The sequence below is a fragment of the Clostridium sp. UBA5119 genome, from assembly GCF_002414285.1.
Taxonomy (GTDB): domain Bacteria; phylum Bacillota; class Clostridia; order Clostridiales; family Clostridiaceae; genus Clostridium_J; species Clostridium_J sulfidigenes.
Map to the genome: position 1 here is coordinate 9032 of NZ_DHYX01000007.1, position 47984 is coordinate 57015.

General features: G+C 28.8%; 47 protein-coding genes and 1 pseudogene. 2 read left to right on the forward strand and 46 right to left on the reverse strand.

All coding sequences use genetic code 11. From position 1 onward, the window contains the following. Positions 1-103: 103 nt before the first annotated feature. The 19 genes from B2671_RS00480 to B2671_RS00570 form a co-directional block, all read right to left on the reverse strand. Entirely contained in the window at positions 104-580 is a 477-nt protein-coding gene (locus tag B2671_RS00480) for an NAD(P)H-dependent oxidoreductase subunit E (protein ID WP_346868637.1), read from the reverse strand. A gap of 315 nt (positions 581-895) precedes the next feature. Beyond that, positions 896-2275, reverse strand: coding sequence for a triphosphoribosyl-dephospho-CoA synthase CitG (citG, locus tag B2671_RS00485; protein ID WP_346868638.1), 1380 nt, complete (start codon positions 2273-2275; stop codon positions 896-898). Between the two features lie 122 nt (positions 2276-2397). Next, positions 2398-3435 carry a [citrate (pro-3S)-lyase] ligase gene (citC, locus tag B2671_RS00490; protein ID WP_346868639.1) on the reverse strand — a complete coding sequence of 346 codons (1038 nt, stop codon included), beginning with the start codon at positions 3433-3435 and terminating at the stop codon, positions 2398-2400. Between the two features lie 39 nt (positions 3436-3474). Beyond that, positions 3475-3678: a hypothetical protein gene (locus B2671_RS00495; protein ID WP_346868640.1), complete on the reverse strand. Its 204-nt coding sequence runs from the start codon at positions 3676-3678 to the stop codon at positions 3475-3477. Between the two features lie 111 nt (positions 3679-3789). After that, positions 3790-5136 (reverse strand): citrate/sodium symporter CitS, encoded by a 1347-nt coding sequence (citS, locus tag B2671_RS00500; RefSeq protein WP_346868641.1) that lies wholly within the window; start codon positions 5134-5136, stop codon positions 3790-3792. Between the two features lie 118 nt (positions 5137-5254). Then, positions 5255-6805: a citrate lyase subunit alpha gene (gene citF, locus B2671_RS00505; RefSeq protein WP_346868642.1), complete on the reverse strand. Its 1551-nt coding sequence runs from the start codon at positions 6803-6805 to the stop codon at positions 5255-5257. After that, a complete protein-coding gene (locus B2671_RS00510; RefSeq protein ID WP_346868643.1) occupies positions 6798-7706 on the reverse strand; it encodes an aldolase/citrate lyase family protein in 909 nt (302 codons plus the stop codon). Before B2671_RS00510 ends, citF begins: the two co-directional genes overlap by 8 nt. 12 nt (positions 7707-7718) lie before the next feature. Then, the gene (citD, locus tag B2671_RS00515; RefSeq protein WP_346868644.1) at positions 7719-8003 is read right to left on the reverse strand and encodes a citrate lyase acyl carrier protein; all 285 of its coding nucleotides are present in this window, start codon (positions 8001-8003) and stop codon (positions 7719-7721) included. A 238-nt stretch (positions 8004-8241) separates the two neighbouring features. After that, positions 8242-8913, reverse strand: a complete 672-nt coding sequence (locus tag B2671_RS00520) for a GntR family transcriptional regulator (RefSeq protein WP_346868645.1) — start codon at positions 8911-8913, stop codon at positions 8242-8244. Positions 8914-9135: 222 nt separating this feature from the next. Next, a complete protein-coding gene (locus B2671_RS00525) occupies positions 9136-9939 on the reverse strand; it encodes a polysaccharide deacetylase family protein (protein WP_346868646.1) in 804 nt (267 codons plus the stop codon). Positions 9940-10089: 150 nt separating this feature from the next. Further along, complete coding sequence (locus tag B2671_RS00530) at positions 10090-10629, reverse strand: copper homeostasis protein CutC (RefSeq protein WP_346868647.1); 540 nt, start codon at positions 10627-10629, stop codon at positions 10090-10092. Continuing rightward, the gene (locus B2671_RS00535) at positions 10614-10838 is read right to left on the reverse strand and encodes a copper homeostasis protein CutC (protein ID WP_346868648.1); all 225 of its coding nucleotides are present in this window, start codon (positions 10836-10838) and stop codon (positions 10614-10616) included. Before B2671_RS00535 ends, B2671_RS00530 begins: the two co-directional genes overlap by 16 nt. Before the next feature lie 111 nt (positions 10839-10949). Further along, positions 10950-11945 (reverse strand): asparaginase, encoded by a 996-nt coding sequence (locus B2671_RS00540; RefSeq protein ID WP_346868649.1) that lies wholly within the window; start codon positions 11943-11945, stop codon positions 10950-10952. 182 nt (positions 11946-12127) lie between these two features. After that, positions 12128-12649 (reverse strand): MATE family efflux transporter, encoded by a 522-nt coding sequence (locus B2671_RS00545; protein ID WP_422653209.1) that lies wholly within the window; start codon positions 12647-12649, stop codon positions 12128-12130. Between the two features lie 28 nt (positions 12650-12677). Further along, positions 12678-13514 carry an MATE family efflux transporter gene (locus tag B2671_RS00550; RefSeq protein ID WP_346868651.1) on the reverse strand — a complete coding sequence of 279 codons (837 nt, stop codon included), beginning with the start codon at positions 13512-13514 and terminating at the stop codon, positions 12678-12680. Positions 13515-13700: 186 nt separating this feature from the next. Continuing rightward, the gene (locus tag B2671_RS00555; RefSeq protein ID WP_346868652.1) at positions 13701-15209 is read right to left on the reverse strand and encodes a DUF1846 domain-containing protein; all 1509 of its coding nucleotides are present in this window, start codon (positions 15207-15209) and stop codon (positions 13701-13703) included. Between the two features lie 132 nt (positions 15210-15341). Continuing rightward, positions 15342-16409 (reverse strand): nitronate monooxygenase, encoded by a 1068-nt coding sequence (locus B2671_RS00560; protein WP_346868653.1) that lies wholly within the window; start codon positions 16407-16409, stop codon positions 15342-15344. Between the two features lie 238 nt (positions 16410-16647). Continuing rightward, complete coding sequence (locus B2671_RS00565; protein ID WP_346868654.1) at positions 16648-17304, reverse strand: zinc dependent phospholipase C family protein; 657 nt, start codon at positions 17302-17304, stop codon at positions 16648-16650. Between the two features lie 19 nt (positions 17305-17323). After that, complete coding sequence (locus B2671_RS00570) at positions 17324-17998, reverse strand: hypothetical protein (RefSeq protein ID WP_346868655.1); 675 nt, start codon at positions 17996-17998, stop codon at positions 17324-17326. Positions 17999-18644: 646 nt separating this feature from the next. Between B2671_RS00570 and B2671_RS00575 the strand changes: the two genes are divergently transcribed. Beyond that, positions 18645-20027: an ABC transporter ATP-binding protein gene (locus tag B2671_RS00575; protein WP_346868682.1), complete on the forward strand. Its 1383-nt coding sequence runs from the start codon at positions 18645-18647 to the stop codon at positions 20025-20027. A 79-nt stretch (positions 20028-20106) separates the two neighbouring features. On the opposite strand, the gene B2671_RS00580 is transcribed toward B2671_RS00575, so the two are convergent. From B2671_RS00580 to B2671_RS00595, 4 genes are all read right to left on the reverse strand, one after another. Then, entirely contained in the window at positions 20107-20568 is a 462-nt protein-coding gene (locus B2671_RS00580) for a lasso peptide biosynthesis B2 protein (RefSeq protein ID WP_346868656.1), read from the reverse strand. Then, positions 20543-20746 carry a PqqD family peptide modification chaperone gene (locus B2671_RS00585; protein WP_346868657.1) on the reverse strand — a complete coding sequence of 68 codons (204 nt, stop codon included), beginning with the start codon at positions 20744-20746 and terminating at the stop codon, positions 20543-20545. The genes B2671_RS00580 and B2671_RS00585 overlap by 26 nt, the downstream gene beginning before the upstream one ends. 195 nt (positions 20747-20941) lie before the next feature. Then, positions 20942-21883 (reverse strand): hypothetical protein, encoded by a 942-nt coding sequence (locus B2671_RS00590; protein ID WP_346868658.1) that lies wholly within the window; start codon positions 21881-21883, stop codon positions 20942-20944. 101 nt (positions 21884-21984) lie between these two features. After that, on the reverse strand, positions 21985-22215 hold the full coding sequence (locus tag B2671_RS00595; protein WP_346868659.1) for a hypothetical protein: 231 nt from the start codon (positions 22213-22215) through the stop codon (positions 21985-21987). Positions 22216-22525: 310 nt separating this feature from the next. Here B2671_RS00595 and B2671_RS00600 point away from each other — a divergent pair, with 310 nt between their 5' ends. Further along, positions 22526-22768: a hypothetical protein gene (locus B2671_RS00600; RefSeq protein WP_346868660.1), complete on the forward strand. Its 243-nt coding sequence runs from the start codon at positions 22526-22528 to the stop codon at positions 22766-22768. 49 nt (positions 22769-22817) lie between these two features. Here B2671_RS00600 and B2671_RS00605 read toward each other — a convergent pair whose 3' ends face one another. From B2671_RS00605 to B2671_RS00715, 23 genes and pseudogenes are all read right to left on the reverse strand, one after another. Then, positions 22818-25205, reverse strand: a complete 2388-nt coding sequence (locus B2671_RS00605) for a right-handed parallel beta-helix repeat-containing protein (RefSeq protein WP_346868661.1) — start codon at positions 25203-25205, stop codon at positions 22818-22820. A gap of 91 nt (positions 25206-25296) precedes the next feature. Then, a complete protein-coding gene (locus B2671_RS00610; RefSeq protein WP_346868662.1) occupies positions 25297-26526 on the reverse strand; it encodes a nucleotidyltransferase family protein in 1230 nt (409 codons plus the stop codon). 183 nt (positions 26527-26709) lie between these two features. Further along, entirely contained in the window at positions 26710-27627 is a 918-nt protein-coding gene (locus tag B2671_RS00615; RefSeq protein WP_346868663.1) for a phosphodiester glycosidase family protein, read from the reverse strand. Positions 27628-27729: 102 nt separating this feature from the next. Continuing rightward, on the reverse strand, positions 27730-29010 hold the full coding sequence (locus B2671_RS00620) for an ABC transporter ATP-binding protein (protein WP_346868664.1): 1281 nt from the start codon (positions 29008-29010) through the stop codon (positions 27730-27732). A gap of 10 nt (positions 29011-29020) precedes the next feature. Beyond that, entirely contained in the window at positions 29021-29842 is an 822-nt protein-coding gene (locus tag B2671_RS00625; RefSeq protein ID WP_346868665.1) for an ABC transporter permease, read from the reverse strand. Then, the gene (locus B2671_RS00630) at positions 29839-30813 is read right to left on the reverse strand and encodes a glycosyltransferase family 2 protein (protein ID WP_346868666.1); all 975 of its coding nucleotides are present in this window, start codon (positions 30811-30813) and stop codon (positions 29839-29841) included. Before B2671_RS00630 ends, B2671_RS00625 begins: the two co-directional genes overlap by 4 nt. Before the next feature lie 10 nt (positions 30814-30823). Further along, a complete protein-coding gene (locus B2671_RS00635; protein WP_346868667.1) occupies positions 30824-31723 on the reverse strand; it encodes a glycosyltransferase family 2 protein in 900 nt (299 codons plus the stop codon). Positions 31724-31736: 13 nt separating this feature from the next. After that, positions 31737-32237, reverse strand: a complete 501-nt coding sequence (locus tag B2671_RS00640; RefSeq protein WP_346868668.1) for a glycosyltransferase — start codon at positions 32235-32237, stop codon at positions 31737-31739. Between the two features lie 684 nt (positions 32238-32921). After that, a complete protein-coding gene (locus B2671_RS00645) occupies positions 32922-34112 on the reverse strand; it encodes a glycosyltransferase (protein WP_346868669.1) in 1191 nt (396 codons plus the stop codon). Between the two features lie 50 nt (positions 34113-34162). Beyond that, positions 34163-35353: a glycosyltransferase gene (locus tag B2671_RS00650; protein ID WP_346868670.1), complete on the reverse strand. Its 1191-nt coding sequence runs from the start codon at positions 35351-35353 to the stop codon at positions 34163-34165. A gap of 10 nt (positions 35354-35363) precedes the next feature. After that, entirely contained in the window at positions 35364-36476 is a 1113-nt protein-coding gene (locus B2671_RS00655; RefSeq protein ID WP_346868671.1) for a polysaccharide pyruvyl transferase family protein, read from the reverse strand. 88 nt (positions 36477-36564) lie between these two features. Then, positions 36565-37755: a glycosyltransferase gene (locus B2671_RS00660; RefSeq protein ID WP_346868672.1), complete on the reverse strand. Its 1191-nt coding sequence runs from the start codon at positions 37753-37755 to the stop codon at positions 36565-36567. After that, the gene (locus tag B2671_RS00665; RefSeq protein WP_422653208.1) at positions 37727-38443 is read right to left on the reverse strand and encodes a glycosyltransferase; all 717 of its coding nucleotides are present in this window, start codon (positions 38441-38443) and stop codon (positions 37727-37729) included. Before B2671_RS00665 ends, B2671_RS00660 begins: the two co-directional genes overlap by 29 nt. Then, complete coding sequence (locus B2671_RS00670; protein ID WP_346868674.1) at positions 38397-38894, reverse strand: glycosyltransferase; 498 nt, start codon at positions 38892-38894, stop codon at positions 38397-38399. Before B2671_RS00670 ends, B2671_RS00665 begins: the two co-directional genes overlap by 47 nt. Before the next feature lie 20 nt (positions 38895-38914). Beyond that, entirely contained in the window at positions 38915-40000 is a 1086-nt protein-coding gene (locus B2671_RS00675; protein ID WP_346868675.1) for an EpsG family protein, read from the reverse strand. Between the two features lie 13 nt (positions 40001-40013). Beyond that, positions 40014-40910, reverse strand: coding sequence for a glycosyltransferase family A protein (locus B2671_RS00680; RefSeq protein WP_346868676.1), 897 nt, complete (start codon positions 40908-40910; stop codon positions 40014-40016). 57 nt (positions 40911-40967) lie between these two features. Beyond that, positions 40968-42074 (reverse strand): glycosyltransferase, encoded by a 1107-nt coding sequence (locus B2671_RS00685; protein ID WP_346868677.1) that lies wholly within the window; start codon positions 42072-42074, stop codon positions 40968-40970. Between the two features lie 68 nt (positions 42075-42142). After that, complete coding sequence (locus tag B2671_RS00690; RefSeq protein ID WP_346868678.1) at positions 42143-43291, reverse strand: glycosyltransferase family 4 protein; 1149 nt, start codon at positions 43289-43291, stop codon at positions 42143-42145. Then, the gene (locus B2671_RS00695) at positions 43257-43934 is read right to left on the reverse strand and encodes an acetyltransferase (RefSeq protein ID WP_346868679.1); all 678 of its coding nucleotides are present in this window, start codon (positions 43932-43934) and stop codon (positions 43257-43259) included. Before B2671_RS00695 ends, B2671_RS00690 begins: the two co-directional genes overlap by 35 nt. A gap of 87 nt (positions 43935-44021) precedes the next feature. Then, entirely contained in the window at positions 44022-44750 is a 729-nt protein-coding gene (locus tag B2671_RS00700) for a CpsD/CapB family tyrosine-protein kinase (RefSeq protein ID WP_346868680.1), read from the reverse strand. Continuing rightward, positions 44750-45436, reverse strand: a complete 687-nt coding sequence (locus B2671_RS00705) for a YveK family protein (protein ID WP_346868681.1) — start codon at positions 45434-45436, stop codon at positions 44750-44752. The genes B2671_RS00700 and B2671_RS00705 overlap by 1 nt, the downstream gene beginning before the upstream one ends. Before the next feature lie 15 nt (positions 45437-45451). Next, positions 45452-46048 carry a sugar transferase gene (locus B2671_RS00710; RefSeq protein ID WP_346846580.1) on the reverse strand — a complete coding sequence of 199 codons (597 nt, stop codon included), beginning with the start codon at positions 46046-46048 and terminating at the stop codon, positions 45452-45454. 103 nt (positions 46049-46151) lie between these two features. Then, positions 46152-47233, reverse strand: a pseudogene (locus B2671_RS00715) (DegT/DnrJ/EryC1/StrS family aminotransferase). Between the last annotated feature and the right edge of the window lie 751 nt (positions 47234-47984).

Here is a 47984-nt window from a genome sequence, read left to right on the forward strand (position 1 = left end):
ACAACCAGTACCTCCACATACAAGGATTTTTACCTTTTCGTTGTGAAAGCTTTCTTTATAGGTATTTCTTATATTAATTAAATCCTCTCTATTAAGAAGCATATTATTTCTCCTCCTTAAGCTTACTTAAAAGTTCTAATGACTTTTCAGGAGTCATGGCTCCATAAACCTTATCATTAACAGTTAACGCTGGTGCTAAACCACACGCTCCGAGACATGAAACCGTTTCCACAGTAAACATTAAATCATTAGTAGTAACCTTATTCTCTGAAAGGTCCAATTCACTTCTTAGTTTTTCTAATATTGGTATAGATTTTCTTACATGACATGCTGTTCCATCACATATTTTTATTACATATTTTCCTTTAGGTTCTAAAGAAAAATTTTCATAGAATGTAGCTACGCTGTAAATTTTTGCTTCACTAACACCTAATTTTTTAGAGAAATATGGAAATATTTCCTCTGGAAGATATCTATATATCTCCTGAGTGTCTTGCAATATAGCAATTATACTACTAGGGTTATATCCATGATTTTTTAATATAACATCTAGTTCTTCATAATTAAAGGATGTTTTCATTGTTTTCCCCCCTACAATGCTTGTTAAATTATTATCACTATTACATTTTATACTGAATTTTCAAATATTTCAATACAAAATAATAATTATTTTTTTAATTGATTTCTATATATTATATTAACTATATAAACTATTATTCTTGCATTTTTGTATATTTACTTTAATTTTACATTAATTTCTATATATCATTATTATAAATTCTCTATAATGCATGGGTGTTTTTGAAAAATTTATAAAATAAAGTAGATATATTCAACATCCTGTGTTAATTAAATATATCTACTTTAAAACTTTACATCTGTAACGATGTAAAGTTTATGAAAAAAGCCTTTCAGACTCTGTCAAAAATATAACTAATGCCAATAAGTCCGCTGATCCCCCAGGACTCACATTTTCATCTATACACTGCTTTTCAAAGTCATGGGCTGCTTTAATTCCTTCTTCGCTATTGAAACCCCCTAAGTTTAAAATTTCATAGGCGCGTCTTTGAACTTCACGAAGTTTTTCTATATTTTGTCTATGTACAATGGTACTATCTTCTACTTTACTAATCAGCATAAGTAATGTTTCAGAATACAAATCATTTCCTTTTAGATTAGAATTTTTATATTTGGGTATTATTTCCTGGAAAATATTTTCAAGACCTTTTTTAATTTCACCTCTAATTCCAGCAAAGCCATATTTTAAATATAAAGCCTCTCCATGAGTTAATTCTTTCTTTTTATGCAAATCTTTAAAATCATCCAATATATTTTCACACATATCCTTTAGTATAATCTGAACTTTATTAAAGGATAATTTCTCATAAAGAGCTTTACCTAGCGCAGTAGCTACTACTCCTATTAAAAATATCATGCCTTTATGGGTATTTACTCCTTTAGTAACTTTAAACATAGTATCTTCACATTTTATTCCAATAATTCTAATAGCTTTAAAAATATTTTTTGGAGTTTCATAGCTATAGCCTACTTCTACCATTTCTTTTATAAAGGGTGCTATAGCAAAACTACTATCTAAAAATGTATAGTAATCCATATCTTTATGGGACCCACTTGTAACAGGTGAAACTAATCCATAAGAAGGCATAGTTGATACCTCTGTAATCATTGATTTTAGTGCTAGTTGAGATATCCCATAAGATAATTTATCTCTTTTAGCTAAATAACAAGTATATTCTTCATACTTATCAATAAAATACTCTTTTATCATCTCTATACTATGCTTTTGACTTCTAGAACATACTCTAGCTTCTTCTTCACATAAAAAACATTTTCTAGGTTCTAGGCCTATGTCACTTCTAGATACTCCACGCAATGACGGCATCAATGGATCACTATCATCAAGATAATATATATCTATATCTACACATCTACCTAATATATGATTTTCTTCCATATATATAAGTTTCTTTTTTACTTCAATGTTATCAGTATTAAAGATGAAATGACCTATAACTCCTTCTTTATTCTTATATACTTCTTCACAAATTATATTTTTATTATGAAATAAATATATATCTTCACAAACTATCTTGGCAATTTTATCTGTAATGTAATTAGATTTTTTTATACCAGGATAGTTTACTCTTACAGTTGCAAGAGTAATTCCCCCAGATGTATTTCTCAGAAGTTGTTCTTGATGTAATACTCTCTTTTCTCTATGATTTAAAAATTCATCTATTTCTGTATAGTCCATATTAATGTAAGGATAGGCAATAATTATCCTATCACTTTTCCCCTTCCTTACTATGATAAATTTAATGTTTCTATTGCATATTAATTAATTTTCAATTTTCACCTAAGAAAATATTTGTTATTTTAATGAGGCAAATCTCTAAGTTTAAGCTTCTCTATGATATCTTTTCCTAGGCTGCTTGTTAAAAATTCATAGGTAGTTAATGGTACTAGCTCCCTCACTTCTTCTAGTTTATCTTCTTTAAGTAATTCTCTAACTCTAGACGCGCTTATAGCTTTATTTTCTATCTCACATCTCTCTATAACTTCAACTTCCACACCGTACTTAGGCAATACGTCTTCTAAAGTTTCATTATAAGTATTAGTAACATTGCAGTAAGGTTCACTTCCTACATATCTTTTAGTTATATTTAGCTCCTTACAAAAATATTTACCAAAGACATTTCCATCTATTTTAGTGTATTCTTTTAGAATGTCGTCATCTTTTCTTAAAAAATAATTTGGAAAAGTAGCTGATGATATAATATAATTTCCACCAGGTATTACAGTTACATTATTAAATTCCTTAACTCCCTCTTTTATAAGTTGAAATCTAATTTGGAATGGAAAAGAGGACTTCTCTTCTTCTACTACAAAAATTATAACATTTCTATTTTCCATAGCTGCCTTCTCAACTATATATTTATGGCCTAGTGTAAAAGGATTACAGTTCATAATTAATGCAGCATATTGTTCTTCTTCCTTTAACTCATAACTCTCCTTTATATTTTTCAACTCACTATAGATATTTTTATTTCCTGCTTCCAATAAGCTAACTTTATCTGTATCAACAATCACCTTATATCCAAGTCCTTGAAACAGAAAATTATTAGAGGGCTTAGTAAAAATAAAGTTATGGTATATGCCTTCTTCAAAGAGTTTATTAGTGATATCAGTAATAAGTATATTGGATATACCTTGCCCTTGATGATTCTCACTTACAGCAAAACATTTAACGATATTATTTTTCTTAGAACAAGTAGCTATTATTTCTCCCTTTTCCTCTATTATTAAAGTATAATCTACATCTTCATATTTAAGGGCAAATCCCTTTAAAAATTCCTCAACCCTATTTACTTCTATTTTAGAATTAAGATTTATTTTTTGAGTGTTATAATACATTTCTTCACCTCATTTAATAAATTATATCCTATCTTAATTTTATAAGTTAAAGTATCTTCTTACAAAGGATATTATTAGTAATGCAATAATTACAATAATTACTGAAAACACAGCATCAAAGCCACTTTTAAATTCATATTTCTTTTTTCCTTTAGCTATTTCTTCTGCTTCATTAAACATTCCCTCTGCATGAGCTTCTTGTAAGATTTCTTTATTTGTTTTTCTATTTTTCTTTTTACTCATATTTTTCACTCCATTATAAGTTTCTAACTATTATGATACTTACATTGTATCATAATATAAAAAGAGTGTTGACAGCAACACTCTTTTTATATTTATTTTCAAAATCTGATCTTAAAAGAATATACCAAAGGCTATACTTGCTAATATAAGCATTATTCCTCCACCAAGACGAGAAGAAATTTGCGCAAATGACATTAAATCCATACGTTTTGCTGCTGTAAGAACCGCAACGTCTCCTGATCCTCCACGGTTTGCCATACATAACCCGGCTGAAATTGCTGTTTCTATTGGATAGAATCCTACTAACCATCCTACAATTCCTGATCCAAGAATTGCTCCTGTAACTATTAAACCTGCTATAACAACGTTAGCAATATTGAATGCTGCTATAAGCTCCCCAAGATCTGTCATAGCTATACCAACTCCAACCATTACTACTAGTAAGAATTGTTTAGAGAAAAATCCTTGAAGCTTTTTAGCGCCTTCTTTTAATTCTAATGGAATTATATTAGCTACATTAGCTATAGCTACTAAAATAACCATCCACGCAAACCTATGAATATCAATTTTAACATTGATTCCCATCAACGTAAATTCTGGTATAATTAAAGTTTTTGATAAAATATTTCCAAGTACATAAAATGCACATGCAAGAATTAGTCCTGCTGCAACTTCTCTAGCTGTAACTTTAACTACTCTTGTTTCTTCTAATTTAGATATATCTTCTGCATTTCTTATTAATTCACCATGTCCATTAAATTTAGCTCCAGCTTTAGTTTCACCCAATTTATTTAATACTGACGCTGCTATTATAGCTATAATATTAGCTATTGTAAGAATTGATAGCGCAAAGGATAACCATGCTGCAGGGTCTCCTCCAGTAACACTTGAGTAAATTTCACTCATTGGAATTGCTCCAGCTCCAGTTCCACCACCCATTATTGGAAGTACATACTTAGTTGCTATTTCTGACATAGGAATACCAAACATAGCTCCACCTAAAGCTCCTAGTACAAAAGCTACAATTACTCCACCTAATATGGCTGGAATATATCCAAGGAAAGCTTTCATTAGTAATTTCCTATTAACTGATAATATTGACCCTGTTATAAGTACTGCTATAAATAAGTCTAAGAAATCTGCAGTATCCATGAATATTTTTACAGCTTCAACACTAGCTTCTGGTATTATCCCATAGTAAACTAATGCTGCAGATCCTAGGAAAGCAAGGATTGGACCTCCTCCAACATACTCTTTCCATATTGGAATTCTATCTCCAATCATAGCAAATAGGATACCTACTGAGTATAATAGTGCAAAGGCACCTACAGAGTTTTTAGGTAAAAATCCTTTAATTGCTGCAAAGAAAACTACTACTGCAACTCCTGCAAAAATGTACCACGGCATGCCGTATACTTTAAAGGGACCTTTTTTTTCTTCAATAAGATTTTCTGGCATAATTAATCCTCCTAAAAATAAATTGTATAATTTCATTACTAGGCCTTACTTTTAGTAAGTCCTAATAGAGTTAACAAGATATATATTTAAACCTTTCAAATAAGAGATTATATTTAGATTACTTTTTAAGCTTTTTAACTACGTCTATAATACTTCCATCTCTGTATTCTATTACTGCTACTACATTATCAGAGAACTCTAATTCCTTAGGAATGCCTATTAGCTTAACAGCAATTTTTCTTAATTCTTCCATAGTTATTAATGGAAGGCATGCCTTCTTAAACTTGTTGATTAAATCTTGTCTTCTTGGATTTACAGTTACACCATAATCTGTAACAACTACATCTACTGTACTACCTGGAGTAACAATAGTAGTTACTTTTTCAATTATAGTTGCAATTCTTCCTCTTGTAAGAGGTGCTACTAAAATTGATATTTCAGCATTAGCTGCTGTGTCACTATGTCCACCTGATGCTGCTCTAATAACTCCATCAGAGCCAGAAATAACATTAACATTAAAATCAGTATCTATCTCTAATGCACTTAGGACAACAAAATCTAATTTGTTAACTGCAGCTGATTTATTAAATGGATTAGCATAAAAATCTGCACTAACTTCTATATGTTTTTCATTTTTTCCAATGGACTCTGCAGCCTTTAAATCAAAGCATTGGACATCAAATAATGTATCGCAAAGCCCCTCTTCTAAAAGGTCTACCATAGGTCCTGTAATTCCACCTAGGGCATAACTTAATTTAATATCTCTTTTCTTTAATTCTTCTTTAACAAAACGAGTAACTGCTAGAGATGCTCCACCACTACCTGTTTGCATAGAAAATCCATCTACAAATCTTCCTGATGCAAGCATTACATCAAGTACTCTTTTTGCCATTAAAAGCTCTTTAGGATTTGATGTAAATCTAGTTGCTCCAGACATTATCCCCTTTGAATCACCAATTTCATCAACTACAACTACATAGTCAACTTTAGTTTGAGGAATGCTCTGTGGGAAGTTGGGATAATCAACTAAAGTATCTGTTACTACAACTACCTTATTAGCATAATCTGCATCTACCTTTGCATATCCCAAAGATCCACATATGGATTTTCCTTTTACACCATTGGCATTTCCCATGCAGTCAGCAGATGGAGCTGCTATAAATGCTACATCTATTTTTAAATCTCCTTCTACAATAGCTCTAGCTCTTCCACCATGAGAACGAATAACTGCTGGATGCTCACCTAGAATTCCTTCAGATATTGCGGCTGCAAGTTTTCCTCTAAGACCACTGCTTTCAATTCTATTTACAACACCATTTTCTATATGTGTTACAAGTCCATCATGAGCACTTGTTAAAGAACTTGATGCTACTCTTAAATTTTTAATACCCATTTCTGCTAATGTATCTACTACCATCATTAAAAGCTTATCTCCAGCTCTAAAGTGATGGTGAAAAGAAATGGTCATACCATCTTTAATTTCACATTTTTCTATAGCAACTTTTATAGATTCTACTACTTTAGTTCTCTTTACTTGCTCTTTTAAATTTTCACTATCACTTTCAACCATAGTTCCCTTTGGTTGATTAATAAACGGAGTTTCATAAATCATTCTATTCTCATATCCCGGTATGCTATTTAATAATTCTTTGCTTACTCTATTACTCATTATCTTCACCTCCAACCAAAACCCCCGCTGCTTTAGCAAGTTCTAAAACTCTTTGAGCTCTCTCTATAATTGGTTTATCTACCATTTTACCGTCTACAGTGAATACTCCCTTATTTTCACGTAAAGCTTCCGCTGTAGCGTCGACTATCTTTTTAGCTTTAACTATTTCTTTTTCACTAGGAGTATATACACTGTGTATAAGCTCCACTTGTCTTGGGTGAATTAATGACTTACCGCCAAATCCCATTCTCTTAATAAGATTAGCTTCTTTTAGGAATCCTTCATCGTTATTTACATCTGAATAAACGGTATCTAACACTTCAAGTCCACAAGCTCTACCTGCCATAGCAATCATTCCTCTTGCCACATAAAGCTCATCTCCCTCTGGAGTTCTTGTTGTCTTCATGCTAGTTACAAAATCCTCACCACTTAAAGCCATACCTATTAACCTTTTAGTTGGAGATTTTGCTATTTCAAAGGCATGCATAACTCCTAAAGCCGATTCAATGGCTACCATTATCTTTGTAGAACCAATTTCTCTTCCACAAGCCTTCTCTATTTTTTCTATTTCTCTATCTACAGTCATAACATCTTCTACAGTTTCAGTTTTAGGAATTCTTACAACTTCAACCCCACCTGTAACTATTGCTGCTAAATCTTCTTGCCAAAAATCCGTATCTAAACCATTGATACGAACCACTGTTTCTATACCTAGTTCTTTATAGTAATCTCCTAGATTTTTTAACATATTGTGAACTAAAAATCTTGCAGAATCCTTTTCTGATATAGCAATTGCATCTTCTAAGTCAAACATTACTGAATCAGGTTTGTATATGTGTACATCTCTTATAATTCCTGGATTATTTCCAGGAACAAATAGCATCGAACGTCTTAGTTTCATCTTAATCTCCCCTTACATCCATTTATATTCCTTCTTTTCAGCTGATCTATGAACTGCAGTCTGAACTCTACTTTTTATTACAGGGTTGATTGCACCTTTATCATTAGCAAACACCTTTACATTTTCTACCTCTAAGGATTTAAGAGTTTCTTTGATAACTGCTTCTATTTCCTCTCCAAATTGTGCTTTAACAGTACTTTCTAGAGTAATTTCTATTCCAGCAGTTGAGGGTTCAATTATAATTTGAATATCACTGGATTCCAATGTGCCAGCACTAGCTACTGTTTTAAGTTCCATATTTACGCCTCCTGATTAAAAATATTCAATAACTTTGTATCCCTTTTCATACTTCAAATACTTTTTGTATACATCTTGTTTATAGTGTATACAATTTATTTATAAAAATCAATAGAAAATTGAATATTTTTTAAAAATTTTCGTAATTTTAAACTTGCTATAAAGCATAAAAAGAATTGTTAATACAATTTTAGTATTAACAATTCTTTTTGTTTTATAGGTAATCGTTTATAAACTACTATTTAACCACTGCATTTTGAAAAGATTTCTTAGCACGTGTAACATGAGCTCTTGCTCTTTCTTCAGCAAGTTGCTCATCTCCAACTTCTATAGCATCTATAATTTCTATATGCTCTTTAAGTGCATCTAATTTCCTTTCTTTTGTCATTAAACTAATCTTTCTTAGGCTCTGTAAGTATTCATATATGTATTCCATTTGTGATATTAGCCTTTTATTATGACAAGCATCTAAAATTATTTTATTAAATCTATTGTGAACTTCTACATATTCCTTTTCTTCATTAGTATCAATAAGTTTTTTCATATTTTCTATGATTTCTCTCAATTCTCTTATTTCAATTCGAGAGATATGCATACATGCTCTCCTTACTGCAAGGCCCTCTAAAACTTCACGAATATCATATATCTCTATAGCATCCTCAATACAAATCCCCTTGACTATAGTTCCTTTTCTAGGGATATTCACAGCTAAGCCTTCACTTTCTAACTGCCTTAATGCCTCTCTAACCGGGGTTCTACTTACCCCCATAGCTGTAGCAATATTATTTTCTACCAATCTATCTCCTGGGTTTATATCTCCTGTAAAAATAGCTGTTCGAAGCTCTTTAAGAACTATTTCTCTTATAGATTTTTCTTTTCCCTCATCTAAATTCTTTAAAATACTACTCATAAATATCTACATCCTTAATAAAATAATTTGTGACTATACTACATATACTTTATTTTAATTATAAATTTTCATTACAAATAAAGTCATTCCAATTAATATTTTAACTATACAAAAATATTAATTATATACATAAATATTACATACCTTTAACTCTTTGTCAAATTAGGTCAAGTATAATACTTATGCATATAAATTAATTATCATTTTTAAAGGATTAGATTTTTAATTTGAAGCATCCGTTTGCTTTGGTTGATTATATTTATTAATCTGTCTTTGATTTAAAAGGTGAGATAATTCTTCTTCAGATATATCTCCAAAACTCTTAAATTCATAGTCATTATCCTTAAAATATTTTATTATATAAGGAAGCGCCTTAGGTGTAGTAGAATTTGAGGCACCATCATGCATGAGTACTATAGCAGTATTTGGATCTATAAAAGTTTTTTTAAGCTCCTTTTTAAAGGTAGATAAAAGTTTTTCTACAGGTACATTTGTAGAAAGAGCATCCTCAATAGATATATTCCAATCCACATAGTACAATCCCTCATCACATAATTCATTTCTAATAGCTCTAACAGTTCCCTTATCTCCAATGGTAGTGCTAGACCCTCCAGGCATTCTCATGAATTTTGAAGGTTCATGACCAAGAACCTCTGTGATAGCTCTATTAGCTTTATTATAATCTTCCAAATATTCTTCCTTACTTGAATAGATGCAGTTCTTATGATTATAAGTATGTATACATATTTCATGCCCTTGTTCTTCAACTTGCTTTAGTATATCAGAATTTTCTTTAGCTAGTTCTCCTATAACAAAAAATGTAGCTTTTACATTTTCTTCTTCTAAAATCTTTAGTATTTTTAAAGTATTATTGGTAGGTCCATCATCAAAAGTTAGATATACTATTTTTTTTAAATATTCCTTGTCAGTAGATTCCCTATCGTCTTCAGCTAAAACTAAATTAAAAGTACAAAATATACATATAAGTATAAGCACAACCACAGAAGAATATTTTAATTTCTTCATTACTAATCCTCCTTATATAAATAGTTAATTATCTTAATATATATTGTGCTCTTATTTATAAAGGTATACTATTATCTTAAAGGTTAAATTAACAAAAAGAGGTTGTCTCAGATTTATTATGAAACAACCTTTGTTAAAAATAATTTTTATCTATTTTATACAATTAGCTTTAGTAATAGTTTTTATATTCTCACACATTTCTTTTAAGTATTCGTAATTAGCTATATCATAGTCAATCTCTTTTGGATTTAAAGAACTTCCAAAGTAAACTTCTGGATTGCATTGGGTTGAATGATCTTTTCTTCTAGTAAAAGAGGCTACATGAAGCTGATTAAACTTCAAAGTTTCGATCATCCATTTTACATTATGAGGTCTTACCCCCCCTGGAAGTATTTCAATTTTTCCCTTACTATACTTTATCAACTCTTTTAAAAGTTCTGCTCCATCTTCTACTGTGTTTTTTTGTCCCTTAGTAAGAATTCTTTTTACACCTAAATCAACTAAGGTATCCAATACTTTAAAGGGGTCTTTAACTACATCAAAGGCACGGTGGAATACAGCTTCTCTATCTCCTATAATATCCATAAATCTTTTGCATAATTCTACATCAAGAGTACCGTCTTCCCGTAATGCTCCAAATACTATACCATCAGCACCAGCTTTAATTGCTGCTTTCATATCTTGTTCCATGGTTTNNACCCAGCTCCTCTCGGTCTTATCATTACCATAATAGGAATATCTACTAATTTTTTAGCTTCTTCAATAGTGCCTATTGATGGGGTTATCCCCCCCAAAAACATATTTGAATTTAACTCTACCCTATGGGCTCCAGCTTTTTTAGCTATTATAACATCTTCTAGTGAACCACAACATATCTCTACTAAAACATTTTCTTCCATTATTAACTACCTCCATCTCAACCTTTTAACATGTAATATACTTCCTACAAATAATTACAGATTAATATATAACTATCTAAGTAAACTTAATATTAAAAATAGGTTGATCTGCTATAGCTTAAATCTTACAATACTTTCTCCTACTTCTTTATTATTGTCATTAACAATAACCCTTGGAAATACCCTTTTTAGTCTATCTATAGTATCTTTATTTTTATAATTAATCTGCTCTAATATAGAGGCTACAATTAGTGGCCATTCCTCTTCTGACCCATCTATTATCTTAATTGAAAATCCTAGTCTTTCATCTCTAAGTCCAAAACAATATACTCCTTTTGCTCCACCCTTTGCCACTATATTATTATCCATTAAAAGTAATGAGCATATTAAATCAGTGCCGGAAACCATCTCATAATTTTCATTCATTAATTTAGTAAGCTTTATTACTGCATCTCGTGTTAACCCATCCACAATAGTGTCAGGACATGCCATCTTCATATAAGGCATGGCTAAATTTTTCATAGGCATTGCAAATACAGGAACTCCACATCCATCTGTACCAATTTTTATATATTCTCTTGGATATTCAGATATCATTGAAATATGAGAAAGAATTTCCTGTTGTGCTGGGCTATTAATATTCCAATATTCCCTTTTATCACAGTTCATATCAGTGCATAAAGTTAAAATCCCCATATGTTTTCCTGAACAGTTGTGATAAATTCGTCTCTTTTCTCCACCATTTTTTAGTATTTCTTCTTTAGCATTCATTGATAATGGATATGTAGGTAAACATATAAGTTCTTCTTCAGCTATCTGGACTTTATCCATTATAGATTCTAATGCCGTAACATGAAATGATTCTGCCCTATGAGAGCCAGTCATAACTGTAATTTCTTTATCACTAAGATTATACTTTATATCAATACCTCTCTTTATTAATGGAATAGCTTGTATTGGTTTTGCTGATGATCTCATATAAGTTACAAATTCAGGATCACCTATAGAGTAAATAACCTGTCCATCTTCATTTACACAACATATATATCCTCTATGTACACATTCTAAAAGTTCTCCCCTATATTCTTCAACTAAAATCTCATCCATAATAACATTCATCCTTTCGCTGCGCTCAATGCACAAATTTTTATGAAAGTGATTAACTTCTAAAACACTATCAATAATATAGACAAGTATAAAACAATAATATATATTAAATACACATAGGATAATTATTTATCCCATGTGTATATTTTAACATTAATTCTGATTTCATCCCATAGATTCCTTTAATTTGCCTCTTTCAATTCCCTACAATCCTTATGATGAATTATATTTTTCTCCCAGTCTCCTTTGCGATACATTATATATCCAAAAATACATATTATTAGATTACTAAAACTCATAGAAAACCATATGCCTACAGAACCTATATTTGTAAAATTTTTAAATAGTAATATCATAGGGAGTCTCACAAACCAAAGTCTCCCCACTTCCATCTCCATAGAATATCTAGTATGACCCGATCCCTGAAATACCCCTTGCAATACACTAAATATACCCATAAGTGGCATAGACCATGCTATATATTGCAAATATGTTATCCCCTCTGAAATTACCATCATATCATCCTTAGACTGCATAAAGAAACCTATAATTTGTTTATCAAAAGCTAATAAGACAATTAACCCTAAGACAGAAAAACCTATGGTAAGCTTTATAGCTTTTACAAAGGCTTCCTTGGCTCTTTTAAGTTGGTTACACCCTAGATTTTGACCTATAATAGACGTAAGAGCTGCTCCAATTCCCATGGCTGGTTGAATTACAAGAGATGTAATTCTATTTANNAGCAAAAGCTGCTAGTGTAGCTGTGCCATAGGATACTATAAAACCATTTAAAGCCATAAATCCTAAGGCTGAACCAGATTGTCCAATAGATGATGGAAGGGCAACTGATATGATCTTCTTAATTATTTCTCTATCAAATCTAAAATTCTTAAAAGAAGGTCTTACCTTAGATGATTTTCTCATTAAGACATAAATTCCAGCTATTGACAAAACAACCTTTGACAATAGAGTTGCTATAGCTGCTCCTGCGATTCCCATATTAAATGTAAATATAAATATTGGATCTAAAATCATATTAAGAACTGCACTAATTGCACTAAGGACAGTTGGAAATACTGTATTTCCCTGTGCATTCATTATGGAGTTAAAGTTAAAAAACAAAAACATAAAAGGCATATCTAAAAAAGTAATTCTTAGATATATTATACTATTTCTTGCTAATTCACCTGTCCCCCCCATTAATCTTACAACAAAGGGAGATATTATATATCCTACTATAGCAAATAGTATTGAAGATAAAAAAGATACTACCAAAAGCTGATTTGCATACTTATTAGCCTCTTCATATTTATCAGCTCCTATAAACTGAGAAATGATAGATGTACCTGCTATGGATAAACCCATTCCGATAGATATAAATAAAAAATTAACTGGCCAAACAAATCCTGTAGCTGCAAATTCTACTGATCCAATTTTACTTACCCATAGTCCATCGACTAAATTATATAGTGTTTGTATTAAATTATTTATCATAATAGGAATTGCTAAGACACCTATTACTTTGTATAAGTTATCATTTAAAATAAAACTTCTTTTATTCTTAACCATGTTCCCTCCTAAATCACATTTAAATTTCTTATTACTACAATATATATTATATACGATAGATACTATAAATTTCTATAAAAAATTTAGGATGTCGAAATATTTTTTTTTCTAAATAAAACAGTGTATATTTTATGATTTTAAATTCATCATCATATACACTGTTCATTTATTTTTATTTATATTACTTTACATATTATAAAATAAATTTTGTGAAGGATACTCAGCATCACAAGTAACATCTATTCCCAGTTTTCTAAATATTTGCTCATCACCAGTACTTAGAATAGTAGTAGAGTGAGCTTGACACCCTTTAAGCTTTATAAGCTTTTCTAAAGCAACTTGAGCCATAGGATTAGTAGCAGCACAAATGCTAAGGGCAATCAGTATTTCTTCTGAATTTAAAGATGTATTATTACTTCCTAAAGCATTGGTTTTCAAACTTTTTATAGGTTCTAATACCACTGGTGAAATTAAATGAATCTCATCAGATATGTTAGCTAGGTACTTTACTGCATTTAAAATAGCAGCTGAAGATGCATCCATTAGCTCTGAACTTCTACCTGTTAAAACAGTACCATCTTCAAGTTCTAAGGATACTACAGGACAGGCATCATTTTTGTTTGCTTCTAATTTAAGCTTACTAGAATATTCTCTAGCAGGAATAACTACTTTTCTATCCTCTGGTTTAAGATTTAAACTTTCCATAATTATTTTAATTCTTTGGAAAACCTCTGCATCTACATATCCTTTTTTATATTCAACACTAGTTTTAAAGTATCTTCTAATTATCTCCTGTATAGAAGCTTCCTTAACAACTTCATCATCAGTAATTCCAAATCCTACTCTATTAACTCCCATATCTGTTGGTGATTTATATATAGACTCTTTTCCAGTTATCTTCTCAATAATCCTCTTTATAACTGGGAACATCTCAATGTCTCTATTATAGTTTACTGCAACCTCATTGTATGCATCAAAGTGAAAAGAGTCTATCATATTTACATCTTTAAGATCAACAGTAGCTGCTTCATAGGCAATATTTAAAGGATGTTTCAAAGGCACATTCCATACAGGGAAAGTTTCGAATTTAGAATATCCAACAGCATTTCCTCTTTTATTCTCATGGTATAATTGATTTAAACAAGTAGCTAATTTTCCGCTTCCTGGTCCTGGTGCTGTTACTACGACTATAGGCTTAGTAGTTTCTATATATGGATTCCTTCCATAGCCCTCATCACTTACGATAGTATCAACCTCTGTAGGATAACCTTTAATAGCTTCATGCTTATAAACTTTAATACCTCTACGTTCTAATTTATTTATAAAAATATTAGTAGCTGGTTGACCACTATATCGAGTTATAACCACACTATTTACCTGTAAATCATATCCTCTAAGATCATCAATTAATCTTAGTACATCCATGTCATATGTAATTCCAAAATCGCCTCTTATCTTATTTCTTTCAATATCACCGGCATATACACAGATAATTATTTCTGCCTTTTCTTTAAGCTTATGAAGTAACTTTATTTTTGCATTTTCATCAAAGCCTGGCAAAACTCTTTTAGCATGCATATCAAATAAAAGTTTTCCCCCAAACTCTAGATAAAGTTTATCATAATTATTAACTCTCTCTAAAATATATTTTGATTGTTCTTCCAGATATTTTTCGTGATCAAATCCAATTTTCATCTTTACACCTCATCCTAATAATAAAACATACATATTATTATTACATATTTTCATCATTAGTAAAACCTAAATTAAAAAATTTTAATTTTTTTGTTAATTCTAAATTTGATCTTTATAATTTATTTCTGGATTTTATGCTTTTAAAATTTCTGCTTTTAACTCCTCCATTAATTCCTTTACTGTAACTTTACTTTTTATTCTATGGGCATTGTCTCCACAAAATACTAAAGCTTCATCCATATTTCCCTTAACACCATTTATTAGTGCTTCACTAATGCAATAAGGAGTTTCTTTTGGATTACAGTGAGATATACATCTATAGCATTTTTGCACCTTCAATTTTCCTTTAAAAGTATCCTCTACAAAGGGATTACATATGGCTCTTCCTGGTAACCCTACAGGACTATCTACTATAACTATATCCTCTTCTTTTGAATCAACATAAGCCTTCTTAAAATTTTCTGATGCATCACATTCTACTGTTGCTACAAATCTAGTTGCCATTTGAACTCCATCTGCACCTAGTTTTAAGTATTTAGCTATGTCTTTTCCATCATATATACCTCCAGCCACTACTACTGGAATTTCCTTATTATACTTTTCTCCATAAATTTTAGTTTCATTAATTATATCTACTACTTCTTTATCGAAGGCTTCTTCAGTCATATTTATATTTTCCTTTTTAAATCCTAAATGTCCTCCTGCTCTTGGTCCTTCAACTATAACCATGTCAGGGGCTACTTTATCATGTCTATCCCAAAGCTTCATAATAACTTTGGCTGACTTTAAAGAAGATACTATTGGTGCAATCTTTACTGAAAAACCTTTGATTAATTTTGGTAATTCTATTGGTATTCCAGCTCCTGAAATAATAATATCCGCACCACCTTCTATGGCTGCCTTAACATGCTCTTTATAATTATTCATAGCAACCATTATATTAACTCCTATAACTCCTCCTTCAGTAGCTTTTTTTGCTAATAAAATTTGATTTTTTAAAGCTCTAATGTTAGCCGCCAAATTATTACTTTCAAAGTCTTCTTCATCATATCCTACTTGCGCTGCAGATATAACTCCGATTCCTCCTTCATTAGTTACTGCTGATGCAAGTTTTGATCTAGAAACTCCTATCCCCATTCCACCTTGAATTATAGGCATAGGTACATATATATTTCCTATCTTAAGACCTTTTATATTCATAAAAACACTACCTTTCAAATTAAGATATTTTACTTTGAATTTCAAATACTTTGATAATCAAAGTTTATTTTTATTATAAGCCATTTTAATAATTGATGCAATAAGTATCCTTACTGAATATATATAATTAACTCATTCTTCATAAAAAATCTGATCTTATATTCATAAAGGAATACAAAAATAAAAGAACTATAACATAAAATCATATGTATAGTTCTTCTCCCTTATATACCTTACTTTATTTGTATTCAATTTTTCCTTTTAAAATACTAAATATCTTTTTAGAAGTCTCATCAATAAACTTATCCATTTCCTCTTCATTAAGATATATAAAATTTTCCTTAGTCTCTTCATTATCTCCTAAATAATATTCTGTTATATACTTAACTTGCTTCATTAAAGCCCCTTTAGGAAAATAGTCTATATAATCTGGTACCTGTTCTATATTTTTGAATATAGTATGAAAAATAAAGTTAGAATTTTTTTCTAAGTATAAAAAATCTAATCCATACCAATCTTTTTTTATGGTCCAAATAAAACTTGCATCTTCTTTTAATTTTTTATTATATAAAGCGTTTTTCTTTTTTTCATTAAAAAACTTAGACCATTCAATATCTGTAAGCAAGTGTATATAATATCCAAGGACATAAGCATATTTTGAATATTCCATGAAATTATTTTTTATATACTTATGAAAAAATCTCTCCGCATCTATATTATTTTCTTCATTAATCCAATGTGTAATTGTTTTTGGTGGATTGAAGCTACTCCAATCTTCATTAGGAACTCCAGAATCTGGACCAACATTTCCAAGTATAAATGCTGTAGAATCTAAATCATCCATGTTTTTCAATATATTTTCTGCAATTCTAAGATGAGCTATCCAAGTTGCCATTAAACCCCTCCTTCTTGTACTATTCTATGACCTCTTGTTCATTAACAATAGTTCTTTTAGACTTTTTGGCTATAGCCATCATAAGGCCTAAAGCTATTGATAAGAAAGCCGAAGCAACTACTCTATACTGTGGTGGCATTAAAAATACAATGGTATGACATGGAATCCAGAAAAATGGAATTGTTTTTAACATACTAAACCCTATGAGCATATTAAAATCAACTTCTTTAACCAAATCATTTATAGTTACCTTTTTAATCCCTCTATATTTAACATCAATATATAAATCACTAAATTTATGAAATAAAAACATAAAGGGTGCAAAAGTAACATTCATCATAGTACTTGTTAAAAATGCATGTCCAAACTTTGAGCCACGGAAAGGTAATCTTCCTATATCTTGTGCAGCTAACACTCCTTCTGAATATAGTGTAAAGGCTAAAGTTATCATCATTCCAATTATTCCCCATATAATTGCTTTAAAAATTAGTCCTTTAGTCTTTTGCCACTGTCCATGTAAAATTCTAGCTCCTAACATGTCTCCCATGGTAGCTAAAACAAAGAATTTAAAAAAGCCACTTATATATGGATATGCTTGTGTCATAGCCATAAATACTTCTCTAGTTGTTGGAACTACTAAAACTGCAGCCCATAAAAATAATAAACCTCCCCATAAGTAATCCCCTAATTTCATTTGATTATTCTCCCCTTTTCTACTGTATCTTTTTAAATTTGCTATTTAATAAATATTATAACGTTTTCAATTCCATTTATCTATAATAAATTTTCATTTTTCAGAAACTTTTCATAAGTTGAAAATCTAGCTTAATTATGTTACCATATTATTACATTTATATCCATATTTTATATATTGCCCATTGAAGTATATCTAATTCTTTAATATAAAAATAAAATCTATAGGAGGACTATATGAATAATTCAATAAAGGATATATATCTTAAATACATTAGAATAAGTAAATTAAATAAATATATAAAATTGGAGTCAAAAGAAGATTTTAGAAATCTATGGGCAAAAATGAAATGGATTAGTTCTCAATGTAAACCTATTGTTCCTTTTTTTATTTCTACAATAATAATCAATTCTGCTTTATCTTTAATTGGAGTTTATAATGCTATAATATCAAAATCTCTTATAGATGCTGCTATTAGTGGTAAAACTTCAACGGTTATTCAATGGCTCATTGTAATGGCCACTATAATGTTTGGAAAAATGCTCATATCTCCTATTACCTCATTTATGAGTACTAGGGCATCTACTAAACTCAATCAAGGTATGCAANNAGTAAGCTTTATAAGCATCTTACCTATAGTGAATGGATTGAACAATCAAAATTTCACAGTGTTAGCCTGATTACTAGAATCACATCGGATGTAGGAACAATATCTTCAACAATATTAGGTACTATTCCTAGCATTATATCTTTGCTAGTAACCTTCATAGCTTCCTTTTCTACTCTAATTTATTTTGCTCCATCCGTAGCAATTGTAGCAGTAATAGTAGGTCCTATATTGCTTTTAATTAGTAGATCTTTTGGTAGAAAACTAAAAAAACTATATAAAGAAATACAAGAAGAAGATATAAAATATCGCTCTTTCATTCAAGAATCTATTCAAAACTTAATGATAGTTAAAACCTTTTGTATGGAGAAACTTAATGTAGATAAACTTCATCTAATACAAAAAAACAAATATGAGTTAGCTATGAAAAATACTAAACTTAGTGTTCTCTCAGGAATGTCCATGGGATTTTGTTCTACCATTGCTTATTTCTCTATATTTTGCTGGGGTGCTTTAAACATTTCAAAAGGATTAGGAACCTATGGAACTTTTACCGCTATGATACAACTCTACAGTAATATTCAAGGTCCTATTTCTGGACTTGCTAACACTTTCCCGGCCCTTATAGGGTGTATCTCAGCTACTGAAAGACTTATGGAAATTGAAGAAATCGCTCTTGAAGATGTCAATATCCCAAGCATTCCTGAATCATTTAAGTCTCCCTATATTAAATTTAAAAATGTATCCTTTAGTTATAAGGAAGGAAACCCTGTAATAAATAATGTAACCTTTAACATAGCTCCTGGAGAAATTGTAGCCTTAATCGGTCCCTCTGGAGAAGGTAAAACAACCCTAATAAGACTTTTACTATCCCTTATTCACTGTGATGAAGGAGAAATTATCCTAGGAAGCTATAACACAAGAAACAGTGATGAAATAGTTTTAAATAGGAATCATAGGGAACTTATCTCTTATGTGCCTCAAGGAAACACTCTCTTTTCTGGAACCATAGAGGATAACCTTCGCTACGGTAAAGATGATGCTAATACAGATGACATTGAAGAAGCCACAAAAGCAGCCTGTGCCTTGAAGTTTATAAGTAAATTAGAAGATAACTTTCATACCCTAATAGGTGAAAAAGGTAGTGGAGTTTCAGAAGGGCAAGCTCAAAGGCTAGCCATAGCAAGAGCTCTCCTAAGAAAAAGACCAATTTTAGTCCTAGATGAGGTAACTTCATCTTTAGATATTGATACAGAACTCAATGTCCTTAAATCAATAAAAGAACTAGACCATAAACCAACCTGTATTATAATAACCCATACACCTTCTGCATTATCTATCTGTGATAGAATTTTAAAACTCGAAAAAGGAACTCTGAAAGAGATTGAGAATAAAGTTATACTAGAAACAGCAGTAAATTAATAAATAAGCCATCTATGAAATCTTTTTTAGGATTTCATAGATGGCTTTACTCATATTTTACACTAATTCATCTTTTACATTACAAAGTTGAAAATTTAGCTACCACTGCATATCCACTTCTATTTTCTCCACCTGTAATAAAGTAAGACCCACATCGTATCCATGCATGTGCTACCATCTCATTTTTTTCATTCTTTTTAACCCCTAGATAAATTGTAGTTGGTATTCCCTTTCCTCTCATCATTCTTTGTGCAGTAAGGGCTTTAATAAGGCACTTACTTTCCCATGGCGTATATCGTGAAGCATTAATAACTGCCCACCTTATGTCTCTCGCTATTCTATATGAATTTATATCTACCTCACCAGGCGACTCTTCTTTTATATTACCCATTCTCTTCCTAAGTTTATTAAAAGGTACAAAGATTATTAAAATCCTATAAATTCCTGTATATATATAAGCTTCTAGAAATCTTAACTTAATACTCCCATCTAAAATAGCAAAGGTTCTAATCTTTCTAGTTAATACTGATAAGCTCTGCATTTTTAAGTTTTCCTAAAAATTCTACTACGTTTTCTTTACACTGATTCTTTTCAACCTGAAACTCTCCAAGCAATGTGTTAATAATATTATTAACAGTAGAAGGCTCTTTAATAATCTCCCATATTCTACTTCCAACCTGATTCATCATAAAATATTGACCTTTTTCTAAATTCATCATAACCACTTCACCATCTAAATCTGTANNATATCAGAATTTCTTGTAATCTTAGAATTTAGTGTCATCTCCAGGTTGCCATTAATTTTAGCAGATTTAACTTTAAGTTTTTTAATCTCCATATCTATCATCCTCTCAAATATAATAATATACTTATTTATAATGCTAATTTAAAATATACATACCCTGTACACGGAATTACATAGCCACAAACCCTTTTCTCTCTTTAAATATCCCCTCAATAATTTCTATTTGATCATCCACTGTGTATTTATCCCTAGGCCTTGTAATTCTATAAAACTTAGCTTTTTTAGCTATTTCTATACAATTTTTGAAATACTTAGGAGTCATGCCTCCCATAGATCCTATATATTCAGTTCTATATATATTTTTAATAATCTTATTAAGCTTTTCTCCTCCCCTTATCTCTTCCACTCTCACATTATCAACCTCATCCATATCAAGCTCGCAAATTGCTGTTAGTGGAAACTTTTCTTTAGAAAACCCATGAAAATCTGGAACTATATACTTTATCTTTCCATCAGCATGAAAACAAGGATAAGATTCTTTAACATAATACATATTCTCTAAAGCATCAAAACATAGTTTATGGTAAGGAAAGCCTGGTTCAATGACTATTCTATTATCAAAACTTAATGCAGCTACATCATCTGCTACAAAGTTATAGCCTCTTTTTACAAGGGCTGTAGTCAATGTTGACTTTCCAGCCCCCCTTTCTCCTGTAAATATAATAGCCTTTCCATTTATGACAACGGTGCCTCCATGGATAGCTGTTGACTCCCTTTGAAGTAGGATAAAACCTAAGACACTTCCCATTATATAAACTTTCATAAGACTTTTATCACAATCTTCACAGGGATCTACTATCACAGTATTTCCATTTTCAATATAATACGTAGCCACATGGTCTATATGAAACCAAACATGATCCTTTGTTATATGAATACTTTTTCCCTCTTTAATTTCTTCTAAAATGTTATTTGGAGTTTGTCCATATAATATAGTTACAATGTCTTTATCTTTAAAATCTTCATTTCTTTTAGGGAATTCCAGAACTTCTATATTAGAATCTATATTAAGTCCATATACTCTATAGAAATATTTTTTATTTATATACATAATTTCATTGATTCCTTTCTAACATTCTATGTTTCTAATATTTCCTTAAATCAATATACCTATATCAAGCTTTATTTTGATATAGGTATATTGGTCAAAAATTATGATTGTTTTGGTGCACTTCCATGATTCTTAGGATGCCATCTATTATGCTTGTAACACCACACCCAATCTGAATGGTCAGCAGGTTGAATATTAGGATTAGTGTAATCTTCATTGTTAAATTTAATAGTCATTGGTTCTTGCCAATTACAAAAATCAATATATTCAGTTTCATTTGTATCATTAGAAGCTAATTGTGATAATATTGGTTTCTTCCACTCTTTTTTCATTCCTTTCCTCCTTCTATTTAAATGTCACTTAAAATACATATTTTATTTTATATGCATAATTTTACCATTATATTATTTAACATTCAATAGACGAGTTTATTATTTAAACCTAAATTTGATAAAAATCTTTGCATGAAATTTGTTATTCATACGTGCTTTTTTCTGATTACTTTATATAATGTATTTAATAAACTCCTACTTTTTAATTAACAAAACTGGCATTATTCTTTAACATCTATCATAATTATTTATATAAACAATTTACATTTATTTACTTTTGTAGTAATGTATTGTAGTAGGAGGTGAAAAGATGAAAACTTGGAATAAACCAGAATTAACCAATTTAGGTATTACCGAAACTAAAGATACGAACCCCACATTTTGGAATCCACTTATAGGTGCATGTAAAAATCCTTCTGGTGCAGGCAATGATTGTCCATTAACCTGGGAAAGAGATTGTAAATATTATGAACTACTTAGCTTAGACCTTTGTACTGGATATGGAAAATGCACAAAAAAAGTGCAACCAATTCCTCAGAATCCAACATCATGAGTTAAAAATATAGATAAGAAAGCATATGATGCCTTCTTATCTATATTTTTTATTCATTATTAACTAGAAAATATTCATTATTTGAATAAATTGGATTTAGCATTTTTGCATTTCTATTAATAATGTTATCAATATCATTAAATTCAAATAATCCTTTTTTTATGGTAGTTCCATTAAAAATATACAGTGATGAATTTTGGTTAAATACATTTTCTCTTAATATAGCTTTTCCATTAGGATTACTGTAGGTAGTATCAAACATATTAAAAACAGAATTACTACTGCTATTATTAACTTCATTATTATTAAATATAAGGTTTTTCATTTTTCCAGCTGACAGTTTTATAAAATCATCAGATGAAGGACTCATTTCTATAATATTATTCTTAATCTCTAATACTGTTGGACTTCCCCATGTTTGAGTAAGAATGTTACAATCTCTTATCTTACATTTATTAAAGGTAATAGTTTCTGTATTTCCATGGGTTCTTACTATAGATTTTGAAATGATACATCCACTCATTGAAGCATTTAATAATACTGTTAAAACGCTATCTTCAATAATACAACTATTAAGATGAGCGCTTAAATAGCATTGTTTCATTTTTAAACTGCAATCTTTTAAATTCCCAACAATTCTCACATTTATAGTTCCATCACTAGTAATTATTGAGTTTAAAATTATATCTTCCTCAGTCATTCTATCAATACTGCTATTTATAAAAGTTTCTCCATAAACATAAGGTCTTTCAATTACTGTTGTGTTTCTCGGTTGCAATTTTAAATTACTATTTATGAACTGATTTTCTTTACTTTCAATTTTATTTGTATATTCATAGGTTACAGAATTAGATTTAAATATATTTTTAACAAATTTATAATTAGTTGTTCTTCCCCACATATATACCATTCCTGTAAATTCATTTCCTTCAAATATAATATTATCTCCTGCACAAGTAACTATATCTCCTGATTTATTTCCCGTAAATTTATTATTTTCAACTTTAATGTCCTGCATTAGGTCCCATCCATCTTCAAAGTCAATAGCATAACCAGGTGCTTGACCTCCATTATTTTCAAAAATATTATTTTCTATAGTCCATTGTTGACCTCCACAAAATGCAATTCCTAAACTTCTATTATTTGAAATAGTGCAATTCCTTAAAATTATATTAGTAGGAGGCTTAAAATTACTAATCCAACCTACATAGCCTAAATTACTAGCTATATCTATCTGTGGGAATACAAATCTCACATAAACTGCTCCATCTGGTATAATGACTTTTCTAAATTGAAGGCACTTCTCTGAAGAAATAAACTGATTATTTTTATCATAAAAATAAGATATATATTGGGTTTGCTTTATATAAGGATACCCTTGATATCCTAAAGTATATCCAAACTCAAATTTCCCGTTACAAGCTGAAATGTTATAAGCTTTAGTCCTAGAAAAAAGGTTACTTTCAATAATTTCTCCCTTTAAATTTATATCTCCAATCTGAATATCTTTGACATAAACAGTATCATACCTATTTTTGTTGTTACCGCTACTAGTAGTAATCCCATAACCTGGCACATTAATCACTGCAATATTATCTATAATACAATTTCCTCCACCATTTACTACTAATCCACATCCCCACTCATGAGTTCCTGGTACTGTAATATAATCATGGGTTTCTTTATCTCCTTCCAAAATTCCATTGGTAAATATGAGGTTTTCTGCTCCATCTTCAAAGCTAACAATAGAATATTTTTCTAGTGCATTACTGTTAATTTTTAGAGTAGAACCATTTAAATCTATAGTTATATCTTTTAATTTAATTACTATTGGATTATTTTCATCTATTAAATAAATACCCTTTGGAAAGATTATCTTTTTATACTTTAGTGATGAGGACATGAATTCTAAGGCTTTATTAATACCTTTAGATGTTTCTATAGGTGAAGTTCCATCATTTTTAATATTAAAATATTTCAAGTCAAGAATATATTCAGTAATTTCCTTCTTCCTATACTTGAAATCTATAACTACATTCGGATTTTCTATAGTTAATATTACTTTTACTTTACTATCAGTAATTAGGTCATAATCTTCTATTGACTTTGCTTCATAACTATATTCTCCCATATCAATATTCTCTATATTAATAGAAGGTATTAATTTTTCATTTGTATCAATATTTATATAGTTAATTTCTATACATCCATAAACAGGCTCTGGTATATCCTTCTTATTATAATAAAATGTTATAGTATAATTTTTTCTGAAGAAAATCACGAATAAAAAGATAGTGCTTTTTATTGGAGTATATCCATTAATATCTTTAGCTTTATATATATATAATCCTGTCTTTACATTTTTATAAATATCTTTGGTGTATATTAATGCCTTAGTCTCATTATCTCTATATTCTATAGTAACTGTACTACTCATATCTCTTCTCCCTTTGGACTTTAATTTATATTATAGACTTGTCCTATAATATAATATTCAATTATTGGGATTAGTGATATAATTCCATACCCTATAATTCCATCCATTTAAGTAATCTATTTTTCTTTACAGAAATAGAAGCTCCCTTTATTATAAACTTACTCTTATCAATGAAGGAATATTCTTTTCTAAACAAACCTGCTATTAAATGGTGAAACCATGCTATAGGGATTAATATTTTATATCTCTTCGCATAATTATATTTTTCTGACATATATTCTACCCTAGGGAACATAAAACGTATGTATCTCTTTATGGCTCCTAAAGTGGCATTAATATCTTTACATTCATAGTTAAAAGCAATTTGATTACCAAAGGAATTTACCACATCCTTTTTCCCATAAACTCCACCCTTTAAAATTTCATATATGAGCAAATTAATATATTTTTCTTGATCTAATTTAATATTTATTAATTCATTAGGAACTTTCATGTGAAATAATCTATTACATAATAAAAAAATTATAATGTTAAACTTTTCAAAACCATATTCCTTAGATTTATATAGGAAGCTTGCCCATGAAATTTCATTTCCTTTATTCTCTACCAATAATACTAAGTCACAAAGCTGTCTTAACCCAAATCCATTGGCAGCTAAATGAGATGCCATATGCATACATAGGTGTAAAGCTAAATCTTCATAGCAAAGAGATCTTACTTCTGAGTCACCTACATTAACTTTTATAGAATTATTCCATACGTCTTCTTCAAATTTATTAAGATCACTACTAAATCCATCTCTCTTAACAATATGCCAGTGTACTTCTATAATAGGAAAAGTATAATGATAAAATACTATATGATGAGATGCAACATGATCCTCTAATTGGCTATAACCCAAGTCTAATAAAATACATTTAACTTTTTCTAAATCTTCTTCATGAACTAATATATCTGCATCGTTCATATCCCTTTGTTCTGGATGGGGATAAAAATTCCTTACCACTAGACCCTTTAATACAATTACAGGAATTGCTTCGTCATTAAACCTATTAAATATTTTAGCTATATTATATATATTTCTCAGTTGTTTTGTTCCAGTATGAAATACTGATATCTGAAGCTTTTTTAGTTCTTCACAATCTAGCTGTGAAATTAGATCTTTTTTACTTAAAGAAGAATAAATTATTCCCTCCACTTTATGTAATTGGGCTATAGTTAATATTTTATCCCAATTAAGGTTTTCAGATAATTTATATGTTGTTTTTCCCCTGATTGAATGAGACAATAATTCTATGAATTGACTCTGTGTACTATCCATAACTATACTCCTAACTATATTAAATTTACAACCTTTATAACTCACCTTTACTTTAAATTTATGTTAATATATGTATTACATAATAATTGTAACATATTTGAATATTATGTAAATAATTTCATTCTATATAGTAAGATATTTCCTCTAAAAAAGTTACCCAACCTTAGTTGAATAACTCTAAATTTAATTTATGAAATATAATATATCTGAAATATTTCTCTCTCCATTGAAATCTGAAGGTTCATTTATAACTTCGCCATTAAAATATAGAGTAGAGGATCCTCCGCCATCTAGGTTATACGCAAAGTTACAACCTAACTTTTGAAATTCAATGGCTAAATCATAACAACTCATGCCTTGTGACTTAGTACTTCTTCCATCAACAACAATTATTACATATTCCAATGGTCCTTTCTGACCAATAGCTGTACGTGGTTGCACATCTCCCTTATACCATGTATCTCCATATTCAACAATGTTACCGTCTTTAATTAGATCTGGACCAAAGTCATAGGTATGTCTTGCACCCAAACTCAATAATTCTTCTGCAGTCTTCTTTCCGTACTCATATATTTTAAAGCTTCCTTCCTTATCTATAACCAATGGCGCACAATCTAGATCCTTACCTCTGTATACTACTCCATCTCTAATTACATATCCTGATGTATTAAATCCACAAGCGGCACCATTAATAGCAAGAATAGCATTATGTCTGTTGGCTATAGAAGATGTTTTTTCTTTTATATTTAAGGAAAAAATATCTCCTGAAAAGGCAGAATTAAGTTGACTTTGATTTTTTATTTTTACTGTGGTAATCCAATATCTAAGGTTTGGATTAACTTTTACTATAGGTTCAACTATGATCATCATTGTAGGTGACCCATACTTCCTAATCCCTGTTTCATTATCTATTTTAACATAGGTATCAAATGGAAATTCATCCTTATCTACCTTGGAAATAACTTCACTATTTAATGCAGTATAATTATATAAACTAGCAACTAAAAATATTACTATACCCATTAAAATAGCAGATAATATTATTATAATAATTTTTCCAACAGCTAAATTACTTAATAATTTTGAGTTCCTCTCATTCATAATATCCCCCCTTGTATTACTTATACACTAATATAAATATGTGCAGTTATTATTAATTATAAACAAAAGGACCAATTAATTTAAAACTAATTAGTCCTTTACTTATATTATTTTAATTATTTTTTCATTTATATTACTAACTTTCTTAACCTCTGGTAATGATACATGCCCCCACCAACGATGAGTCCAAGCTATTTTTTCTATTTCACTTTCTTCAGGGATGATTTCAAAATTCAATGCTTTTTCTACTCTATCAACGTCGATATATGAACCATATTCATTCATTTGTGTTAATAGTAATATAGTACTATATTTTCCAGGTGCAAGTGTACTTGTATCCAAATTAAATATATCATCATACATGATACCTGACTTTGCATTTACAAATGGCTTGGAATAGCTTACACCAACTGGTGTATTATCTGAAAATAAGACTTCAACCCTCAGTCTTAAATTAAACAAATCTTTACCAGCTTTCCATTTCATTTTAAAGGCAATAGATTCTTTAGAAGTAAATATACAATCTTTATTATTAAGTATTTGGGTACTTATAATAGTTGCACTTTGCATAATGTGTGATTGCCTTTTTTGGTTTTCAAGATTCATTAATGGGGTAGTATTAAAATTATTATTCATATAAACCTTTATTCCATCATCTACATCACCATCAAAGATAATTTTCCCATGGTCTAAAACTATTACCCTACTACAAATCTGTTGTATCGTCCTCATACTATGACTTACATAAAGTATTGTTCTTCCCCCATCTGCTATATCCTCCATCTTTCCGAGACACTTTTCTTGAAATCTCATGTCCCCTACCGCTAATACTTCATCAACTATAAGAATATCTGGATCAAGGTGAGCTGCTACTGCAAATGCAAGCTTTACATGCATTCCACTTGAATATCTTTTTACTGGTGTATCAAGAAATTCACCTATTTCTGAAAATCCTACTATATCCTTAAACTTAGCTTCTATCTCTTTCTTTTTCATACCTAAGATAGACCCATTTAAATAAATATTTTCTCTTCCTGTTAATTCTTGATTGAAACCTGTTCCAATTTCTAAAAGAGAAGAAATTCTCCCTTTTATTTTAATTTCCCCCTCCGTTGGAAGTGTAATTCTAGAAAAAATTTTTAAAATAGTAGATTTTCCAGCTCCGTTATGTCCAATTATTCCAATTCTTTCACCTTTATTAACAGTAAAATTAATATCCTTCAATGCCCAAAATTCATTACCAGATGATATTTTATTTTTCTTACTAAATGCTCCTTTAATAGAGTTTAAAAGAACAGCTATAAAAGTATCATTTTTCTCTTGATTAGATAACAACCTATATTTTTTGCCAATACCATCAACCCTTAAAACTTCCTGACCCATATAAATCCTCCTATATTACATCTGCAAATGTGTCTTCAAACTTTATAAAAAATTTTACTCCTAATGTTAATCCTATTAATGCAATAGCAATTGAAAAAATTAATGCTGGAATATATATCCTTGCTGATGGTATAATGCACCATCTAAATCCTTCAATTACACCAACTAATGGATTAATGGAATATATTAATCTTAGATTGGTTGGTATCACTGAACTTGTATATGCAACTGGAGACAAATACATACCAAATTGCAATATTACTGGAACTATATATCTTATATCTCTATATTTTACATTAAGTGTAGAAAAAAATAAGCCAAACCCTAAGGCTATTATAAAAGCTAAAATAATAAAACATGGAAATAATAATATTTTTATTGGAGGTAAGTATCCAGTAAAAATCATTATAATTAATAAAACTAGTAATGAAATAACAAAATCTATAAAAGCTGTAACCACAGAAGATATAGGTAAAGTGAGCCTTGGAAAATATATTTTTTTAATCATATGACCATTATTAACTAGACTATTAGATACACCATTAAACGCTACAGAAAAGAAATTCCATGGTAAAAGCGCTGAATACACCATAATTGCATAAGGAACTCCATTCTCCGAGGGCATATTTGCTAATCCTCCGAATACAAAGGTCATAATTATCATTGAAAATATTGGTTGAAAAATAGCCCAAAGTACCCCTAATGCAGTTTGTTTATATCTAACTATAATATCCTTCCATGATAAAAATGTTATAACTTCTCTATATTTCCACAGTTCTTTCAATCTCTTTTTATGAGATGGTTTACCTGTTATTAAAATTACCTCATTCATAGTATTTCCTCCTTTAATTGTAAGTACTTATTATACAAATTTGAATTTATACAAAATAGTACCCACAAACACTTTTCTTTAAAATTAAATAAAGGACATTTTAATAAATATAATAATTCTGACGCAAATAATTTTTTATATATTTTTATATGTGTATTATCCATATTCAATAGATTAAATGCTTTTTTATAGCAATTAAAAAAATTTAAAACAAATGTATACTGAGCTTTATTATATAAGTTAATATTTCTTATTTCTTTAAAGAATTTCATTCTATCTTTATATGCATATGCTGCATCAAAATTTTTTAATGTAAATTTACCCTTTGTAATTCCCTCATCATTTTGATAATAATAATACAAGGGATAGTTAATATATACAATATTTTTACTATTAAATAATACTTTATGAATTACAAATTCATCCTCATGTATTTTACCATAAGGATATCTTATATTTTCAAATATGTTTTTATGATATAACTTATTCCAAGCTGTAACAAACTTAACTCCATTCTCCTTATGCATCTCATTTAATGCTTCAATATTATTAAATTTCTTTATATTTAACATTTTAGAAACTTCATACTTTTCTATGTTCTTATTATTCACCATTTCATAGTCACAAATTGCAATATCAGCCTGATAATCAATTATAGTATCATATAATATATCATACATATTGGGATGTATGTAATCATCACTATCTACAAAACCTATATATTCACCCTTTGCTATATTTAACCCTGAATTTCTTGCTGAAGAAAGCCCTTCATTATTTTTGTGTATAACTCTTATTCTTTTATCCTTTGTAGCATAATCATCGCATATTTCACCACAATTGTCTGGTGAGCCATCATCTACAAGTATCAGTTCAAAATCTTTAAATCTTTGATTAAGAATTGAATTAACACATCTATTTATATATTTTTCTACTTTATATACTGGTACTATAATACTTATTTTACACATACATACCCACCTAAAAATTGTTAAATTTAAACTTAATATAATTTATTATAAATTTAAATATATCTTTATAATCAAAAACAGTTAGTTTTCTTAAACTTCTTTTTATTTTTGTAAAATTCTTTAATAAGAATTTTACAGGATACCTATAGAGTATATCTATATAAAAACTTTTTAAATAGATTACCCCATTATCAAATTCATATCTATAATCAATACTTAAATCTTCTTGTATAATGTAATCTTTTATTCTAATGTATCCCCAAAGTAAATCTAATATCTTCTCATCTTTACTACCAGTTGTTGAATCTGACCTACGCAAATAATTATATCCTATATCCTTTGCCACACTCACTTTACTAGATTTTAAATATAACTTAGGTATTAACTCTAAATCTTCATAATACTTGCCTTCATAAAATAATAAGTTATTATTTAAAAATAGCTCTCTTCTAAATAATTTATTCCATGGATGTGCTCTTTTTAAAATGTCACTAAAAATTATATCTTTAGGAATATACTTATATCTTACAATTCCACCTTCATCTACCTCATTTACACCGGTTAAACACATATCAGCATCATTATATACACATGTATCATAAAGAATCTTATACATATCAACTTCTATCCAATCATCACTATCAACAAATCCTATATATTCACCTCTTGCAATATTTATACCTGCGTTTCTTGCCGTTGACTGTCCTCCATTCTCTTTATGAATCACTATAACTCTTTCATCTAATTCACCATACTCATCACATATCTTACCAGAACTATCTGTTGATCCATCATCTATAAGAATAAGTTCAAAATCCTTAAAAGTTTGATTTAATATGGAATCAACACATTTATGAATATACTTTTCAACATTATATACAGGCACTATTATACTTATTTTAGGATTCATATCATTTTTCCTTTCAATTAATATAGTTACATAATTTAATAACTTCACATGTTGTATCTATCTTATCCTTACATAAGGCTTTTGAAAAATTTTCACTAACTTGTGGATTATCAATAAGAAATTTAATTTTATCGCATATTTTATCTACATTACACTCCACAATTAATCCATTCTGTCCATCTTCAATCTGTTCATTAGCGACAATAAAATTTGTAGTAACTATGGGCTTATTTAAACATTTCGCCTCTGCTATGGTTATACAGTAGCCTTCATGCCTTGAAGGCTGAACATAAATATCTGAAGTCTTTATGTAGGGATAAGGATTTAGAGTTTCTCCTAATAAAATAAAATCATCTCTCAGATTTAGATTTTCTATAAGCTTCTCATACTCATCTCTATCCTTACCTTCTCCAATGCAATACCATTTAACTTTATATCCTTGTTTTTTCAATTTATATAATACTCTTATTGCTAAATCTTGCCCCTTTTCTTTAGATAATCTTCCTACAGTCAAAATTCTTATCCCCTTAAAATCATTGTCAAAATCTATTTTTTCTTGAGCCATGTCTTTAATTAATTCATGTGAAACTAAATTGTTAAACACCTGTGATTTAATTGATGTAACTGGAAACTGCTTATTTAAAATTCTCTCTCCATTCTTAGATACAACAAATATATTATTAAATCTTTTATATAACTTTGTATATAATTTTTTATTTATCGCATGATGTGAAATATCAAAATGTACCCAGGAGATTTTTAGTTTTGCTTTAACCTTATGTGTNNTAGGCTATTGCTACATCATATTCTTTCATATTCATAGGAATACTCTTTAGTATGTTTTTATAATATATATATCTATCATTTGATTTTTTACTCCTAAAATATGAATAAGAAAATCCAAGTATTTTATGATACTTTCTCTTCTTAATATAACTTTTTATAGTCTCATAAGGTGAATCCATAAGAATTGGTTTAATATCTTGAAACCAATTAGTTTCTTCGACTTTTACCCACTGTGGAAGATATTCTAGAAAACCTCCTTTTTTCTCAAGGAGTAAGACGGTAATATTATATTTATCCTTTGGTATAACTGATAATAGTGAAAGTAAGGACTTTTCAACTCCACCAATATTCATACTGCTTAACATAAATAGAACTTTTTTCACTGGCATTACTCCTATCCTTCTGTCATTTTTCAGCTCATAATTACTCTACTAATTTTTTCAATTTCTGCTGTTGTATTTATAATTTTACTACTAAGGTTGTTTCTAATTGCCTCATATAAGTCATTATTGTCTAATAGCTTTTTAATCCCTAAATATATGGAATCAGCATCTTCACTAACTATAATTCCATTTTCTTCATTAATTATTTGCTCACTTGCTCCAGTAAAGTTAGTTGTTATAATTGGATTATTAAAGCACCTAGATTCAGCTAAAGTTATACAATAGCCTTCATGTCTTGATGATTGCACGTATATATCACAATCTTTCATATATGGATAAGGATTTAATCTTGACCCTAATAGTACATAATCCTTTTCAATTTTTAATTCATTTATATTTTTTTCATACTCACTTCTAGCTCTGCCTTCTCCAACACAATACCACCTTAGTTTATATCCTTCACTTTTTAATCTTGCTAAAACAGGTATTGTTAAATCTTGTCCTTTTTCTTTGCTTAATCTTCCTACTGTAAGAATCCTAATTCCGTGAAAATCATCTTTAAAAGATTCTCCATTATCAGCTAAACTTTTTATCTTCTGATGATCTAAAATATTATAAAATACTTGGGTCTTATCCTTTAACTTAGGAAAATTCTTTATAAATTTACCTATACCATCTTTGGATACCACAAAAATTTTATCAAAACTTTTATATAGCTTAGATGTTAATCTTTTATTAAAATGTATTTTTTCTATATCAAAGTGTATCCATTGTACTTTTTTTTCTGACTTTATTTTATTTACAACAAAATATGTTATAAAGTCCATAGGTCCTGCATAAGCTACTGCAATATCATAGTTATTATCTAAAGTTTTTATATTTTTAAAGATATACCTATAATAATAGCTAAGGTTACCAGTAATTTTAGTGATTAAATATAAGATTGCAATAATGATACTCTCTAAATATTTATGTTTTGTTATGTTTTTCTTTAACACAGATAAATGTGGCTCAATAAAATATGATTTTAAGCTCTTATATTCATCTACATACTTAACATTAACCCAACCTGGTATTTCATTTAAAAATCCACCATATTCCTCTAACATAAGAATAGTAATATCCCATTTAGTTCTATCCATTTCTCTTATCATTGATAGCAGTGCTTTTTCTGTGCCACCTATGCTCATATTAATAACCATAAATATTATTTTATACATTTAATCACATCCACAATAGTAATATATTTCTTAATTCATATATCTAGTTACTATTTAAACAATTCATAAATTTTATATATTTCATTCATTGTATTATATTCATTTTCTGATTTAAGATTTCTAAGAATATTATCTCTGAAACTGTTGTCATCTAAATATCTTTTTATCCCATTTAATAGTTGTACTTCATCTTGTTCTACAATTAAACCATCTTCCTCGTTTTTGATTAATTCATTAGCAGTATTAAAATTAGTACATACAATTGGTTTTTTCAAAATTTTTGCTTCTATAACAGTTAATCCAAAGCCCTCATTTCTTGATGGTTGAACGTATATATCACACTTTTTCATGTAAGGATATGGGTTATCACGAGATCCTAATAATATAAAATATTTTTCAAGGTCATATACTTTAACTAAATCTTGCAATTTCTCTTTATCTTGTCCATCTCCAACAACATACCATTTAAACTTATAACCACTATTTCTTAGTAAATCAGCAGTTTTTATTGCTATATCATATCCCTTATATCCTATAACTAGTCTACCTACAGTTAATATATTAACTTCATTAGAATCAATTTCTTTAATTTTTTCCGTTGCCATATTTACAATTATATCTGGATTAACTATATCTTTAATTACCACTATTTTATTTGTATAATTTTTGTTTACATTTATAATTGAATCTTTTGATGACTCAGAAACTGCAACTATTTTGTGAATTTTATCATAAAATATTTTATCTAACTCTTTATTATAAGTAGTAGCTTTGTAATCACAATTTATCCAAGCTATTTTATTATCTGCATCTACCTTATCTACCACAAAATAAGTTGGAAATCCTTGTGCAAAGGCAATTGCTATATCATATTTCTTTTCAATCCTTTTTAATATATTCTTCTGATTTATATAAAATATTTGTTGATTGTTTTTAGTTTTTTTACTTTCTAATTTATTTAATCGTATGTCTATAGATGATTTTATACGACACATTCTATATAATAATGCCTTAACTATTGTTTTATCGTAATTTTCATTGTTTAAGTATATATAAAAATTGGGAATATCTAATATATTAACTTCATTTGGAATATACTTGTCTAATGATTCTCCCTTTCTTAGCATTAACAAATCTACCCTATATTTTGAATAATCAATTACATTTAAAAGAGAAACTAAACTTTTTTCTGAACCTCCGATTGTTAAGGAATTAATTACAAATAATATATCTTTTTTCACTATTAATCACCTACTTTTTAATTGACAAAACTTCATTTATATAATTTTTTGAAGAAATAATTTTTGTGTTTAAAATTTTATCCACTTTAGCATAATCTATATCCTCTAACAATTTATCCAAAATATAATCATTTTCAATATATCTATGTTCTAAATTTAGATCAATTAACAAATCTCTCATCCTTGTATTTATATTCTCTAACCTTCTAACAATTGCCATAGGTTTCTTATATATTAAAGAAAAGGCTACTGCATGAAACGAGTTTGATATTACAAATTCTGCATTTCTCACTAGAGATACAAAAGTTTCTGGTCCACTGAATTTGAAGTTTTTATCCTCATATGACCCTCTATAGTGACTTATAGTATATATCTTACATCCCTTATAATATGAAATTTCCAATGCTAATTTCTTTATTATTGGATTATTATCAAAATCATAAACTAATAGATATTTATCTTTAAACTCTCTATTACCAATATCATCCCACATTTTTCTATCTACTAAAAATACAGGATCAACTACCACTTCAACCTTTTTTAACTCTAATTCATTAATGATTTTTTTCCCACTCTTTTCTCTTACCGATATTCTATCTAATTTTAGTAGATTTTCTCTTACAAAATTTTTGTATTTATTATCAATAGTTTCTGTTGCAAAACTCGCTGCATAGGAAGCTCTTATTTTTGAATCTGGTACAAAATCCAAATAAAAAGTGGAATCTTTTCCATTATCCCGTAAACAATTCCATATTTGATCACTTCCACATAAATAAACATCTGCTTTAGGAATATTATTTTTTAGTTGTATATTACATGCATATCTATATTTTGATAATGACATAAATTTATTTTTAAAAGTATCAAAGGCTTTCTTCCTTTTTAACAATGCTAATTTAAATGGTAATTTTAAAATTATATAAATAAATTTTGTTATATAATTTCTGTTCCACTTAGGGTTATCTATTGAAATTAACTTATAATGTCCACTTAAATAATCTGGTTTATAATCTATTATTTCTACATCATTTCCAATCAACTTTAAATATGCCATTAATGCATATGCTTGTAGCGAAGCTCCATGATTATATACATCATGACAAGTTATTGTACACACCTTCATAATTTTATTCCTTATCTTTTATTAATAGTAAATAATATTTTACTTTTTAGCAAACTCATTACTAGCGGCTCCATATCTTCTCCCTTTCTTAAAATAGCTTATACACCTTTCCTAATTCCTCCATATTATCATAGTTACTCTTTCTACAACATTCTTCCATTTCTTTTTTTAAATGTATGTTATTGTAAATATTTTCTATTCCAGCAGATATTCCTTCTACTGATTGATCACATATTAATCCATCAACTCCATCTCTTAGCTGACTTTTAGCCGTAGGATAATTAGTAATGATTACAGCCTTTCCTAGTATTTGAGCCTCAGTAACAGTTACAGCTCGTCCTTCATACCTTGATGGCTGTACATATAAATCACAACCTTTCATATAGGGATAGGGATTGATTTTTTTTCCTAGTATTATAAAATCTTTCTCAAGATGATTCTCTTTTATTAACTTTCTTATCATCCCCTCATCTCCCCCATACCCAACTACATACCACTTTATATCTGTAAAACCTTTATCATGCAATATTCTTAAAGCTCTAACTCCATTATCTATTCCCTTTGCCATTGACAATCTAGCTACTGATAAAAGCTTAAAACCTTTTTCTTTACTTATATCATCTTCCACTTCTTCTACAGCCATGGCTCTTATAAACTCTGAAGATACTATATTCTCCATTACCACCACCTTATTATTTAGTTTGTTATATTTCTTTAAAAAGGAATTTTTACATTCTTCCGATACAGCTACTATAGAATCAAATTTATTCCAATGCTCTATATCCTCTATAACATCAGTATCAATACAGGAATAATCCGTATGAATCCAAGCTATCTTTTTTTTAGCCTTTACATTGTTAGCTACAAAATAATGCGGCCATAAGTAGCTTATAGCCACATCATACTGTTTATTTAAACAAGGTAAATATTTCAATGAATACTGCCACATCCTCTGCATCTGTATGTGTCCAGATTCTTCTAAAGCATTTTTTTTAGCATATTTAGCAGCATCCATTCTAGCTTTAATACGTGCTAATCCTAAACTAATTTTTTTATCCTTAAATATCTCTAATATGGATTTTCGAAAGGTTGTATATTCTTCTATCTCATCTAGAATGTTAAATTTGCCTCTTAATAACTTCATAAAATCTCCTTTATGTCTATATAACATCAAATCTACATTATAATTGTTATAATCAAAGCTTTCTAACATATTTATAAGACTTCTCTCTACTCCCCCAACTTCCATATCAAAGGATGCTATTAGCACATTCTTCATATTTATCCCCTTCTAATTCTATTCCATATAATTTATATAGTTTACCTTTAATATCCTGAATTTTATATCCTTGAAACTCAAATGATCTTTTTATTAACAACTTATCAACCTTAGATTGTTCTAGCATTTTAATTACTGTATTACTCCAAATTTCTATACCTGCTTCAAGATTCAATCTCTTAAGTAGACCTAGATGTAAATCTGCTTCCGGCTGAATAGCCGTAGATGTTAAACATGGTACTCCTGAAGCTTGTGCCTCTAAAAGTACAAGTCCTAATCCCTCATAGGTTGATGGTAATATAAATAAATCTATTTCCTTAAGTATATTATTCACATCATCTCTAATACCTAACAGATGTATGTTATTCTCTAAGTTTAATTTTTTAATTTTTTCTTCTATAATATCCCTTAAATCTCCGTCACCAATTAAAATGCATTTAAATTTAGGATTTATTCTCACTAAGTTTGACATTAAATTAATTAGAAAATTATGATTTTTTGCATGAATAAATCTTCCTACATTACCAATTAAAATATCATCATTGTTTATTTCTAATTTTTTTCTTATATAGCTACTACCTTCATTATTAATAAATCTTTCATAATCAATATAATTAGGTAATTTACAGTATCTATTATATTTAAGTGTACTGTANNCTGTATCCAAATAAGTACTCACCAGCTGCATCGCTACATGACAAAAAGTTTGTGGAAAACCCCTTTATTAACCACTTCATTATGGATATGTATAATCTTTTTATTAGACTTTTACTATAATCCTTAGTAGTATGGGCATGAGATATTCTTACCTTTACTCCAGCTAGTTTTGCAGCCAATACTCCCACTCCACAATTAAATAAAGTATGAGCATGAACAGCACTATACTCATCTTCATTCTTTATAATCTTCATTAAATTTATTACGGATTTTATAACACCTACTTCACTTGGAGGATCTAACTTTATTATTCTTCCACCTAATTTTCTAATTTCTTCATCATAATAGCCTTCCTTATGGTAATAAGAAACAAAGTCAAATTGAATTTCCTTATAAACCTTTCTATATAAATTCATAAGCATAGTTTCGGTACCACCCACGTCCATTCCACCTACAATGTGAAGCACCTTATTTCTTTCCATTTCTCATCTCTCCTTACTTTTCATCTATGATTGGGAGCGTAATAGAAAATAGATTTTATATCTAAAACACTCTTATATTGCATATTAAGTCCTATTACTTGCTCTCTATAAAAGAAGATTAGATAACACACTATGAATGCTAAATATATTGTTCGTCTTTGCTTACCCTCTAGACAATTACGTATTATATATGGTAATAGTATAAAATTATAAAATTGTAAATATAATGAAAATCTATTAAATATCCAATTTGACATACCAAAGGCTACAAATATGCAATTTAAAAGAGCCATATTAACAAATACATTGCTCTGTGGCCACTTTTCTTTTAGTTCATTTCTTTTTAAATATGCAAATATAATTGGAACCATGTTTACAAGGGTTCTGATTATACTCGATCCTCCTTCGTCAAAATCAGAATAATATCCATAATTAGTATTTTCTATAATCTTAAACAAGTAACTGCTTAGCACCTCATAAAAAAGAATTCCTAATACAGCAATTCCAATTATCATGTATATTTTCTTTGACCAAGGTTTTAATCTTGCTATAAAATATATTGGAATCATAAATAGAGCTGATTGATGAATAGTTGAAATTATAAGTACACTAAATAAATATTTTTTAAAGCTACCATCTATGATAAACTTTACACATAGAAATAAAAGAGCTGCTGCCAAGCATTGTCTCATTCCATTCATGGTAACTGTAAAATAACCTGCTGCTATATACATAAATATTTCTAATTCTATGTAACTCCTATACTTGTTTAATGTATAGACATTACATAGTTGAGTCATTAAAGCTACTACAAATACAATAGTTTGTGGATTATTAGAAAATTGAATTAAAATTAAATTTAATAGGACAAAACCATAGTCGCCATTGGCTTTAGAAAAATTAGGATTTTCTACTAAAAGATCATATGTGTGCTTATACATACCTGTATCTCCAATACCAGACCTTAGCCCTGAAAATAATACTAAAACCGAAACTACAAGAGAAATCCAAAAGATAGCTATAAGCTTGTACTTTTTATCATTAGCCATTCTAGCGAGCAAGGATAATATAAAAGTTGAAGCCAAGGTAGCATAATATATTCCCATTTTCTTCTCCTTTCTATAAGTTTCTTATATCTCTAGTTCTAAAGATTATATAACTATATAAAATATATCCCAATGGAATGGCTGCTAACATAATCCCTTTGTATGGAACCTTACTTAAAAAATTCTTATCCTTTACAATTAAACTACTAGATACATAATGAACACATTCTTTAAACCTGTATAATAAAGATGTATTAGGTATCTTTAAGTTTTCTATCCTATAGAAGCACCATCCCTTAGGATTATTTCTGTATTGTCTAAGCATATTCTTCGTAGACCCATCTTCCATGTATTCTACAATACAAACAGGTTCATTAACCAAAGCTAGTTTGTAATTTTCATCTAGTTTATGACACTTATAAGCTAGTCCTACATATTTCTCATCTTCAAATTCAGGATATGGATATTTTTTTGTAAGCTCAGTCCTATATATAAGTTTTTTATCTCCTTTAATACCATATTTATGATATATATCAAATAAAGTAGCTTCCCTTAATCCTTCTGGAAACTTCGTTCCTATTATCTCACCAGTTTCATATAAATCAAGAGCTGCAATTCCTGCTATATTTTCTGCCTTTCTTTCATCCCAAGCCTTTAGAATTTTTTCTACTCCATCCTCTGTCATATAATCATCTGAATCTATACATATATTTAACTCTGTATCAATATTTTCATAGGCAGTATTATGAGCACTATGCATACCTCCATTTTTTTTATATATATAATCTATTTGAAAGTCTGTTTTCTCTTTCCAATTTATAATCAGCTCTTTAGTATCATCTGTTGATCCATCATCTACTACCAACCATTTAAAATTTTTATTTGTCTGTCTTCTCAAACTTTCATAACACTTATATATGAGTTCTTTTCTATTATAAGTTGGCGTAAAAACTGTTAAAATTGGTTTCATTAATATCCTCCGTCCTAAATTATGCTTTTTCTATATCTACTTTTATTTTCAAATAAATCACTTACTAATACTATCATAGATTTTTTCAATTTTTTTACAGTAATTTTTTATATTATAGTTGCCTTTTATAAATTCACATCCATTATTTCCAAGATTAACTCTTAATTGATTATCCTCTTTCAAATTTCTTAGTTCATCCATAAAGCTTCTATAATCTCCTGGCTTTATGAGCCTTCCTCTATGAGAGTTTATAACTTCACTTATACTTCCTACATCCATAGCTACAACAGGTATTCCAAATGCCATAGCTTCCAGTATTACCATTGGAAGACCTTCGTATAGTGAAGGTAGAAAAAACACATCTATGATAGAGAAAAAATCATATACATTTTCTTGGAATCCTGTAAATATAAAAAACTCTCCCAATTCTAATTTCTTTACCATAGACTTAATTTCTTCTTCCTGCGATCCGCTTCCAATTATGAAAATTTTTGTATCTATAAATTTTTTCTTATATTTATCAAATTCTTTTACAAAAGGAATAAGTCCCTTCTCTTCATCTAATCTACCTACAAACCCTATTACTTTTCTATTCTGTGGAATATTATATTTTGTAGCTATCCACTCCCTTTTATTACTTCTAAAATCTATTATTTCTTCTACATCCATAGCATTAGATAATATTGATATTTTAGCCCTTTTAAGATAGTTTGTATTTTCTTTATAAAAATCATATACAACCTTACCACAAGTAATATTGTAATCATATTTTGGCCTTAATACCTTATCAATACTTCTATTTAATCCATTACTATTTATCCATGGATAACAACTATGAATATGAGATATTACCCTTATATCGACTCTATATATACTCTTTACTAAGTAAGCATGTATTGAAGCATTATTATCATGGGCATGGACTATTTTTATATCATTATCCCTTATAATATTTTTAAGATACTTTATATTTTTTAAAATATCCTTCTTAGAAAAATTTAAGGAATAACTATTTATGTTATTATCCTCAAAAAATTTTTTTAGCTTGTCACCACCACATACGACTATCGACTCATAATTAGTTAAATTTTTACAAATTAATAGTACCATTTTTTCAGCTCCACTTAGCTTATTCATTGGTAATATATGAAGACACCTTTTCATATTCTTACATCCCTTCGATAACATGTCTTTCTATTGCTACTTGTTAAAGTCTAGTAGTATCTAATTATTTATATATTTATGTTTTTTTCAGGTAAATAATAATCTTGTAAATCCAAAGCATCATATATATATTCCAGCTCACTTATTACATTATTCACATCATATTTTTCTATTTCCTTAGGTATATTAAAGCTTCTATCTCCTTCTAAATAATATTCCTCTATAGCCCTTGCAGTAGCTTCATAATCTCCCACTTCTACTAGCTTACCTATACTTTCATTTTCTATAAGATCTCTTATTCCTCTTATATTAGTACCTATAACTTTTTTCCCATGCACCATAAATTCCATTACACTTTTAGGCAACCCTTCTCTATAGGAGAGTAGTATCCCTATATCTGAAATTTTTATAAGCTCATTTATGTTTTCTCTATAACCTAAAAAACTTATATTTTTTTCTATTCCCCTTTTTACTAACTCCTCTTTTAATTCTTTTAACTTATTCCCTTCTCCTACACTAATTGCCTTAATCTTTGGATACTTATTCTTTATAAGTTCCAATGCCTTTATAAGCTGAAGTTGGTTTTTATTATGATTTAATTCTGCTATCATAAGTATTATAAAATCATCTTTATCAAAACTGAGCTCCCGTACATTTGAATCTTCACCTTTTAGCTTGGTATCTATAATATCCTCTAAATCAATACCCACTCCATTAATTAAGTAACACATTTTAGGCTTTAATTTATTTTTAGTTATTTCATAGTCTTCATTATTAATATTTATTATTACATCTGTAAATCTAGCCATAAGCTTTTCCATAGGATAAAACATACACCATGCTATCTTAGGTGCACCTTTATAAAAGTGATAGCCGTGAGCTGTATATATAATTTTTATTTTAGGAAACCAAAGTTTCAATATTCTTCCATATAATGCTGCTATAGGTGTATGAACATGGACAACATCATATTCATTTTTCTTTTGTATGGATTTTAATCTCCAAAAAGCTTTTAAATTTCTTAAACTTAAAGGCTTTCTACAAAAGGGTATATTATATACTTTAACTCCTTTAGATACTAATCTCTTATCTATAGGCTTATCTATAAAGCATGCGCAATCAACAACATGTCCTTTATCTATTAACATTTCTATATGTGGAATTAAAAATGCATTAATTGTTCTACTTACTGTTGTTATATATAATATCTTTTTCATAAACTTTCTCTTCCCTTATGACCCTTGCAGGAACTCCTACAGCAGTACTATAAGCTGGAATATCCTTTACTACTACAGAACCAGCTCCTATTATTGCTCCCTTTCCTACTTTTAAATTTTGAATTACCGTAGAGCAGGATCCCATAAGTACTCCTTCTTCAATAATATCTCCTCCTGAAACATTTACGTTCCATAACAACGATACATAATCTTTTATAATAGAATCATGACCAATACCACATTTAGGACTTATTATTACATGTTCTCCAATTTTAATATCTGTTGTTAAAATTGCTCCTTCATATATTATTGTCCCATGTCCCACAGTCATAAAATCATGTATGGATACTCTTGGATGAATTAAAGTTGCAAATCTAAATTTCCCCCCTAACTTTGAAACTATTTCTTTCTTTACTCTATAGTTTGATATAGCTACAACAACATATATGTCTTTACTAATGTAATTTAATAACTCAACATTTCCTATAATTCTATGTCCGTTTAAAGTTTTCCCTAAATTTCTTGGATTATCATCTAGGAATCCAATTATATTCCAAGTTGGTTTAAAATTATTAATTTGATTTATTATTAATGCAACTTCTCTTCCAACTCCTCCTGCTCCTATAATGATAATTTTTTTCATAGCAACTTCCTCTTTTTCACATTTAATAAAACAAATCTATGACAATTGATTTTTAAAGTCAAAGATTAATATGTTTAATTTGACATTTTAAGCATTAATTTTTTTTGTTTTATATTTTTCATAATTTCTTTTTCTTGATTTTTTACTAAAAAAACTCTTTTTTTCTTTAGGATAATATTTATAATAAGAATCTGTTCTCTTCATGTCGCAACTATTCAGTATACTTCCAACTACATTTGCATTTACCTTTTTTAATTCTTTATATGCTAAGTTAATATCTTTTTCTCTAGTTTTGCCGTACTTCACCACTATAATTGTTGCATCTGCTTTACCTGCAAGAATGCTGGCATCAGTAACAGCTAGTAACGGTGGAGTATCTAATATTATATAGTCATAGATACTTCCTATATTTTTTAAAAATCTTTCAAAAGTTTTCGAACCTAAAATTTCTGCAGGATTAGGAGGAATAGTACCTGATGATATTACTGATAGGTCAGAAGTAAATTCTTGTATAGATTCTTTTAAATTATCTTTATCAATTAAACAATCCGTAATTCCCTTTAAATTAGAAAGCCTAAATTTTTTATGTAAAGATGGTCTTCTAAGATCACAATCTATAATTAAAACTTTATTTCCACTTTCACTTAAACAAAGTGCTAAATTACCAGCAATTGTTGATTTTCCCTCTCCTGGTACTGAACTAGTTATTACAATAGTCTTTATTGTTTTATCAACAGATGAATATTTTAAACTTGTGCGTATGGATTTATAAGATTCAGCAGATATAGAATGTGGCATTTTATTGTATATAAACATTATTCTCTTCCTCCCTTAAATCCTTTTTCGTGCTTAGGGATATTTCCTAATACTGGTACTGGCAAAACTTTTTCTAATCTAGAGTTACTCTTAATAGTGTCATCAAGATAATCTATAAAAAATATTAATCCCAAAGAAAATATTACACCCACTCCTAAGTACATAAGCATTAGCTTCTTTTTATTAGGTACTATGGGATATACTTTAGTACTATCTATTATTCTCGGCTTAGCATCTGGAATTATAGTTTTTGCTTGCTCATTAAACTCTTCACATATAGCTGTTAGTACCTGTTCTGCTCCCTCCATATCACTAGTATTATATGTTACTGTAAATATAGGTGTATTCTCTGATGCAGAAAACCCTAATGAATTTTTCACTTCCCAAGACGACTTGTTAATTTTATATTTTTTCAATGTTTCATTTAAAAAATCATCTACCCTAATTATTTCATTAAAGGTATTCATAAATTCATTGTAATATTGAATTTCATTCTGAGAATAATAGTCCATTAGATTATTTCCTCTACCAACGTAAATTTTCGCTGTAGCTTGATAACTTGTAGTCATTAATGAAGCTTTATAACCACCTAAACATGATATAGCTCCAGTAATTAATATTAAAATCCAAATTTTTTTCTTTAGTAAATATACTATTTCATCAAAATTTATCAATTTTTCATCCATAAATTTCATCCTCCTTTAATTGCTTCCATTAAAGTATTCCATGGTAATATTATCATCTTGGTTTATTCCATCTTTTTTAATAACTTTATATATGGTCAAAAATAAAATTTTCAAATCTAAAAGTAGGGACCAGTTACACACGTACCATATATCTAATTTAAATTTTTCTGTCCATGATATAGCATTTCTACCATTAATTTGTGCCCACCCCGTAATTCCTGGTAGAACCTGATGCCTTTTTAACTGCTCTTGTGAGTATAAACTTAAATACTCTTTTAAAAGAGGTCTTGGTCCTACTAAACTCATATCTCCTTTTATAACATTTATAAGCTCTGGTATTTCATCAAGGCTTAATGCCCTCAGTGTTTTTCCTATTGTTGTGTGCCTCTTTTCATCTGGTAATACCTTCCCATTTTCATCCTTTATATCTTTCATTGTTCTAAACTTAATCATTTTAAAAATCTTATTCCTTTTTCCTACCCTCTCTTGTATAAAAAAAATTGGTTTTCCTAATTTAATCTTTATTATCAGCGCTATAATAATTAACATAGGTAATAAAATAATAAGTCCTAATATTGAAATAGCAACATCAAATATTCTTTTTATAAACATATTCTCCTCGAACTTTCTTAAATTTTATCTCTATCTTTTTAAATACAAATTTATAATTTAAATTTTATATTATACAAATATAAATTACCTATAATTCCAAACTTTATTTAAATAATCCTTTTATAACATCTATTACCCTTTGTTGATCTTCAATTGTCATTTTGGTATCTGATGGAAGACAAATTCCTCTTTCAAATATATCTTCACATACACTTATACCTACATCATTGTGATTAAAAAAACCAAATTCTTTATAATAAGGTTGAAGGTGAATAGGCTTCCAAATATGTCTAGATTCTATATTTTCTTTTTCTAAAGCTTTTATTATATCTATAGGTTTAATNNACTAAGCCAATAATTTGATGTTCCATAGTCACAAATTTCTTCCATATCAATCCACGGAATATTACTAAAATTTCTATCATAAAATTCAAAAATACTTTTTTTCTTAGCTATTCGTTGATTCAATATTTTAAGTTGACCTCTACCTACTCCTGCTAAAATATTACTCATTCTATAGTTATATCCAAGCTCTGAATGTTGATAATATCTAGCCTTGTCTCTAGCTTGAGTAGCCCAAAATCTTGCTTTTTCTATGGCATTCATATTATTTGATACAAGCATTCCACCAGCAGAAGTAGTTATTATCTTATTTCCATTAAAAGAGAATACTCCAAATTCACCCATGGTTCCAGTTTGCTTACCCTTATAAGTTGCACCTAATGATTCTGCAGCATCTTCTACAATAGGCACATCATAAAAGTTGCAAATTTTTATTATTTCGTCCATATCTGCACTTTGACCATATAAATGAACTACAATTACCGCTTTAGGCTTCATATTTTTTTCTTCATAATATTCAAAAGCTCTTTTTAATGCTTTGGGAGACATATTAAAACTTTCAGGTTCTGAATCAATAAATACTGGAACAGCTCTTTCATATATTATTGGGTTACAACTTGCTACAAAAGTTAATGATGAACAAAAAACTAAATCATTATTTTTTACATCTAATAGCTTCAATGCCATATGAATTGCTGAAGTTCCAGAGCTTAGTGCCAAGCCTCTTTTAACTTTTACATAGTTTGCTATCTCATTCTCAAAATTCTCTACATTAGGACCCATTGGTGCTATCCAATTAGTATCAAAAGCCTCAAGTACGTACTTAATTTCTTCCTCACCCATATGTGGCGATGAAAGGTATATTTTCCTTCTGCTATCTTCATTAATTATTTCACTAAACCTATTTTGCTCTGCTAATTCTAAAATTTCTTTACTTTCATCTATTTTGTAGAACTTTATTGATTGAATAATATCCTTGTTACTTTTCATATTTTCCACTATATACTTCGCCTCCTTTCATAGGATAATATGTAAAAAAACTCTTTCCTTTTCCTTAAAACTTTTATATTAAAATCCCTAACCACGAATCAATATTAAGTTTTATTATTATAAAATCTGATTAAAATTTTTGTTTATATATTAAATCTACTGTTTTTGTATAAATAATTTACATATAGTTCTACATTACAATATTACCACTTTTTTACATTTGTTTCATTTAGTTTTCTTCGCCTTTTTATCCTAGGAAATAACAATGACCTTTTGCATGATACTTTATTTGTATGTATATGCACTTATTTATACATACTTCTACTTTATATAACTAATTATTTTAATAATAAAATTCTTCTTTCACCCTAAAGTTACATTAAAACTTTTATATATTGTATAAAAGTTTTAGTATATAGTAAAAGAGTGTGCCTAGCATTGCTATGACACACTCTAATACAATTTATTTGTTGCATTACCTTCTGCTTTAGTTTTAGGATCTATGGTTAATGAAAATGATAGAATTTGGAGAGAATTTATATTTTCATATAACAAATAGATATATATTAAACTATTTATATATTAGTGCTAGTATACTTTTATG

Excerpts from the sequence above, each read along its gene's own strand:
- citF (WP_346868642.1), bottom strand. The coding sequence starts at position 6,805 with ATGAGTAATAGAGTAAGCAAAGAATTATTAAATAGCATACCGGGATAT.
- B2671_RS00480 (WP_346868637.1), bottom strand. The coding sequence starts at position 580 with ATGAAAACATCCTTTAATTATGAAGAACTAGATGTTATATTAAAAAAT.
- citG (WP_346868638.1), bottom strand. The coding sequence starts at position 2,275 with ATGGACTATACAGAAATAGATGAATTTTTAAATCATAGAGAAAAGAGA.
- B2671_RS00700 (WP_346868680.1), bottom strand. The coding sequence starts at position 44,750 with ATGTTTATATACAATAAAATGCCACATTCTATATCTGCTGAATCTTAT.
- B2671_RS00710 (WP_346846580.1), bottom strand. The coding sequence starts at position 46,048 with ATGTTTATAAAAAGAATATTTGATGTTGCTATTTCAATATTAGGACTT.
- B2671_RS00625 (WP_346868665.1), bottom strand. The coding sequence starts at position 29,842 with ATGAATGAGGTAATTTTAATAACAGGTAAACCATCTCATAAAAAGAGA.
- B2671_RS00615 (WP_346868663.1), bottom strand. The coding sequence starts at position 27,627 with ATGAATGAGAGGAACTCAAAATTATTAAGTAATTTAGCTGTTGGAAAA.
- B2671_RS00620 (WP_346868664.1), bottom strand. The coding sequence starts at position 29,010 with ATGGGTCAGGAAGTTTTAAGGGTTGATGGTATTGGCAAAAAATATAGG.
- B2671_RS00690 (WP_346868678.1), bottom strand. The coding sequence starts at position 43,291 with ATGAAAAAGATATTATATATAACAACAGTAAGTAGAACAATTAATGCA.
- B2671_RS00545 (WP_422653209.1), bottom strand. The coding sequence starts at position 12,649 with ATGGGAATTGGAGCAGCTCTTACGTCTATTATAGGTCAAAATCTAGGG.
- citC (WP_346868639.1), bottom strand. The coding sequence starts at position 3,435 with ATGTATTATAACACTCAAAAAATAAATCTTAATTCTAAAATAGAAGTA.
- B2671_RS00555 (WP_346868652.1), bottom strand. The coding sequence starts at position 15,209 with ATGAAAATTGGATTTGATCACGAAAAATATCTGGAAGAACAATCAAAA.
- B2671_RS00540 (WP_346868649.1), bottom strand. The coding sequence starts at position 11,945 with ATGGATGAGATTTTAGTTGAAGAATATAGGGGAGAACTTTTAGAATGT.
- B2671_RS00610 (WP_346868662.1), bottom strand. The coding sequence starts at position 26,526 with ATGGATAGTACACAGAGTCAATTCATAGAATTATTGTCTCATTCAATC.
- B2671_RS00495 (WP_346868640.1), bottom strand. The coding sequence starts at position 3,678 with ATGAGTAAAAAGAAAAATAGAAAAACAAATAAAGAAATCTTACAAGAA.
- B2671_RS00595 (WP_346868659.1), bottom strand. The coding sequence starts at position 22,215 with ATGAAAAAAGAGTGGAAGAAACCAATATTATCACAATTAGCTTCTAAT.
- B2671_RS00520 (WP_346868645.1), bottom strand. The coding sequence starts at position 8,913 with ATGAGTAGTATTTTAAAGAATTTAGATGAGGGAAAAGAAAAATCTATA.
- B2671_RS00530 (WP_346868647.1), bottom strand. The coding sequence starts at position 10,629 with ATGGAACAAGATATGAAAGCAGCAATTAAAGCTGGTGCTGATGGTATA.
- B2671_RS00605 (WP_346868661.1), bottom strand. The coding sequence starts at position 25,205 with ATGAGTAGTACAGTTACTATAGAATATAGAGATAATGAGACTAAGGCA.
- B2671_RS00630 (WP_346868666.1), bottom strand. The coding sequence starts at position 30,813 with ATGTGTAAAATAAGTATTATAGTACCAGTATATAAAGTAGAAAAATAT.
- B2671_RS00560 (WP_346868653.1), bottom strand. The coding sequence starts at position 16,409 with ATGAATATAAAAGGTCTTAAGATAGGAAATATATATGTACCTATGCCT.
- B2671_RS00510 (WP_346868643.1), bottom strand. The coding sequence starts at position 7,706 with ATGAAACTAAGACGTTCGATGCTATTTGTTCCTGGAAATAATCCAGGA.
- citS (WP_346868641.1), bottom strand. The coding sequence starts at position 5,136 with ATGCCAGAAAATCTTATTGAAGAAAAAAAAGGTCCCTTTAAAGTATAC.
- B2671_RS00660 (WP_346868672.1), bottom strand. The coding sequence starts at position 37,755 with ATGAAGAATGTGCTAATAGCATCCTTTGATATGGAAGTTGGGGGAGTA.
- B2671_RS00655 (WP_346868671.1), bottom strand. The coding sequence starts at position 36,476 with ATGAAGGTGTGTACAATAACTTGTCATGATGTATATAATCATGGAGCT.
- B2671_RS00600 (WP_346868660.1), top strand. The coding sequence starts at position 22,526 with ATGAAAACTTGGAATAAACCAGAATTAACCAATTTAGGTATTACCGAA.
- B2671_RS00590 (WP_346868658.1), bottom strand. The coding sequence starts at position 21,883 with ATGTATATAAATAAAAAATATTTCTATAGAGTATATGGACTTAATATA.
- B2671_RS00635 (WP_346868667.1), bottom strand. The coding sequence starts at position 31,723 with ATGAATCCTAAAATAAGTATAATAGTGCCTGTATATAATGTTGAAAAG.
- B2671_RS00685 (WP_346868677.1), bottom strand. The coding sequence starts at position 42,074 with ATGAAAAGGTGTCTTCATATATTACCAATGAATAAGCTAAGTGGAGCT.
- B2671_RS00645 (WP_346868669.1), bottom strand. The coding sequence starts at position 34,112 with ATGTATAAAATAATATTTATGGTTATTAATATGAGCATAGGTGGCACA.
- B2671_RS00565 (WP_346868654.1), bottom strand. The coding sequence starts at position 17,304 with ATGGCAACTTGGATAGCTCATCTTAGAATTGCAGAAAATATATTGAAA.
- B2671_RS00585 (WP_346868657.1), bottom strand. The coding sequence starts at position 20,746 with ATGATGAATTTAGAAAAAGGTCAATATTTTATGATGAATCAGGTTGGA.
- citD (WP_346868644.1), bottom strand. The coding sequence starts at position 8,003 with ATGGAACTTAAAACAGTAGCTAGTGCTGGCACATTGGAATCCAGTGAT.
- B2671_RS00580 (WP_346868656.1), bottom strand. The coding sequence starts at position 20,568 with ATGCAGAGCTTATCAGTATTAACTAGAAAGATTAGAACCTTTGCTATT.
- B2671_RS00695 (WP_346868679.1), bottom strand. The coding sequence starts at position 43,934 with ATGAAAAAAATTATCATTATAGGAGCAGGAGGAGTTGGAAGAGAAGTT.
- B2671_RS00675 (WP_346868675.1), bottom strand. The coding sequence starts at position 40,000 with ATGGGAATATATTATGCTACCTTGGCTTCAACTTTTATATTATCCTTG.
- B2671_RS00570 (WP_346868655.1), bottom strand. The coding sequence starts at position 17,998 with ATGAAATTAGGGGATTACTTATGGGGAGGTTTATTATTTTTATGGGCT.
- B2671_RS00705 (WP_346868681.1), bottom strand. The coding sequence starts at position 45,436 with ATGGATGAAAAATTGATAAATTTTGATGAAATAGTATATTTACTAAAG.
- B2671_RS00680 (WP_346868676.1), bottom strand. The coding sequence starts at position 40,910 with ATGAAACCAATTTTAACAGTTTTTACGCCAACTTATAATAGAAAAGAA.
- B2671_RS00525 (WP_346868646.1), bottom strand. The coding sequence starts at position 9,939 with ATGAAGAAATTAAAATATTCTTCTGTGGTTGTGCTTATACTTATATGT.